Origin of the sequence: Arthrobacter rhombi, from assembly GCF_039526245.1 — a bacterium.
GTDB classification, from domain to species: domain Bacteria; phylum Actinomycetota; class Actinomycetes; order Actinomycetales; family Micrococcaceae; genus Arthrobacter_H; species Arthrobacter_H rhombi.
Genome location: NZ_BAAAIV010000003.1, coordinates 1 through 56866, shown reverse-complemented (window position 1 = coordinate 56866; position 56866 = coordinate 1). Strand labels below are relative to the sequence as shown.

The following is a 56866-nucleotide window of genomic DNA, read 5'->3' as shown; positions in this document are numbered from 1 at the left end:
TCAACCCGTTGTTCCTCTCGCCCCAGGGCCTCAAGGACCTGATGCTCAACGCGACGATCATGGTCATCCTGGCCGCCGGCCAGGCCATGGTCATCATCACCCGGAACGTGGACCTGTCCGTCGGCTCAATGCTCGGGCTGGTGGCCTTCGGGACCGGAAGCATCTTCAACCTGGCCCCCGGGATACCCATCCCGCTGGTGTTCCTGGGAGGCATGGTCTTCGGTGCCGTGCTCGGAATCGTCAACGGCCTGCTCACCACGCTGGCCAAGGTCCCGTCACTGGTCATCACGTTGGGAACGCTCTACGTCTTCCGGGGACTGAACAACGCATGGGCGGGCGGAACCCAGTACTTCGCCGGCGATCGGCCCACCGAATTCGGCGGTCTGAGTGTCGACACCTTCCTGGGCATGCCGATCATTACCCTGCTCGCCGTCGTCGTCGTGGTCATCGTGGCATTTTTCATGGGCGGCACCCGGCCCGGCCGGGACTTCTACGCCATCGGATCCGATCCGGACGCGGCCCTGTTGTTCGGCATCCCCGTCGCACGCCGGGTCCTGATGGCCTTCGTCGCCAACGGGGCACTGGCCGGCCTGGCGGGCGTGCTCTATGCCAGCCGCTTCAACGCGGTCGGCGCCACCACGGGCACGGGACTGGAACTCGACGTCGTCGCGGCCGCGGTGGTCGGTGGCGTCGCGATCTTCGGTGGATCCGGCACCATTGCGGGAGCCGCCATTGGCGCCATCCTGCTCAATACCATCACCTCGTCGCTCACCGCGGTCCGGGTGGACAAATTCTGGCAGCAGGCGATCGTCGGCATCCTGATCATCGCATCCATCCTCATCGACCGGCTCGCGGGACTGCGTCGAGCCAAGGTCCTGCGCGAAACGGAGGGAAGGCATGTCTAGCGCCCCCACCACAGTCGACACCACCGTTGCCCTGACGGATGAAGCCACCGAGGCCGGACCGAGGTGGTGGGCTGGCCGCGACGCCATCATGATCTTCGTGCTGATTGCGTTCCTGCTCTATGCGGCACTGTTCATCCCCCGGTTCGCCACCCCGGTCACTGCTGGCTTTCTGCTGCTGGACGTCATCCCCACGCTCCTGATCGCCCTGCCGATGACGCTGATCATCGTCACCGGCGAAATCGACCTGTCAGTGGCTTCCATCGCCGGGCTGACCAGCGCCGTCATGGGCGTGCTGTGGGCCGCCGGAACCGGGATCTGGGTCGCCGTCGGCATCGCCGTCCTCTGCGGAGCCGTGGCCGGGGCACTCAACGGAGTGCTGATCGCGTATCTGGGATTGCCCTCGCTGGCGGTCACCATCGGCACCCTCGCCCTGTACCGCGGCCTGGCCCTGGTGGTCATCGGTGACAACGCCGTCGCGAACTTCCCGCCGGCGCTGACCGCCTGGGTGTCCTCCAAGATCGGCGGCACGGGGATCCCCACGGTCATGATCCCGATCGTCGTCCTGGTGGTCGTTTTCGGACTGCTCCTGCACAAAACGGCGTTTGGCCGCGGAATCTACGCCATGGGGTACAGCACGGACGCGGCCCGGTTCGTCGGCATCAACGTGGAGCGGACCAAGTTGTTGCTCTACATCGCCAGCGGCCTGGTCTCCGCCGCGGCCGGGGTGTTCTGGACGCTGCGCTACACCAGCGCCCGCAGCGACAACGCCTCCGGTCTGGAGTTGCTGGTCATCGCCGCGGTCCTTCTGGGTGGGGTATCCATTTTCGGCGGCAAGGGGAGCATCCCCGGAGTGGTCGCCGGCGTCCTGCTCATCGGGTCCCTGAACTACGCGCTCCGGTTGGGGAGGATCTCCGACGTCGTCCTGGTCACCGTCACCGGGTTGCTGCTCATCGCCTCCGTGGTGGCCCCCAGCCTGGGAGCCGGCATCGGCAGGATGCGGCACGCGCGAAGCATTCGAACCCAAGTGGCCGGAATGAAGAAGGAGGCATCCGAAGGGCCCGGGTAACGCACCGGCGACTATCGCCGCCGTCACCCGTTTTGCACCCACATCACCCGCACCACCCATCCCGCTCCACAGACCGGGCCGAGGCCCACGAACACAAGGAAACGAAGATGTTTACTTCACGACCCAAGCGCTTCACCTCCCTGGCCGCCGTCGCAGCCGTCGCCGCCCTGGCCCTCTCTGGCTGTGCCGGCGCGGACACCAGCTCCAACGCCGCAGGGTCCGGGGGATCCTCCGGAGCGGTATCCGATGCCACGGTCACCTTCATTCCCAAGCAGCTGAACAACCCTTACACCGACGTGGTCCTGGGTGGCGGAAAGTCCGGTGCCAAGGATGCCGGTTTCGCCTCATCCAACGTGGTGGGCCCGCTGGAGGCTTCGGCGTCGAGCCAGGTCACCTTCATCAACGCCGAGACCCAGGCCGGGACCAACGCCATTGTCATCGCCGCCAACGACCCGGATGCAGTCTGCGGCGCACTGGGCGAAGCGCGCAGTGCCGGCGCCAAGATCGTCGCCTTCGACTCCGACACCAACCCCGATTGCCGGGACCTTTTCGTCAGCCAGGTCGTGGCCAAGGATGTGGCGCTGATCCAGACCAAGCTGATTGCCGAGCAGATCGGCAGGAAGGGCAAGATCGCGATCCTTTCGGCCACTGCCAACGCCACCAACCAGAACGAATGGATCAAGTACATGGAGGAGGAGCTGGACTCCAACCCGAAGTACAAGGACATCAAACTGGTCGCCAAGGTCTACGGCGATGACGACGACACCAAGTCCTTCCAAGAGGCCCAGGGCCTGATGCAGTCCCACCCGGACCTCAAGGGCATCATCTCCCCGACGACCGTGGGCATCGCCGCGACGGCTCGCTACCTGTCCACCTCGCAGTACAAGGGCAAGGTCGCCCTGACCGGGCTGGGACTGCCCAACGAGATGCGCGCCTTCGTCAAGGACGGAACGGTCTCCGAATTCGCCCTCTGGGATCCGGCACAACTGGGCGAGGTATCCGCCTATGCCGCCAAGGCACTCGTGGACGGAACCATCACCGGTGCCGAAGGTGACAAGTTCACCGCTGGCGATCTGGGAGAGCGCACTATCGGGGCCAACGGCATCGTCGTCGTCGGCCCACCGACCGTGTTCAACAAAAAGAACATCGGTGATTACGACTTCTAGGCCGTAGCACCACACCACGGCCCGGGCGGATCTCCGCCCGGGCCCCACACTCTCGAAGGAGCCCACCGTGCCGGCATCCACGTCGCTGGAGCAACTGCTGCCGCAGCATTCACGTCGCAAGACGCGCATTGGCCTGGTATCCGGAGGCCTTGGCGCCTACTGGCCGCAATTCCCCGGGTTGCTTCCCCAGCTGAAGGAATCCACGGCCTACGTGGCGGGACGCTTTGGCGCATTGGACGCCGAGGTCGTCGACGTCGGCTTCGTTTCCGATGCCCACGATGCCCAGGTCGCAGCGGAAAAACTGCGCGTGGCCGACTGCGACCTGCTGGTCATGTTCGTGGCGACCTACCTGACCAGTTCCATGGTGCTGCCCATCGCGCAGCGCACCGGCGCCCCGGTGTTGGTGGTGGATCTGCAACCCACCGAAACCATGGACCACGCCACCTTCGGCACCGGCGAATGGCTGGCCTACTGCGGTCAATGCCCCGTCCCGGAAGTCGCGAACGTCTTCCGCCGGGCCGGGATAGAGTTCCGGTCCGTCTCCGGCCACCTTCACCAGGAATCGGCATGGGAACGGATCAACGCATGGGTCATGGCCGCTGCCGTCCGCGGGCGGCTCCGCACGGCACGTCATGGGCTGATGGGGCATCTCTACCCCGGCATGCTCGACGTCTCCACCGACCTGACCCGTGTGTCGACGACCTTCGGCTCGCACGTTGAGGTCCTGGAGTTCGATGACCTGCGTGAACGCGTCCATGCCGTGACCGATGCCGAGGTGCTCGAACGCGTGGACGTCGCACGGCAGATCTTCACCGTCGACGATTCGGTCAATGCCGAGGACTTCAACTGGGGTGCGCGGGTCTCCGTGGGACTGGATCGCCTGGTGGCGGACTTCGACCTGGACTCGCTGGCCTATTACCACCGTGGTCTGGCCGGCGAAACCCACGAGCGACTGGGCGCCGGCATGATCCTGGGAGCTTCCCTGCTGACGGCCCGCGGCATCCCCATGGCCGGTGAATACGAACTGCGCACCTCGCTGGCGATGCTGGCCGCCCAGGCCCTCGGCGCCGGAGGATCCTTCACGGAGATCCAAGCCCTGGATTTCACCGCCGGTGTCGTGGAAATGGGACACGACGGCCCAGCGCACCTGGCCGTCAGCGCCGGTGAACCGCTGCTGCGGGGTCTGGGCGTCTACCACGGCAAACGCGGCTGGGGGGTGTCGGTGGAGTTCGACGTCCGGCATGGCCCCGTCACCGCCTTTGGCATCGGCGAGGAACGCGATGGCAGCTACACCTTCATCACCTGCGAGGGCAACGTCGTCGACGGTCCATTGCTGCAGATCGGCAACACCACCTCGCGTGTCGACTTCGGGATGGACCCCGGTGAATGGGTCGACGCGTGGAGCGCCACCGGGATCGGACACCACTGGGCCCTGTGCGTGGGACATCGAGCCTCACAGCTGACATCAGCTGCCTCCCTGCTGGGCATCGAACACCGCCACGTGGGGTCGTGACCACCATGGAAAGAGTCTGCTTCCAGCTCCAGGTCAGACAGGACGCCATTCCCGAGTACCGGCGTCGGCATGCTGCCGTCTGGCCGGACATGCTCACCGCCCTGCACGCCTCGGGGTGGCGGAACTACTCGATCTTCCTCGGAGCCGATGGCCTGTTGATCGGCTACTTCGAAACCGAAGACCTGGCCGCCGCCCAGGCTGCGATGGCGGCCACGGACGTCAATGCCCGCTGGCAGGAACAAATGGGCGAATTCTTCGTCGACCTCGACAGTCCACCGGACGAGGGCTTCATCCGGCTGGATGAGATCTTCCATCTTGAGGACCAGCTCGATGCTGGCACCACCCCTACAGGAGAGTCATCATGAACATCAACCCCGGTGGGGACCTGCTGCCCCCGGACGTCACGGACCGGCTGGCCACGCAGGCCATCGAGGTCCCGTCGTGGGCCTACGGCAATTCGGGCACGCGCTTCAAGGTCTTCGGCACCCCCGGGACCCCGCGGACCGCCGAGGAGAAGATCGCCGATGCTGCCCAGGTGCACCGCTTCACCGGTTTGGCCCCCCGGGTGGCCCTGCACTACCCGTGGGACCTGGTGGACGACTTCGGGGCACTGCGCCGCTTCGCCGAAGACCACGGCGTCGGGCTGGGAACCATCAATTCCAACACCTTCCAAGACGACGACTACAAATTCGGCTCCCTGACCCACGTCGACGGCGCCATTCGCCGTAAGGCCATCGACCATCACTTGCGGTGCATCGAGGTGATGGGCCAAACGGGGTCCCGGGACCTGAAGATCTGGCTGGCCGATGGGACCAACTATCCCGGCCAGGGCGACATCCGCGCACGCCAGGATCGGTTGGCCGGCTCCTTGGGGGAGATCTATGCCCAGCTCGGCGACGACCACCGGCTGGTACTGGAATACAAGTTCTTCGAGCCGGCTTTCTACCACACGGACGTTCCCGACTGGGGAACGGCGTTCGCCCAGACGCTGGCACTGGGGGAGAAGGCCACGGTGTGCCTGGACACCGGCCATCATGCTCCGGGAACCAACATCGAGTTCATCGTGGCCCAGCTGTTGCGGCTGGGAAAGCTGGGGTCCTTTGACTTCAATTCACGCTTCTATGCCGACGACGATCTCATCGTCGGGGCCGCCGACCCGTTCCAGCTCTTCCGCATCATGTACGAAGTCATCCGCGGCGGTGGCCTGGAGGAGGCAACGGGAGTTGTCTTCATGCTGGACCAATGCCACAACGTCGAGGAGAAGATCCCCGGGCAGATCCGCAGTGTGCTCAACGTCCAGGAGATGACCGCCCGCGCCTTGCTGATCGACCAGGACGCGTTGGGCGCAGCCCAGGAATCCGGAGACGTGCTCGGCGCCAACGAGATCTACATGGACGCCTTCTATACCGACGTCCGCCCGGCCCTCGCCGCCTGGCGTGAGGGTCGGGGCCTCCCGGCACACCCGATGAACGCGTTCGCCGAATCCGGATACCAGCAGCAGATCACCACCAGCCGTGCCGGTGGCACCCAACTGGGGTGGGGAGCGTGACGCCGTGCCGACACCACCCCAACGACCGAAGGACCACGTCATGACCCACCCCGCAGTACGGGACCTCATTGCCCGGTCCAACCGACTGGGCGCAGACCCGAAGAACACGAACTACGCAGGCGGCAACACCTCGGCCAAGGGAACGGCAACAGACCCCGTCACCGGGGAGGACATCGAACTGCTCTGGGTCAAGGGCTCCGGCGGCGACCTGGGCACGCTGCGCGAGGAGGGACTGGCCGTCCTCCGCCTCGACCGGGTGCGCGCGATGCAAGGGACCTACCCAGGTGTCGACGACGAAGACGCAATGGTCGCCGCCTTCGACTACGCCCTGCACGGCAAAGGCGGGGCCGCCCCGTCCATCGACACGGCCATGCACGGACTCGTCGACGCCGCCCACGTGGATCACCTGCACCCGGATTCCGGCATCGCGATTGCCACCGCGGCCGACGGCGAGGCACTGACGACACGCATCTTCGGCGAGAAGGTGGTCTGGGTTCCCTGGCGCCGCCCCGGATTCCAGCTCGGCCTGGACATCGCGGCGATCAAGTCATCCCACCCACAGGCCATCGGTTGCATCCTCGGCGGACACGGCATCACGGCATGGGGCCAAACCAGCGACGAGTCCGAGGCCAACTCCCGGTGGATCGTGGAAACGGCAGCGTCCTACATCGAGGCGAACGGAGCAGCCGAACCATTCGGCCCGGCCCTACCCGGCTACGAACCCCTACCCGAGGGTGAACGCCGGACCAAGGCCGCCGCCCTGGCACCGGCGATTCGCGCACTGGCGAGCACCGACAAACCCCAGGTCGGCTATTTCACCGACTCCGCTGAGGTCCTCGAATTCCTGGCCTCGACCCGACACACCGAATTGGCAGCGCGGGGAACCAGCTGTCCGGATCACTTCCTGCGCACCAAGATCAAGCCGCTGGTCGTTGACCTGCCCTCTGACGCCGGCGTGGAGGAAACCATCCACCGCCTGACCGAACTGCAGGAGGCCTACCGGCAGGACTACAGCGCCTACTACGGGCGCCATGCCGAGGCCGATTCCCCGGCCATGCGCGGCGCCGACCCGGCCATCGTCCTGGTTCCGGGTGTGGGCATGTTCAGCTTCGGCAAGGACAAGCAGACGGCCCGCGTGGCCGGCGAGTTCTACATCAACGCCATCAACGTCATGCGCGGCGCAGAATCACTGTCGACCTACAGCCCCATCGACGAGGCGGAGAAATTCAGGATCGAATACTGGGCGCTGGAGGAGGCCAAGCTGCAGCGCATGCCGAAGCCCAAACCCCTGGCCACGCGCATTGCCCTGGTCACCGGCGCGGCATCGGGCATCGGCAAGGCCATCGCCGAACGGCTCGCGGCCGAGGGGGCCTGCGTGGTCATTGCCGACCTGGACCTGCAGAAGGCCCGCGACGTCGCCGCAGGCATCGGAACCACCGACCAGGCCATCGGGATCCGAGCCGATGTCACCAGCGAGGAGGAAGTCCAGACGGCCGTCGAGGCAGCACTCTTGGCCTTCGGCGGGCTCGACATCGTCGTCAACAATGCGGGTCTCTCGCTCTCGAAGTCCCTTCTCGAAACCACGGTCAAGGACTGGGACCTGCAGCACGACGTCATGGCCAAGGGATCCTTCCTGGTGTCCCGGGCGGCGGCGAAGGTGCTCATCGCGCAGAAGCTCGGCGGCGACATCGTGTACATCTCCTCGAAGAACTCCGTCTTCGCCGGACCGAACAACATCGCCTATTCCGCCACCAAGGCGGACCAGGCCCACCAGGTGCGTCTGCTGGCCGCCGAACTCGGCGAATACGGGGTGAAGGTCAACGGCATCAACCCGGACGGAGTGGTTCGCGGATCGGGCATCTTCGCCGGGGGATGGGGCGCCAAACGAGCCGCGGTCTACGGCGTCGAGGAGGAGAACCTGGGCGAGTTCTACGCCCAACGCACCCTGCTTAAACGCGAGGTCCTCCCCGAGAACGTCGCCAATGCGGTCTTCGTGCTCTGTTCGGCCGATTTGTCCCACACCACCGGGCTGCATGTCCCCGTCGATGCCGGCGTCGCGGCAGCCTTCCTGCGCTGACGTGGATCCACTGGAGCAGACGGCCCCAACAGCCGGGCGCGTGTATGTGGCCATCGACATCGGTGCTTCCTCCGGGCGGGTCATGGTGGGCCGGCTCGACGGCGCGCCAGGCGCCGAGCGCATCACGGTCGAGACCGTGCATCGCTTTCCCAACTCCGTGGTGGACGACGGCGGGGAGCTGAGCTGGGACTTCGAAGGCCTCTACTCGGAGGTCCTGCGGGGGCTCGGCCTCGTCGCCGCCCGCATCGCAACGACCGGTGAGGTCATCGCCGGCATCGGCATCGACACGTGGGCCGTCGATTACGGGCTGGTCCGCGATGGAGAACTGTCCGGAGCGCCACGTGCCTACCGCGACCCCCGGGGCGATGCCGGCGTCGAGAGCGTCCACACCAGGGTCCCGTTCGACGAGCTCTACGCGGTGACCGGGTTGCAGTTCCTGCCGTTCAATACCGTGTACCAACTCGCCACCGAACCGGATGTGGCCGGCGCACGGGCACTGCTGATTCCCGATCTCCTGGCCTACCGGCTGACGGGGGCGATGCGCATGGAGGAGACCAACGCGTCGACCACCGGCCTGCTCGATGCCTCCACGGGCACGCTCTCCACACCCCTGATGGATCGGCTCGGGCTGGACCGCGATCTTTTCGCACCCCTGATTTCACCTGGCGAAGCCTACGGAACACTGCTGGCGGGCGTGGCCGCCGGGACCGGGCTCGATCCGCGGACTCCGGTGATCGCCGTGGGATCCCATGACACGGCTTCGGCAGTCGCCGCGATTCCGGCGGCCGGGGGAGCGCCCTTCGCCTACATCTCCTCCGGAACCTGGTCGCTGGTCGGCATGGAACTGGCGAGCCCGGTGCGGACCCCGGAGAGCCGGGAAGCGAATTTCACCAATGAACGCGGCGTCGATTCGACCATCCGCTTCCTGCGCAACACCGGAGGGCTGTGGCTGTTGCAGGAGTCGATGCGGCACTGGCAGGAGACGGGAACGGACACCGGATCCCTGGCCGGGCTCCTGGAGGCGGCTGCCCTGCTCCCGACCGGTGGCCCCCGCATCGACGTGGGCTCCGACGGGTTCCTCGCCCCGGGAAACATGCCAGGGCGCATTCGTGCTGCCGTGGCAGCGGCCGGCGCCGAGCTGGGAGCCGAGCCTCCCGCCGTCGTGCGTTGCATCCTGGATTCCTTGGCGGCGGGGTACGCCCTGGCGGTCCACACGGCGGCCCGCTTATGCGGTGACGCACCGCAGGTCTTGCACATCGTCGGCGGGGGATCCCAGAACACCCTGTTGTGCCAGCTGACCTCGGACGCCACGGGCCTGCCCGTCATCGCCGGCCCGGTCGAGGCCACGGCGCTGGGCAATCTCCTCGTCCAGGCGCGGGCGGATACCGGCGCCCGGGCGACGCTGGCGGAGATGAGGGCGGTGGTCGCCCGGTCGGTCGAGACCGCCACCTACACTCCGCGACACAACCCAGAACGCTAGGCCATGCCATGCTGGGCCCATGGATGAGCTGTGGGATGAACGGATCGAGGCGTTCTGGAAGACGGCGGATGATGCCGACCCCGAACGCGTGCTCTCGGGCATGAAGGCCCTGATGGCCGAGCGGCCGGACGGCGACCCGGCGGCCCTGTTCGAATGGGCCGGGGCGCACGATTTCCTGGGGCTGGAGGAGCAGGCAGTGCCGCTCTACCGCCGGGCCCTGGACGCCGGGCTCGACGGCGAACGCCGTCCCCAGGCGGTGATCCAGCTGGCCAGCTCGCTGCGCAACAGCGGGCAGGCGGCCGAGGCCGTCGAACTGCTGGAGGCCATGGAGCCGGAGGCATCGGTGGGCAGCGCCCGGGAGGCCTTCCTGGCCCTGGCCCTGCACGACGCCGGCCGGCCCACCGAGGCGCTCACCGTCGCCTTGCTCGCGCTGCAGGACACCCTGCCGCTGTACGGGAACGTGGTGGGTTCCTACGCCCGCGATCTGGGGGCAACCCCGCACGCCTGATCGTCGTTGGCATCACCGGTATCCGTTGGTCACCGGATGGCCATGCGGGGTTCACCGGGGCGCGCGAGACTGGAGGGGACAGTTCCGGATGGTCCCAGGAGAGTCCAGCATGAGCGTCATCACCGAACACCGCATCACCGAACAGCCCGTAGCGCACCCGGCGCAGTTCGCGCCCCCGCTGACGATGATCGGCCCCGTGATGGGGCGGGGCCTGCACGTCATGTCGTTCAACATCCGGCTCGACCGCCCGGAAACCCTCCCCGGGGATCCGGACCACTGGCCGGAGCGCCGGCCCCTGCTCCGCGAGCTCCTGGCGCTGGAACAGCCCACCATCCTCGGCGTCCAGGAGGCCCTGCGCCACCAGTTGGATGCCGTCGCCGAGGGGCTGGGAACCGGTTACGACATGGTCGGCTACAGCCGTGACGCCGATAGCGGCGGCGAACATTGCGCCATCTTCCATGACGCGCGCCGGCTGGATCTCCTCGCGTGGGACCAGGTCTGGCTCTCGGACACCCCCGAGCAGATCGGATCTGCCACCTGGGGCAACGACGTCCCCCGGATCCTGGTGTGGGCACGCTTCCGGGATGCGGTATCCGGCAGGGACTTCGTCCACATCAACACCCACTTCGACCACGAATCGGAGCCTGCGCGGATCAAAAGCGCCGAGGCCATCGTGGCGTTGGCCGAACGGTTTGCCGGCCTGCCCGTCATCGTGACCGGTGACTTCAATGCGGACGCCGGGACGTCCGCGGCCTACACGGAGCTGATCCGACCGGGCGCCTTTGCCGACAGCTGGTACGCGTCTCGCCGGCTGGTCTCCGGGGACTGGGGGACCTTCCCCGGCTACGAAGAACCCGTGGCTGGGGGGACGCGGATCGATTGGATCCTCGCCACTCCGGAGGTGACGGTACACCGCGCGGGCATCAACGTCTGGACGCGGGCAGGACGCTACCCCTCCGACCATGCTCCCGTGCAGGCGGTCATGTCGCTGTAGGGACCCACTCGGTGGTGGAGCCTTCCACGGGGTTCTCCCATTCCGATGGGTTGCCGGAGCCCTCCAGGACATCGCCCAGCCAATAGGTCGCGTCGGGATCCCACCCAGCCAGCATGGTCAGGCCCCGACCGGCATCCAACGGCAGACCGGCAGTGGCAAGGTATCCGGCTGCGGTGAGGTGGACGCCGTCGTACTCCTGTGCCACGGCGGCGAAGTCGGGGATGAGCCAGAGGACATCGAGCCCGGTGGTCTCATATGCTGTTTTGCGCCACGTCTGCGTGACCTCCAGGGGGTGGCGCTCCACCAGGTCGACCCAGTCATCCGGTCCCCGGAGTTCCAGCACGCGCGCATCCGGGGATGGTTCCAGCGGCCAGACGCGGGCGCGGTTCCACCCGGCTCCGTCCTCGACCAGCAAAAGCCCCACCGCCCCGAGCCCGGGTAGCGCACGGCTGGTCTGGACCAGCTGCGACAGGGCGGGTGTAGACCACCACGGGCCGCCGGTGCGCTTCCGCAGAGAGCGGGACCAATGTGAGGCGACGTGCTCCGACTCAACGGTCCGGCGGCGCCATGTGGCCAACCGCCCCGCGGCATCCGAGAGTAGCGGGGCCGCCATGTTGTACTCGTCGATCCACTGCACGGCGCGCTGGCTGCTGGTGTCCACGGGGGAGTCCCACCAGGAAGTGCAGATCCGCTCGGCCAGTTCCCGGGCGATGGGCCCCAGGGCCTGCAGGACCTCCGGCGTCAGGGCGAGTTCATCCACGTCATCGGGCGGCTGCCAGTAGGCGGCGTGGTCGACAGCATGTGCCAGGGCCGTGAGCAGGCCGTCGTCACCGAGCCGCTCAATGGCGGCCAGTGTTTCGGGGGCCGCAACGGCTGCACGGAAACCCTCCCGCAGGTTGGTGTTGTGGGGCTCCCACGCGGCCCTCAGGTGCCGGGACCACAACTCGTCTGACAGTGCGGTCACTGCCTCCAGGCAGAACCGGCGGCCGCGCGGACCCGTCAGCAAGTCGATGCTCGTCATCCCCCGAGACTACCCACCGCGGCCACCGGCCCCCTCCCACCGGCGGCCCACCTGACCTAGGGTGAAGCCATGGCCATCATCTACCGCGCAGAGCTCACTCCCGGAAAACAAGAAGTCGTCACCACCTGGCTCGCCAGCCAGCCCTGGTCGCAGGTCTCCGCATCGGACTCCATCGAGATGGTCGGTGCCTTCCGCTTCGACGATCCTGCAGGGGAGGTTGGCATCGAAACCCATATAGTCCGCCGTCCCGACGGACAGGTCATGCAGGTCCCGCTGACCTACCGGGGTGCCGCCCTCGAAGGGGCCGAGGGGCACCTGGTGGCGGAAATGGAGCACTCGGTGCTCGGCCACCGCTGGGTTTATGACGCGACGGGTGACCCGGTCTATGCCGCTGCGCTGGCGTCGACCATCCTGCGCGGGCAGGCCGGGGCCGACCAGTACCTCGACGTGGAGGGAACCCTCGCCGCCTTGCCGAGCACCGTCGTCGTGCATGGATTCGGCGACCCGGACGCCGCCGAGCCGGTGGTCACCACGGCCACGCCGAGCACAGCGGACACCCCGGATGGCGGCTCCGTCGTGACCATCAGCACCGACGGGCCGACCCTGGCCGTCTACCTCACCCCGCGCCCGGCGCACGGCGATGAGGGCCAGCTGACCGGGCGATGGGACGGGCTGGGGGATTCGGTGTTGCTGGCCGCGATCGTCTGAGGGGCTGGACCCCGGTCCAATCGGACCGCCGGGGCCACGTAGGATGCGGAGCATGACGACTCAGAGCGCGATCTTCGTGGATGCAGGATTTCTCCTGGCAGTGGGCGGACAGCACACCGCCGGCACGTCGCTGCGCTCGGCCTTCCGCGTGGCGTATGAGCAGCTGGCCGAGGGCATCGCGGCCGTGGCCCGCAAGGATTCCGGCCTGCCCCTGTTGCGCACCTACTGGTACGACGCCTCCCGCGACGGGCTGTTCACCGACCAGCACAAGCGCATCGGCATGGTCGACGGCGTGAAGGTCAGGCTGGGGCGGATCTCCTACAGTGGCGAGCAAAAGGGGGTTGACCTGCGCCTGGCGCTTGACCTGGTGGGCCTGGCCCGCAGCGGCGCCGTGTCGGTGGTCTACCTGGTGTCCGGCGACGACGACCTGGCCGAGGCCGTCGAGGAGGCACAGGACCTCGGCGTGCAGGTCAAGCTCATCGGGCTGCGCAAGCCCGAGACCCGGATCGGGTTGGCCTCGGTGGCCGAACACCTGGCCCTGTGCGTCGACGGGATCACCGACCTGCCGGCCACACTGCTGGAATCCACCTTCACCCGGTCGGTGACCAGCGGGCCGCTGCCCGGACCCGGCGTCCACGTCCTGCAGGGCACGACGGCGGAACCCGGCGGGGTTGCACCGGTCGCCTCAGCTGCTCCCTCGGCCCCGCCCCAGCACCGGCCGGTCCCCGGACCATCGCCGACCCATCTGACCGGCTCGACCGGACCGGTGCCCCAGGTGCCGCCGGCTGAACGCCAGCTGGTCTACTCCGCCGGCCACGAGGCCGGCACGTCCGCTGCCGGGCACCCCGAAGCCGGGGACAGCGCCCTGCTGCACGCCGTCGGGGAGGTCGGGGCCAGCGTGGCGGACAACTGGTACGCCAACACCACCCAACGTGAATTGACCGAGCTGCAGGCCGACCGCCCACTGCTGCCACCGGAAATCGACAGGGTGCTCCTGAAGGACTGCGCCCAGCAAATCGGTGAATGGAAGACCGATATCCAGGTCGTCCGCAGGGCCCTGCGGGCTTCCTTCTGGGATCGGCTGGACCAGCTCACCTGAGCGACTGGAGGAAACACATGCCAGAACCGAAAAACACCACCATCACCGGGCTGCGGGCCGTCGGCTTCTCCGTGTCGGCAGCAGTGCTCGGCGTGATCGTCTGGATCATGGCCGGCACCCCGGAAAGCCCGGCCAGGAACTGGCTGATCACGATGTGGATCGTGCTCGCCGCAGCGGTCATGGGCTGCGGGGTGGCCCGGCGCGTGCCCACATACCTGGCAGTCGTCCTGCTGTGTCTGGCCGTGGCGGTGCCCGTGGCGTCCTGGGTCGCGGGGGTGCGCGAGGGGCTGCTGCTCACTCCGTACGCTCCTCTGGTCCTCGCCTACCTGGGCCTGGGGTTCACCGGTTCCCGGCGCCGTCAGGAGGCACGGACCCCGTCTGCATAGAGCTCGGCGGCCAGCTCCATCATGGCGCGTGCGCACTGGGAGGGCTGCACGGCCTCCGGCCAGACCAGTGAGACGTCGACCCGGCGCGGCGCCGGATGGATGGGTTTCACCACCAGCTCCCGCGTCGCCTGTCGAGACAGCCCGGAGGTGAAGCACCCGGTGCACGGGGCGGACAGCTAACTCAGCGTCGTTCGGCTCCCAGGCCGTGGATCAAGGCCCGGAGGTTGGCGACGAACTCCTTGCGAGCCGAACGCGGGGGCACCTCCGGCTCCTGGGTTCCCCGGATCCGGGCAGACCAGAGGTCCCGGGTGGTTCGGTCGAGTGCCTCCTGCGCCCACCCGCCCATCAGCGCATACGCCTCGGAGCGGATGGGGCCGGGGGAGAGGAAGATGTCGTGGAAGGCGCCGTTGATGCGGCGGATGGTGACGTCGCTGCCCACGGACGAGGCCCGCTGGGCGACCACATCGACATTCAAGGCGACATCCGCACTGGTGGCGGCGTCTGACCAGCGGGGTTGGAGGTAGCTCTTGGAGGAGAGCAGGACGAGAACCGGCAGGTCCAGGGTGAGCCCACGTGCCAGGGTTGCTTGTCCCTCGAAGACGGCGTTGAGGAAGGCCCGGTTCAAGGGGAACCCACGCTCCGGTCGCCAGGCGAGGTCGTAATCCCATTCGCCGTCGAAGGCGCTGGAGACGGCCCGCGTGTAGATGCCCGGATCAATGGTCGGCAGACGCCCGGACGGCCACCAACGCGCACCGGCATGCATCCACGGCGCGACCATGGCCCGGCCGATATCGTGGCCCTGGAATTCCAGCCACGGACTGTTCAGGACCAGGGCGTCCACCTGGTCCGGGTGGCGTGCTGCCCACAGGGTCGCCGTCAGGCCACCGGTCGAATGTCCCAGGAGCAACAGCGGGGCACGCGATCCGCTGGTACGTCCCATGGCCTCCAGCGCGGCATCGAACTCGTCGTCGTACTCCGTCAGACTGGCGATCAGGCCAGGCGTGGATCCGGGGCGCAGGCTGCGGCCGTAATGGCGCAGGTCCAGTGCGAAGAATCGTGCCCCCGCCCGGTGCCAGAAAGCGGCCAGCTCGTGTTGGAAGAAGTAATCGGACCAGCCGTGGAGGTAGAGCACGTCAACCCCGGCCAGTTCCGGGACATTCCAGTCCTGCACTCCACCGGTGAAACGCACCAGCGTCGCCTCCGCGCCGCCGGGCAGCGGCAGGGTGAGTTGTTCGAAGCCCGGTCCGAGGACATCGGGAACCCACATGGTCATGGTCGCAGCCTACAGTGGGGCTGGTTGGCGGGGAGTGCGTTCTGCCGGGCGGAAGGCTTGACTCGAAGCTCCGGAGCATCTATGTTATCGATATTCGTTGTTATCGAACATCGTTAAGCCAGGAGACGTCATGACCCACCAGCCGCTGAGTGATTCCCGCATCCGCCCGGGGGGTCCAGCGATCGCCCTGAAGGTCGGCGGGCGAGCCGGACTGGTGGTACTCGCCACCGCGGCATCCCTCGGGCTGCTCGGCTCCCTGCTGGGCGGGGCCATGGCCACCACATTCGTCGACGGGCCCAATCTCTACACCTCGGCGGGCGTTGTCTCCGACCGCAAGCCAGCGACGGTGCTGCCCGGCGGCGACTTGTCCTTTGGCGTCGTCGACGTGCTGGTTCCCGCGCAATACGACGTGCAGTTGTTGGATGCGCTGGGTGTTGGGTTGCCGTACCTGGTCTTCGCTGCCACCTGCATCCTGGTGCTCCTGCTGCTGCGCCGGTTGTGGACCGGCCGATCCTTCACCCGGCTGGCGGCGTGCGGACTGGCCATCGTGGGCGTGCTGACGATCGCCTCCGGGGCGCTTTCGCAGTGGCTTTCCCGGTTCGCCCGGGAAATCGCTCTCGGGCGGTTGGGGCTCCCGCAATCCTTTGATGCGGGGATGGAGGCGTCCGGAACGGGGGAATGGTTCTCTGCTCACGTCGCGGGCGAGTCCCTGCTGGATTACCCGGGGATCGGCCTCGGATTGGCGCTCCTGCTCCTAGCCGTCCTGGTGCACCGGGGGAGGAGCCTGCAGGAGTCCGTGGACGGGCTCGTCTGATGGGTTCCGCGGAAATCGGCACGGGCGTGCATTGTCGCTTGGACGCTTTGCTTCAGGAGCGGGGCATGACGCTCACCCGGCTCAGTGAACTGGTGGGCGTCAGTTTGGTCAACCTCTCGGTGTTGAAGAACGACAGGGCCAAGGCCATCCGGTTCAGCACCCTGACATCCATATGTGCCGCCCTCGAATGCGGGATCGGGGACCTGCTCGAGTTGTCGTGAGTGTGACGTCTTCTGGCGCGGAGGACATGGCCCTGCATTAGGCTCGATTTCATGGGGAAGAAGCAGGGAGCCGGCGCACCGGCGTGGGATGAGCGTGACGAAGCCTTGTGGGCGACAGCGGAGATCGGGCTGCTGCTGGCCCAGGGCAGGATCGGCGAACGCCGACCGGCCGGCACTCCGTTTGCCCCCACGTTGGCGCCGGGCGAGGAATGCGTCTACGCCTTCTCCCCGTTTGCGCTCCACGACTACCGGTCCGCGGGCGACGGCAGCTACATCCACAACTCGGGCACCGTACTGGCTGTGGGGCGTGGCGCGGTTCCCCTCATGCTGGGCGCGGCCGTGGGGCAGGCCATGGGGAACGCTTCCCGTCGAAAGCGGGCAGCCGCCATGGCCCAACCCCAGTGGATGCAGATAGACGGCGGCACGCTGTCGGTCGGAAGCCATGGTTTCTACCTCCATACGCCGACCTCGCTGCTGACGTGGGGGTGGGGAAGCATCTCGTTGATGACGCTCGTTGGTCCCGGGCACGTCCAGATCATGGGCGACTCGCAGAATGGCCCCATCAATTGGATCCTGCAATCCAACTTGGCTGAGCTCGTCTTCCTGCTGTGGGCAACGGTGCGCCACCCCGGCCACGAACAGCTCACCGGCCGGGCGTGGCTGCCCCAGGAGTGGATCGACAAGGTCCGACGACGGGACCTGGCCACGACGACCCCGGGCCGGGATTTCCAGCACATGGCGGAGCAGCTGATGCTCGACCAGACGAAAAGGTGGCCCGACCGGATCTAGGCTGGGGCTGTGACCTACACCGCACCTGATCCGTTCACCACCCGCCCGACCCTGCGCGGCAGCTTTGGCATGAGCGCCTCGACGCATTGGCTGGCGACCGCCTCCATCCAATCGGTCCTCGAACGTGGCGGCAACGCCTTCGATGCCGCCGTCGCCGGGGCCTTCGTGCTCCACATCGTCGAGCCGCACCTCAACGGGCCAGGCGGTGACATGACCGGGCTCTTCGCCACCGCCGAACGCCCGAGGGAGCCCGTGGTCCTCATGGGCCAGGGGCCGGCCCCGGCCGCCGCCACCGTCGGGCATTACCGGGCCGAGGGGCTGGAACTCGTCCCCGGAGCCGGGGCGCTGGCCGCAGCGGTCCCCGGTGCGGTCGATGCCTGGCTCCTGCTCCTGCGCGACCACGGGACCTGGCCATTGGCCGACGTGCTCGCCTACGCCACCGGCTATGCGCGCGACGGACACGAGATCCTGCCTCGGGTCCGCACCACCATCGCCACCGTGGCCGAGCTGTTCGCCGACCACTGGCCCAGCTCCGCAGCCCACTGGATGTCCGACGGCCAGGTTCCCGCGGAGGGCTCCCTGCTGCGCAACGCACCGTACGCTGCACTGCTGGACCGGCTGATCCGGGCGTCAGAGGCCACGGCCGCAGGCCGGACCGCGGGAATCGACGCCGCCCGCAACCTCTGGGCGCGCACGCTCGGCCGGGAGGCCGAGGCCTTCCTCGCAGCGCCCCACCGGCACTCCTCGGGCACAGACCACGCCGGGGTCCTGACATCCAACGACGTCGAGGACTTCCGGGCCGGATACGAACCTGCATCGACCGTCACCTTTCGCGGGCACACCATCGCCAAGACCGGCCCGTGGGGCCAGGGTCCGGCGTTGCTGCTCACGCTAGCCATCCTCGAGGGCTTCGAGGACGAGTACCTGGACCCGTCCACGGAGCTCGGAGCGCATACGATCCTTGAGGCCCAGAAGCTGGCGATCGCCGATCGGGAGGCGTACTTCGGCGACACCGACGTTCCGCTGGACCACCTGCTCAGCGAGTCCTACGCCGCCGAACGCCGTGCGTTGATCACCGAAACTGCCAGCCACGAGTTCCGCCCCGGGACCGTGCCCGGCCACACGGCCTTCGTGCCGCCCCTGCGCATGGACTACTCGCCGCCAGCCGCCGCCGATGGAGCCAAGACCGGGTTCGCCGGAGTCGGGGAGCCGACCGTCCAGCCCACCGGGGAGACCCGCGGCGATACCTGCCACCTCGACGTCGTGGACCACTGGGGCAACATGGTCTCCGCCACCCCTTCAGGCGGCTGGCTGCAATCCTCGCCCACCATCCCGGCGCTGGGGTTCTGCCTGGGCACCCGGCTGCAGATGACCTGGCTTGAAGAGGGCGGCCCCTCCACGCTCACCCCGGGCAAACGGCCGCGCACCACATTGACGCCCACCTTGGTGCTCAAGGACGGACAGGCCATCTCGGCCCTCGGCTCGCCCGGCGGGGACCAGCAGGACCAGTGGCAGCTGCTCTACCTGCTGCGCACCATCGTGGGCGGCTACAGCCCGCAGGAGGCCGTCGATGCCCCGGCCCTGCATACGACGTCGATTCCCGGCTCCTTCTGGCCGCGCACCTGGACCCCGGGAGGGGCCGTGGTGGAGGACCGGCTGGGTGAGGACGTCATTGCGGGGCTCGAAGCCCGCGGCCACGTGGTCACCCGTGCCGGTGACTGGGCGCTGGGGAGGCTCTCCGCCGTCGTGCGGGATCCGCTGACCGGACAGCTGGCCGCTGCGGCCAACCCGCGCGGGGCCCAGGGCTACGCCGCCGGGCGCTGACGGCGGGAGGCAGGACCCGGGTCAGGGGGCGCACAGCACGTCGTCGCCGACATGGATGGTATCGACGACTTTCCCGGTCGAGTCGTCAATCAGGACGACGGAGTCGCGGGGCCAGGAGGGATCCGGCGTCATCCGCGTGCCGGCCAGTGGGGTCTGTCCCACGGGCGGGGGTGAGGCGGTGATCTCCTCCAGGATGGTGCCGCTGCTGGTCTCGACGAAACGCCCCGGAACGGGCCAATCGGCGGTTCCGTCTGCGGGGGAGCGTTCGGCTTGGCCCCACCGGAGTGCCGCGTCGGGACAGTCCCGGGTGTTTGTTCCCACGGTGCTGCCCGCGGCCGCAACGGGAGTCGACGGCGCGGTGGATCCGGTGTCCAGATCTTCGGCGACCGGTATCGTCGGGGGCGGAGCGGACGATGCGCACCCCGAGAGCAGCAGGCCGGAGGCGACGAGGCACGTCAGCAGGCCGGTGGTGCGATTCACGATGGTTCCCCCTATATATTCGGCTCACGCTAGCGCATCGGCTCGCTCGGGGGAACGGCGGGACGCCCCGGTGCCTGCGATGTCCAGGCGTGGTCCGGGGCGCGATCGGCGGGTGTGCGGTCAGTGCGCGACCGTGCCGCTATGCTGTCTGCCCAGCCAGTTCGGGGCTTCGGTGGTGGCCAAGCGGTTGAGCGCCAGGGCCCCGATCAGCAGCCCGAAATCGCGGAGACCGACGTCGAAGAATCCCGGCAGCAGCAACAAATTGACGATGATGCCCGCGAGCCAGGCGACGATCACCAGCGAACCCAACCGGGGACGCAGGGCGACCACGATGCCGGCGATGACCTCGACGACCCCGACGCCGTACATGAAGACGGTGGGGCTGACGGGGATGATGTCGGTGGCCAGCGGCGCGAGGTAATGCGTCCAATCGGTGAGGATGTTGGTGAACTTGTCGATCCCGAAGAGGATCGGCGCGACGGTGAAGATGGTGCGCAGGAGGAGGAAGGCCTGATGCGTGCTGGTGTCCTGACGCCGGGCGGCGGCGGGGACAGTGGGGGCGGCCATGGCTGGGTCCTTTCTAAAGTGACGGTAATTCACTTTAGAACCCGGATGTTTTCTAAGTCAATACTTTCTCGTTTTAGAGATATGATGGGCACATGAAACGGATGCAGCACCAGGAACAAGTCGAAGCCGTCGCCGCCGTGGCCGACCCGGTGCGTTCGGGCATCTACGAAGAGGTCGCCCGCAGCGGTGAACCCGTGGGTCGCGAGCACGTCGCCGAGGCCATCGGCATCACCCGCCAGGCGGCGGCCTTCCAACTGGACAAGCTGGCCGACCAGGGGCTCCTGGAGGTGTCGTACCGCCGGCTCAACGGTGCCAGCGGCCCCGGGGCCGGCCGCCCCTCGAAGGTCTACGGCGTCGTCCACGCCGAACTCAACGCCAGTGTTCCGCAGCGCGAATACCCCTTGGCCGGTGACATCATGGCTGAGGCGATCGATGCCGCGCGGGCCGACGGCGAATCGGTGGACAGCCACCTGGCCGAAGCCGCCCGCGCTGCCGGACTGCGTCTGGCTGCCGACCAGGCAGGCATCGACGAGTTCCTCCAGGCCTACGGCTACCGTCCGCAGGTGCGCGACGACGGGTCCGCGGACCTGGCGAACTGTCCGTTCCATGCCCTGTCGTCGCGCCACACCGACACCGTGTGCGATATGAACCAGGACTTCATCGGCGGTGCGCTGGAGGCACTGGCGCCGGACCGGGTGGCCGAGCGGGTATCCCCGGGCCAACCCTGCGGCTGCTGCGTCCGGGTCTCCGCCGGACAGGCGGCCCCATGACGGCCCCCACCGAACAGGTCCTCGCCGCCCGCGGCCACGGCGGCTACCGCCAATACCGGATCCCCGCGCTCGCGGTGTCCACCGCCGGCACCGTCCTGGCCGCCTACGACGGCCGCCCGAACCTGGACGACCTGCCGAACACCATCGACCTGTTGCTCCGCCGCAGCACCGACCACGGCCTGACCTGGGGGCCGCAACAGGTCATCCGCACGGGCGCCGGCCTGCAGGGGTTCGGCGATCCCAGCCTGCTCGTGGACCGCCAGACGGGACGCATCTTCTGCTTCCATGCCGCCGGCACCCACGCCGGGTTCTTCGAGGCCGTCGAAGGCCTCGAACCGGAGGACGATGTCCAGCACGTGGACCTCTCCGTCTCCGACGACGACGGCGCCACCTGGGTGCACCGCCGTCTCACCGCACAGCTCAAACGCCCCGGAATCACCGGGATCTTCGCCGCCGCCGGCAACGGCATCCAGCTCGACGCCGGCCCCCACGCCGGACGCCTCATCCAGCAGATGGTCATCCTGCTGCACGGCACCATCCGCGCGGCCAGCGCCTACTCCGACGACCATGGCGACACCTGGACCCTCGGCGAACCCGCGCCCGGGGAGGCCAATGAGAACAAGGTCGTCGCCCTGCCCGACGGCACCGTGCTGCTGAACTCCCGCGCCCCCGGAGCCCGCCTGTCCGCCCGCTCCACCGACGGCGGCCACAGCTACACCGCCCTGCAGCCGATCCCCACGCTGCCGGACCCGGGCGACAACGGCTCCATCCTGCGCACCAGCCCCGACGGAAGCTGCACCCTGCTGGCCACCAACAACCGCGACACCGGCCTGCGCCGCAACACCGTGCTGAGCGCCTCGTCTGACGACGGAGCCACCTGGACCCCGGTGGCCACCCTCTGCCCGGGCAGCTCCTCCTACTCCACCGCGGCGCTGCTCGCAGATGGATCGCTGGGCGTCTTCTTCGAGCGCGAGGGCTATTCCGAACTGGTCTTCACCCGCATCGGGTCCGACGCCCTGACCGAGGACGCGCTGGCCGCCGCAGCGGCATCCTTCACCGAGGACGACGACGGTGCCCTGGTCATTGTGCTGCGCTCCATCACGCCGGGCCGGCCGAACCGGTGGACCAGCGTGGGGGACTCGCACGTCATCGGCGCCGAGGCGGGGGACTGGGGCGTGCAGACCTGGAAGGAAATCGGCCAGGGCTACGCCGGTGGCGCCCAGGTGCTGGGCACGCGCGAGGCCCAAGTCCTCAACTACGGAAAACCAGCCCCCGGGCTGAAGGCCGGGGACATCCTGGCGTTCACCGGCCGCTTCACGAATACCACCGCCGCCATCGTCACCGCGGAGCTCTCGGGCACCTTCGACGGGAACGACGACGGCAGCATGGCCCCGCTGTTCCCTCCGGCCGCGCTGGGCCCGGGGGAGCACGCCCTCTATTTCACCCCCGTGTACACGGTGACCGCGGCAGACATCGCCGCGGGCACCGCCGTCGTGCACTGGTCGGTGAGTGCCGGTGGGCAGGCCTGGGACCAGTCATGGGTCATCGACACGGCCACCGGGGCGGTGCGCCGGGAGTAGCGTGGCGAGCATGCGAATTGCTGCCAGCACCATCACCAACGTCCGGATCTTCGACGGCGAACGGCTCACCCCGCCACGCACGGTGTCCATGGTCGACGGATTGATCGACGCAGTCACCGACGACGCGGTCACCGACCACGCCGGACCCGCCGACGGCGACATCGTGGACGGGGGCGGGGCGACGCTGCTGCCCGGTCTCATCGACTGCCACATCCACCTGACCGGGCGGGCCGATCTGGAGGCCGCCGCCCACTGGGGCATCACGACCATGCTCGACATGGCCACCCCCAGCCCCGAACTGGTTGACGGGCTGCGCGGACTGCCCGGATTGACCGACATCCGCAGCGCCGGCAGCCCCGCTTCGGGACCGGGTGGAATCCAGACCCGGATGCTCGGTTTTCCCGAGGACACCGCCGTGAGTGGACCCGACGACGCCGAACGTTTTGTCGCCCAGCGGGTGTCCGAGGGCTCCGACTACCTCAAGATCATCGTCGAGGACCCCGCCCAGATGGGGCCGGCAGCCCTGGGCGCCGAGACGGTCGCCGCGCTGGGGGAAGCCGCCCGCCGGCACGGACTGCGCACCTACGCCCATGCCACCACGGTGGCGTCGGTCCGCCTGGCCGCCGAGGCCGGGGTGGACGTGATCACCCACGTGCCGATTGACGCGCCGCTGGATCCAGGGACGGCCGCCGACATCAGGGAGCGCGGCATCGTCGTCGTCCCGACGCTGGTCATGATGCGTGGTGCGGTCCAGATGGCCCGGACGATGGGCACCCACGGCGATGAGGCGGACTACGCGCACAGCGTGGCGTCGGTGGCGGCGTTACTGGGCGCCGGAGTCCAGGTGCTGGCCGGGACGGATGCCAACTCCCACCCTGCCTCGCCATTCGGGGTCGCACACGGCTCGTCGCTGCACGACGAGCTCGGGCTGCTCGTCGAGGCCGGGATGAGCCCCGCCGAAGCGTTGCGCTCCGCTACCAGCCGTCCGGCCGCCCTGTGGGGGTTGGGCGATCGAGGGGCCATCCGTCCCGGCCTGCGGGCCGACCTGCTCCTGGTGGAGGGGGACCCGACACACGATCTGGGAGCCACCCGCCAGATCGACGGGGTCTGGATTGCGGGGCAGCGCGTGCGCTGATCGGTCCCGCCGGGACTGTTCCCGCTAGGTCGACATCAGGAGAGATGGATCGTCCCGTCATCGTCCACGTGCCAGCCGGGGTTGTGGGCGATTTCCCAGATCACGTGGTTCGGGTCCTCCACGAGGGCGTGGAAGACACCACCGAACGCCCCGGGCCGGGGTGACTTCAAGACCGTCGCGCCGGCTGCCTCCATGCTGGCAGCCAGCTCGCGTACCTCGTCCGGGGAGCCGACGTTGTGGGCGAGCGTGAGCCCCGAGACGCGGGAGCGGTCCTCATCCAGCCCCAGGTCCTCGTTGAACTTCGTCGCGTCGAACAGCCCCAGCAGCAGGCCGGGTGCCACCGGGTAGAAGATGATCTCCCCGGGTACGTCCAACTGGGGAGTCCAGCCCATGGCCCTCGTGTAGAAGGCGCGCGCCGCGTCCAGGTCTGCGGTGGCGATGGTCAGGAAGTGCACGTTCTGCTGCATGGGTTTTCCTTGGGCAGGCTATTCGGTGGTCTCCGGAGCGTTGAGCATCTCGGCAGCGGCAGCCCGGTGTTCCGGGTCGCCGGTGACCAGCGCGTAGATGCCGTAGTTCAGCGGTCCGGCCGAGAGGAGTGCGGCACAGCGTTCGGCCAGCCGCGGCTCGGTGCGGCCGGTCAGTTCGGTGTACAGCGCGACGGTGCGTTCGAACGTGTCGGCCGAGGAGATCATGCAGTGGAACGCGAAGTCGATGGCCGGATCGCTGACCTTGGCCGTGGTCCAGTCCAGCACCGAGACGACCTCCTCGTGCTCGTCGAGCAGCAGGTGGGCCGGGTAGAGCTCGCCGTGGGTGAAGACGGTCGCGGTGGGCCACAACCCGTCGTCGGCCAGCCAGGCACGCCATCCGCCGAGGAGGTTCTCGGAGACCTCGAACTCGGCGCAGACCCGTTCCAGATCGGCACGCCAGCGGGCGCGGACATCTTCGGGGTGCTCCCGGGCGATGCCGGCCGCCTCCGCTTCGTCCGGGTCCAGGGCATGCAATGCAGCGATCACCCGGGCCAGGGAGTCGGCATAGGCCTCCGCTTCCGTGTCGACATGCCAGACCGGCTCGCCCTCGTCATCCAGGGTGAGCCCCGGGAAGCCGGGCAGCAGCGGATAGGCAATCAGGTCCAGCTCGTGGATGTGCCACTCGGGGACTGCCACGGGCAGCCGGGGACGCACGAAATCGAGGATCGCCCGCTCCTCGTCCAGCTTCGCCGAGACATCCTCGCGGCGGGGCATGCGCAGGACCCACCGCTTCCCGACGTCGTCCTGTTCGTGGGCAAAGGCCACGCGGTAGTCCAGTCCGGCCTCGTTGAAGGTGATGCCGTCCGCGGCCACGCCCAGCCCGTGGCGGGCAGCCAGCTCGACGATGGCGGCGGTGTCGGGGGCGTTGGAGTTCATGCCCCCATGGTGTCAGAGGTCGGTGACGATGACGACGTCCAGGTTCCGGGGCTCACTCGAGTTCAGCTGCTCTTTTTTGCCTGGGCCTGAATCTCAATGCGCCCCGGCTTCACGGACTGGGCAACAAACTTTCCGCTCGTCGCGCTCTTTTGCACGCGCACCGTGTATGACCCGGTCTTTGCGTTGCGCGTAGCTGCGACGCTTTTGATAGCCATGGTGCCTCCTTGGACTGATTATAGGCTAGCCAGCGCACTTCGGGAATGCGATATCGGCGATCCGGGCTCCCCATATCGTGCTGAGTTCTTCGGCTACGTTCGACCACTGTTCTTGACGTTTCAGAAGCGTGGGCGCGGCTTTGGACAGCCCGAAGGTGAGGACGGCGGTGGCGAAATCTGGTGGTCGGCCATCGCCGGCGAAGATGGGCATTGCGAGGACTGATTGCCACTTCGGCGCCAGACGCCGATCGCGGCTGATGTCTTTGAGCTTTACTTCTTCGGAACCGATGGCTTCTCCGGCGATCCACGGGCTGTCGTAGCCCGTCGGAACGAACTTGAGATGGTGGGTGCTCCGGTACCGGGTGCCCTCCGTCGCCCATCGAGCTAGCATTCCCCGTCCGTTCGCCAACCATAGGGTGGCCTGTTGTGCCTTGGCGCCCAGAACGGTCGAGACCATTTCTGCGTCGGCGATGAGTGCATTGCTGTACTCGGTCTGCAAACGGGCAAAGCGTCGCGAGTGAGAAGTCCATACCCGTCGAGCCCTGCGATTCGGCGTTTCGTAATTGTTGAGACCAACACATTGAAGCTCACGGATCACCAATGCGACATCGGAGAGGTCGTTCATTCGAAGGGCCGTGAGCCCGATGGCCTCCCATTCGGAGGCCAGTGCGTCGTCGACCGCGGCAAACGTCTCTTGATCGAGTCCCAATCATTCTCTGACGATGGTCACCAGGGCCGGGTGTTTGGGATTTTCGTCGCGGATGATGAGGTGAAGCCAGTGTCGAATATCGGGGTCCCGATATGAAGTGCCTGCCAAAAGTAGCGGTCCGCGTGCAAGCGCATCACTGAGGAACTGTCATTGCCACGCCTTTTCATCGGCCACCAACTCTGCATAGTCGCGGAATCCGACAACCGTGTTGTAGGCGACCTCGCCGTATATTGCGCCGTGTAGATGGTGGACCGTGGGCAACGCATCCCTCGTGCCTCCGCCAAAGCTGACCACCACTGGTTCGCCGGTGTCGGAGACCGCGCTTTCCAGAAGCGTGTCAAAGTTCAGAGTGCTCAGTGTCGTTGTGGCGGGCGCAGCCAGGTAATGACCTACCGCCGCCAGGTGTAAGGGCGAAGGAGTCGGGTCTGCCGAAAGGCCGCTGTACAGTGCGTCGTTGAGAAGCTTTCCCCACCGTTCTCCCGATCGTGCTCTGGCTGCTTCGAGAACAATCGTCTGGTCCTGATGTGAGAGCAGGATACTGGCCGCGGACTCGTTTCCAACGAGTCCGCTGAGCACGGCGACTCTTCTGGCGAACTGATCCCAATTTGGTAGCCCGGAGGGTGCGGAAGCGCCAGCCCCGAGCAGGATCGTCAAGTGTGCGTCGCCGGTGAGCGGTGCAAAGCGGTCCATCACCCTCTGGTCTATGTCTGGCGCACTCATGGCAACACGCTAGCGACCGAGCTTGCCGCCGTCGACAGTTGGGGCAGTGGCTGTGGATAGTTCTGACCGAACTGCCCCATGGTGTCAGAGGTCGGTGACGATGACGACGTCCAGGTTCCGGGGGCCGTGGACGCCCTCCACGCGCTCCAGCTCGATGTCGCTCGTGGCGCTCGGCCCGGAGATCCACGTCAGCGGGTGGGTCGGATCGACCCGGGGCAGTGCCTCGGGCAGCAACTGGACCACCGTCGACGCCGGCACCACGCAGATGTGGTGGTCGGGAACCAGACTGATCGCGCGGCGACCCTGCGTGGGGGAGCCGTCCAGGATGATCGTCCCGGATTCGGCGATCGAGACCGCTGAGGAGGTGACCACGGCAATGCCGTCCAGGTCCTCGACCGTCAGCCGGTGGCCCGGGGCATCGGTGAGCCGGCGGTCGTCCTCACGGAGCGAATCGTGATCGAGCCACTCTGCGGGCAGCCCGTGGGGGACCACGTAGCTGGTGGCATCGCCGAGGAGCCCGGCGACCGTGGAGGGCAGGTCCGCTGACGTGATCTGCTTGACGGTCGCCTTGTAGTCCTCGAGCCGGTCCACCAGCATCTCCAGCACCTGGTCGTGGCCCAGATCGGCGGTCCTGCGATAGTTGCGGGGCACCTCGGGCACCGCCGGGGCGTCCTTGAGCGCCGCGCGGATGCGGTCCATGATCTCTTCGCGGGCTTCCATCACTTCTCCTGGCCGGTGGTCTCGGTCGGCCCCGGTGTTCCGGCGGCCGGTGGCTCGTGCTCCTTGACCCACCAGTCCCGGAAGGACTGCGAGGGCGGGGCGGGGATGTCGCGTGAACTGGTCCACCCGCCGGCCAGGTGGCCGGGTAGGCGCTTGATCTTCTTATCGCGTCCGGCGACGAGCTTGCCCAATGGCAGTGCCTTTTCCAGTAGGCCCAAGTGCGTCCCGGAGGAGAACGCCCACTGGACGCCCCTCATCATCAGGTCCATTTCCGAGGGGACCCGGCGCTGGCCGCGACGTGAATCGACGTCCTCGCCACGCAGGTGCACCAGGATCTCGGGGATGTTGATCTTCACCGGGCAGACGTCGTAGCAGGCGCCGCAGAGGCTGGAGGCGTAGGGCAGGGAGTTGTTCTCCTCGGCCTTGATGCCGGTCATCAACGGCGAGAGGATCGCGCCGATCGGCCCCGGGTAGGTGGAACCGTAGGCGTGGCCACCGGTGCGCTCGTACACCGGGCACACGTTCATGCAGGCCGAGCAGCGGATGCAGTGCAGCGCGGACCGGCCATAGGTGTCCGCCAGGGCAGCGGTGCGGCCGTTGTCCAACAGGACCAGGTGGACGTTCTTCGGTCCGTCGTCGTGGGATTCTCCGGTCCAGAAGGACGTGTAGGGGTTCATGCGCTCGCCGGTGGATGAACGCGGCAGCAGCTGCATGAAGACCTCGAGGTCATCGGCGTGCGGCAACAGCTTCTCGATGCCCATGACGGTGATCAGTGTTTCCGGCAGCGTCAGGCACATCCGCCCGTTGCCCTCGGACTCGACGACTCCCAGGGTGCCGGTATCGGCGAGGGCGAAGTTGGCGCCGGAGATGGCGACCTTGGCGGAGAGGAACTTGCGCCGCAGGTGGGCGCGGGCAGCCATGGCCAATTCGCGGGGGTCGTTGGAGAGATGCGGGTCGACGTCCTGCATTTCCTTCAGGAAGATGTCCCGGATCTGGCTGCGGTTCTTGTGGATGGCCGGCACCAGGATGTGGCTGGGCTTGTCGTGGCCGAGCTGGACGATCAATTCGGCCAGGTCCGTCTCGAACGCCTTGATCCCGTGCTCGTCGAGGTACTCGTTGAGGCCGATTTCCTGGGTGGCCATGGACTTGACCTTGACGACCTCGTCGGTGTCCTGCTCGCGGATCAGGCCCTCGACGATCCGGTTGGCCTCTTCGGCGTCGCGGGCCCAGTGGATGGTCCCGCCGCGGGCGGTGAAGTTCGCCTCGAACTGCTCGAGCATGGCCGGAAGATCGGCCATGACGGCTTCCTTGATCGCCGCCCCGGAATCGCGCAGGTCCTCCCAATCCGGAAGTTCGCCGACCACGTGGGCGCGCTTCTCGCGGATGGAGGTGGTGGCGTGGCGCAGGTTCTTGCGCAGCTGGTCGTCGCGCAGTTCGTGGTGGGCCGCGTCGGGGAAGGACTCGGTGGCGAAGAGGTTGCCCTGCCCGTAGGCCGGCAGGGACGGCATGCCGATGAAGACCTGGCTCATCGTGCCACCTCAGCTTTCGCGCCGAAGGAGGTACCGGCGTCGTACGGGTGCTCCCGGGTGCTGGCGAGGATCTCGGCCAGGTGCAGGGTGCCCGCTGCGGCTCCGGTGCGCGAGAGGCCGCCGCCGATGTGCAGCAGGCAGGAGGCGTCGCCGCCGGTGCACAGCGAGGCACCGGTGGAGGTGACGTTCGCCGCCTTGTCCTCGAGCATGGCCGAGGAGACCTCGGCGTTCTTCATCGAGAAGGTGCCGCCGAAACCGCAGCACTGGTCGGCCGAGGGCAGGTCGGTGAGCTGGATGTCCTCGACGGTGCGCAGCAGGTCCAGTTGGCGGTCGCCCAGGTGGAGCAGCCGCATGCCGTGGCAGGACGGGTGGTAGGTCACCGAGGTGGGGAACCAGCTGCCCAGTTGCGCGGCGGCGTCGGTGATGCCCAGGACGTCGACGAGCAGCTGGGAGAGTTCGTAGGTGCGGGCCCCGACGTCTTCGGCCCGCTGCTTCAGCCCGGTGTCACCGGCGCGTTCGGCGATCATCGGCTGCTGGTGCTTCACCGAGGCGACGCAGGAGGCCGAGGGGGCGACGGCGACGTCGTAGTCGGTGGTGTCGAAGGCCTTGATGTGGTTCGCGACCACGGGCAGGGCTTCCTTGAAATAGCCGGAGTTGATGTGCATCTGGCCGCAGCAGGCCTGACCGGGAGGGAAGACGACCTCATGGCCGAGCCGCTCCAGGATCGAGACCGTGGCGCGTGCCGTGCTGGGGTACATGCCATCGACGATGCAGGTGGCGAAGAGGGCGATTTTCATGGTGATGCCTTCCGTGGTGCCGTCGGGACGACGCCGTAGCCGGTGTGGTCTGACCACTATAGGTCGGTGGGGGTGACCCGTCTAGTGGCCGGGGGGAATTGCTGGTCGGGACAATGAATCGCTGTGACGGGGTTCACAAGAGCCCACTGTACAGGTTATGCTTCCGTGGTCAGACCATAGTGGTCTGACCACGGAAGCCAGTCACTCGCGTGTAAGGACCGAACGATGGACACATTCACACCCCCCACCGACCCGGTGGCCGGAAGCGTCGCCTTGTCGGCACTCGTGGCCCTGCTACCGCTCGTGACGTTCTTCGCGTTGTTGGCGCTCGTCAAGACCAAGGCGCACGTCGCCGGGGCCTGGTCGCTGCTCGTGGCCCTGCTGGTCTCGATCTTCGCGTTCAAGATGCCGGTGGGCCTGGCCCTGATGTCAGGAGTCATGGGCGGGGTGTTCGGCGCGTTCCCGGTCGTCTGGATCGTGGTCATGGCCATCTGGCTGTACCAGGTCACCGTGGTCAGCGGCAGGTTCGATGACCTGCGCCGGGTCTTCGACGCCATCGGCGGCGGGGACGTGCGCATCCAGTCGGTCCTCATCGCGTTCTGCTTCGGCGGCCTGCTCGAGGCCCTGGCCGGCTTCGGCGCCCCCGTGGCCATCACGGCCACCATGCTCATCGCCCTGGGCATGGCCCCGCTGCGCGCCGCAGCGGCTGTCCTGGTCGCCAATACGGCACCGGTCGCCTTCGGCGCCGTCGCCATCCCGATCACCACCGCCGGCGCACTGACTGGCCTGGACCCCGCGCATATCGGCGCGATCGTGGGACACCAGGCCCCGCTGCTGGCCTTGTTCGTCCCCACCCTGCTGCTGTTCATCCTCGATGGATGGCGAGGCGTCAAGGAATGCTGGCCCGCCACCCTGATCGTCGGGTTCACCTTCGCCATCGCCCAGTTCCTCACCGCCACGTACTTCGCCTACGAGCTCACCGACATCGTCGCCTCGCTGGCAGGACTGGCAGCCGCCGTCATCTTCCTGCGCTTCTGGTCCCCGGTCGGCACGGAAGCTGCCCGCGAGCGCGTCCTCGTCGGTGGATCCGGGGCCACGCACACCGAAGAGGACGCCGCGACCCCGCTGGGGGGATCGCGGATCTTCATGGCGCTGTTCCCCTACCTGCTGGTCATCGTCATCTTCGGCCTGGCCAAGCTGTGGACCGCGGGCATCAGCATCCCGAAGCTGCTCGAGGCCACCGACGTCAAGGTCAAGTGGCCACTGCTGCATGAGCACGTCGTCAATTCCAGCGGCGAGGCGCTCTCGTCGACCACCTACAACTTCCAGTGGCTCTCCAGCCCCGGCACGCTGCTGCTGATCACCGGGCTCATCGTGGCGATCGTCTACTCGATCTGGGACGACGGCGGCCGATACAAGATCACCGTCGGGCGGGGCATTGCCGAGATCTGGCGCACCATCGTCAACATGCGCTGGGCGGCAACGACCATCATCTGCGTGCTGGCCCTGGCCTACGTGATGAACCTGTCAGGACAGACCATCAGCATCGGCACCTGGTTGGCCGGCGCCGGAGCGGGCTTCGCCTTCCTCTCGCCGGTCCTGGGCTGGATCGGCACCGCGGTCACCGGCTCCGACACCTCCGCCAACGCACTGTTTGCCAAGCTGCAGCAGACCGCAGGCATCAACGCGGGGATCGACCCGAACCTGCTGGTCGCCGGCAACACCGCAGGCGGTGTGGTCGGGAAGCTGATCAGCCCACAGAACCTGGCCATCGCCGCCACCGCGGTGGGCATGGAGGGGAAGGAATCAGTCATCCTGCGCAAGGTCGCCGGCTGGTCCGTGGCCATGCTGCTGATCCTGTGCTGCCTGGTGTATCTGCAGTCCACCCCGGTCCTGAGCTGGATGCTCCCGACCCCCTGATGAAAAAAGAAGGCCACGCGGCCGCCACATGGGAGAATGCCGGGGTGGCACAACCTTCCGATAGCGAGCGCAGCAGCGCGACCGACACCCCCGCAGCCAGTAGGCCCAAGGCCTACGAGCTCGTCCTCGACGACATCGAGGACGAGCTGCGGACCGGCGCGCTGAAAGTCGGCGACCAACTGCCCGGTGAACGCGCCCTGGCCGAGGCCCATGGCATCTCACGGGCCTCCGTGCGCGATGCCATCCGCATTCTCGATGTCATGGGCGTGGTCCGCACCGCCACTGGATCCGGGCCCGGTGCCGGAGCCGTGGTGATCTCCGAACCGGCGGCCGGCATCGCCACCGCACTGCGCATGCACGTTGCCTCGGCACGCTTGAGCGTCCAGGAGATCGTGCAGACGCGCATCCTGCTGGAGACCTGGGCGGCGCGCGTCGCGGATCTGGACGCCGACCCCGAGCGCAGTGCCGCAGTGCTCCGGGAGGCCCGCGGGCTGCTGGCTGACATGGACGATCCGCAGCTGGAGCGCGAGTCCTTCCACGAACTCGACGCCCGCTTCCACGTGCTGCTCTCCGGGCTGGCCGGCAACGCGGTCATCGAGGCGATGATGGAATCACTGCGTCTGGCCATCAGCGACTACGTGAGCGGGGCAGTGCGCAGCGACCAGGCCTGGGAACCGGTCGCCGCGGTGCTGCGCGAGCAGCACCATGGCATCTTCGACGCGGTGGCCGCCGGCCAGGGCGAACGGGCCGCCGAGCTGTTGCGCGAGCACATCGAGTGGTTCCACGGCTGGTCCACCGGAAGCTGACCTGCCGGGCCCCTGCCGCACTGCGCGTCGCTGGCGTAACGTGAAGCACGTCGCGCCATGCAGGTGGTGCCGAGTACGACGGCGAAAGGCACCCCATGACCGGTCCCTCCTCTTCATCCGCTTCCCTGTTGGATGACGCACGGTCCCTGCATGGCGACCTCGCGCATCTGAGGCATCGGCTGCACCGGCAGCCCGAAATCGGGCTGGAGCTTCCCCGTACCCAGGAGAAGGTCCTGGCCTGGCTGGAGCCGCTGGGCTACGAAGTGTCCACGGGCACCGCCTGCACCTCGGTGACTGCCGTGTTGCGCGGCGGTGCGGCCGGAGCCGAACGCCGGTCCGTGCTGCTGCGCGGGGACATGGACGCGCTGCCGGTCCAGGAGGACACCGGATTGGACTACGCATCGGAGATCCCCGGTGCCATGCACGCGTGCGGGCATGACCTGCACACCTCGATGCTCGCCGGTGCCGCCTCCTTGCTGGCGTCCCGCCGGGAGTCACTGGCGGGTGATGTCGTGTTGATGTTCCAGCCGGGGGAAGAGGGATGCGATGGAGCATCGATCATGATCGAAGAAGGCGTCCTGGATGCCTCGGGCCGCCGCGTGGAAGCCGCCTTTGGATTGCACGTGGCCTCCGCGTTGGCTCCGGGCGGGATGCTGCTGTCGCGGGAGGGGCCGATCATGAGTGCGGCCGACGGGCTGTTCGTCACCGTCCGCGGGGCCGGTGGCCACGGCTCGGCACCACATCTGGCCAAGGACCCCGTCACTACGGCGGCCGAGATGGTGACCGCGCTGCAGGCCCTGGTTACCCGGCAATTCGACATCTTCGATCCGGTGGTTATCACCATCGGCGTCCTGCGCGCCGGGACCGCCAGAAATGTGATCGCCGACACGGCCTACTTCGAGGCGACGATCAGGTCGTATTCACCCGCGGCGCAGGAACGGCTGCGCGAAACCATCCCGCGATTGCTGCACGGCATCGCCGCCGGCCATGGCCTCGAGGTGGACGTCGAGTACGCCGCCGAATACCCGGTGACCACGAACGATGGCCGGCAGGCCCGGTTCCTGCGATCCGTCGCTGAAGAATTGCTGGGTGCAGACCGCTACCTCGAGATGCCGCATCCACTGGGAGGATCCGAGGACTTCTCCCGCGTGCTGGATGAAGTCCCCGGCGCCTTCGCGTTCCTCTCGGCGGTTCCGGATGGTGTCGACCCGGCCACGGCACCGTTCAACCACTCGGCCCGTGCGGTGTTCGGGGATCACGTCCTCGCCGACGGCGCTGCGCTCTACGCCGGTCTGGCCATCCAGCAGCTGGCGGGCGTACAGCCCTGACCGACCCAACCCGCCGTCGGCGCCGATCGGGAGGGCCGCACGATGCGAGTCCTCAGGGGTGGGGTTCGTGGTGGCGCCGGCCAGGGGTGCGGCGTTCTTCCTTCATGCGCGCCTCATGCAAATGCCGTCTGCCCCCGGCAAGTTCCTGACGGGCCCTGTTCTCAAGCGAGCGGAACTTGGCGTAGTAGCCGTCGTCGTAGTCCTCGATGATCTGGAACGTCCACCGGTGCTCGATCACGTTGCGTCCCACGAGATCGCGCTCCAGTTGGGCGGCGATTTCCCCGTGCCCGGCGGCAATGAGCATCTCCACGGCCTCGCCGAGGGCCAGATCAGCGGCGCCCGTCTTGCGGTGGAAGTTATACAGGCTGCCCCGGGCGTCCTCGGTCAGCTCCAGCGCTTCCGAAAGCTTGCCCAGCGCCTCCACGGTCGCGGAATCGACGCCTTCAGGGATCCGGTGTTCCGTGTCGGGGCCGTCACTTTCCTTCGACTCGTCAGCGCGGCCGGCGGGTTCAGGGGAGCTGGGCATGCTGGGCACTTCCTCCGTGTGGTGATGTCTGTCCGCTGGTGCCCGAGCCTACGTCTGGCTCACCGGCCTGTCAGCATGCGGTGTCGGCGCTGCCCTAGCGGGAGGTGCCTCGATGCCCGGAACGGGATCGGCGGAGTTCGCGCCAGGCACCCGTGGACCAGAGGGCCCACAGGACGAGGAGCGGCTGGAAGGCCAGGCGTGTCAGCCGGCCGGCGTCGCTGTCGAGGCCGAAGGCTGTCTTGCGGTGCATGAATTGATCAAGATTTCCGGGGAAGACCGCGATGAAGAGCGTGGCGATGGCCATCCCCAGCCGGGCGCGGCTGGCGGGCAGGGTGAGCAACCCGGTGCCGAGGGCGATTTCGACCACTCCGGACTGCACCACCACGTCGTCCTTGTCCAGGGGCATCCAGTCGGGAACGAGCTGGGCAAACTCCTTCCGGGCGAAACTGAGGTGGCTGGTCCCGGCAAAAATCAGGAACGCACCCAATGCGCCGGCGGCGAACCGGCGGGCCCGGAAAGGTGGGCGCTGGTGCTGGGGGCGTCGATCACCTGTCATGGCCGAAACCTAACATGCCGACCTGCGCGCTCCCTCGGAGAAAAAATAGTCTGTGTAATTCTTGTCAACGCCGGATGGGCGTCATGGCGCGGATCGAGCGGTGTTGGCCGTGTGTGTTGGGACACCCGAAATGATGGTCGGGGTCACATTTGGGCCGCTGGATGCCCTACGCTATTGGCTAGCAAGTGTTTCAGAACACTTGAACCTCATAATCGAACAGCCGTTGCGGTGCCCGGAAAACCTCCCGCCGCCGGTATCACAAGGAGAAAGTATGCGTTATTCGCGCACTTCTAAAATCCTCAGCGTCGCAGCCGTTGTGGCGCTGAGCTTGAGTGCCTGTGGCGGTGGCGGCGACAAGTCCGCCGCTGGCGGCGGCGACACCAGCCGGGTCATCATCGCCGATGGCTCCGAACCGCAGAACCCGTTGATCCCCACGAACACCAATGAGGTCGGCGGCGGCGCCGTACTCGACCTCGTGTTCGCCGGCCTGATCAGCTACGACGCCGATGGCAAGCCCCAGAATGAGGTGGCCGAGTCCATCGACACCAAGGACTCGCAGAACTACACCATCAAGCTCAAGAAGGACCAGAAGTTCAGCAACGGCGATCCCGTCACGGCCAGCTCGTTCGTGGATGCCTGGAACTATGGTGCCGCAGCCAAGAACGCGCAGCTGAGCAGCTACTTCTTCGAGAGCATCGACGGCTATGACAAGGCGGCCGCCGAGGGCTCCAAGGTCGAGAAGATGTCCGGTTTGAAGGTGGTCGACGACAGCACCTTCACCGTGAAGCTCAAGCAGCCCGAGTCGGACTTCAAGCTGCGCCTGGGCTACAGCGCCTTCTACCCGATGCCCGCCGAGGCCTTGAAGGACCCGAAGAAGTACGGCGAGCACCCGGTCGGCAACGGCCCCTACAAGTTCGACGGCGAGAACGCCTGGCAGCACGAGCAGCAGATCAAGCTGGTGCCGAACGACAGCTACGAAGGACCGCAGAAGGCCCAGAACGCTGGCGTGACGTTCAAGATCTACCAGAACGACACCACCGCCTACCAGGACCTGATCTCCGACAACCTGGACGTCCTGAAGGTCATCCCGACCTCCGACATCAAGAACTTCAAGAACGACCTGGGTGATCGGTCGATCGAGTCCCCGTACGCGGGCAACCAGACGATCGCGATCCCGTACTACCTGGACAACTGGAAGGGTGAAGCCGGCAAGCTCCGCCGTCAGGCCCTGTCCATGGCCATCAACCGCGACGAGATCACCAAGGTCATCTTCAACGGTGGCCGCACCCCGGCCAAGGAGTTCACGGCCCCCGTCCTCGAGGGTTACTCCGATTCCATCCCGGGCAACGAGAACCTCGCCTACAACCCGGAGAAGGCCAAGGAACTCTGGAAGAAGGCGGATTCGATCCAGCCGTACGACAAGAGCGAGAAACTGACCATCGCTTACAACGCCGACAAGGGTGACCACAAGACCTGGGTCGAGGCAGTGGTCAACAACATCAAGAACAACCTGGACATCGCCGTCGCCGGCAAGCCGTACGCGACCTTCAAGGAAGCCCGTACGGAAGCCACCGCGCACAAGCTCACCGGCGCCATCCGCTCCGGTTGGCAGGCGGACTACCCGTCCCTGGCGAACTTCCTCGGCCCGATCTACACCACCGGTGCCGGCTCCAACGACGCGGTCTACGCGAACAAGAAGTTCGACGCGGCCATCAACAAGGGCCTCTCTGCCGAAACCGTCGAAGACGGTAACAAGGAAATGAACAAGGCCCAGGAGATGCTCCTGGCTGATCTTCCGGCCATCCCCCTGTGGTACCAGGTCGCCCAGGGCGGCTGGAGCAGCAACGTCACCAACGTGAAGTTTGGTTGGAACGGCGTGCCCCTGTACTACGCGATCACCGGCAAATAGGGCTCCTGGTCTTTCCAAGCCCTCCGCGGGGTCCGCTCCCCACCCGGGAGCGGGCCCCGCGGTCCTGCCACATCCCAAAGGTTAAGTTGATGTTATTTTCCCTGTGCCCGGAACGGGCGCGCCACACCCGGGTGGGTGAGGCCTGATGGCCAGATTCCTGCTCCGCCGTTTCCTGCAGCTGATCCCCGTGTTCCTGGGTGCCACGCTGCTGATCTACTTCCTGGTGTTCTCGCTGCCCGGCGACGCCACAGCTGCGATCTGTGGCGAAAAGGGTTGCACACCCGCCGTCGAGGCAGCGCTGCGCGAACAATACAACCTGGACCAGCCTTTCTGGGTCCAGTACTTCCTCTACCTCAAGGGGATCTTCACCTTTGACCTGGGGACCAACTTCGCCGGCCAGCCGATCACCGACATCCTGGCCCGGGTCTTCCCCACCACCGCACGACTGGCCATCATGGCCCTCATCTTCGAGGCCGTCTTCGGCATCGTCATCGGCCTCATCGCCGGACTGAAGAAGGGCAAGCTGTTCGATTCGACCGTCCTGGTCTTCTCGCTGGTCGTCATCGCCGTGCCGATCTTCGTGCTCGGTTTCCTCATGCAGTTCGTGGTGGGCGTCAAGCTGCAGTGGGCCAACCCGACCGTGAGCGGCGATGCGTCCATCGGGGAACTGGTCCTGCCGGCGCTCGTGCTGGGGTTGGTTTCGTTCGCCTACGTGCTGCGTTTGACGCGCACCGCAGTCATCGAAAACTCAGGTGCCGACTACGTCCGCACCGCCACTGCCAAGGGGCTCAGCAGCCGTCGCGTCGTCATGGTGCACGTGCTGCGCAACTCGATGATTCCGGTGGTGACGTTCCTGGGTGCCGACCTGGGCGCCCTGATGGGCGGTGCCATCGTCACTGAGGGAATCTTCAACGTCAACGGCGTGGGCAACACCCTGTACCGCGCCGTGCTCAACGGGGAGGCCCCCGTTGTCGTTTCGATCGTCACCGTACTGATCGTGGTCTTCGTCCTCGCCAACTTGTTGGTGGACCTGTTGTACGCGTGGCTCGACCCGAGGATCCGATATGCCTGAGAACTTCCAAAACGCGCCCACCGTTCGTGGTGCCAAGATTTCCAAATACCCGATCGAGCACTATGTGGCTGACCCGGAAGACACCCCGGTGCAGGCCACGGACAGTGCCGTTTCAACGGAGGCTCCGGTCTCCCTGTGGCTGGAGGCCTGGCGCAACCTGCGCAGGCAACCGCTCTTCATCATCAGCGCGTTCCTGATCATCGCGGTGATCTTCGTGGCGCTGTTCCCGGGGCTGTTCACCAACGAGCAGCCCAACGCGCAATGCATGTTGGAGAATTCCGACGGCGGGCCGGCTCCGGGCCACCCGCTCGGCTTCACCCAGCAGGGTTGCGACATCCTGGCTCGTGTCATGTATGGAACCCAGTCGTCGCTCACCATCGGCCTGTTCGCCACCTTGGCCATCGTGGTGTTCGGCGGAACCGTCGGGGCAGTCTCCGGGTTCTTCGGTGGCTGGGTCGACGCGGTGCTCGCGCGCCTGGGCGACATCTTCTTCGCGCTGCCGCTGATCCTGGGTGCGATCGTCGTCGTGCAGATCCCGTTCTTCCGGGAGAACCGCAACGTCTGGACCATCGTGCTGATCCTGGCTGCTTTCGGGTGGCCGCAGATTGCACGCATCACGCGGGCTGCCGTCATCGAGGTCCGCGATGCCGACTTCGTGGTCGCTGCTCGTTCGCTGGGCGTCAGCCGCGCCGGTGCGCTCATCCGCCACGTCGTCCCGAACTCGTTGGCTCCGGTCATCGTGATCGCGACGATTTCGCTGGGTGTTTTCATCGTGGCCGAGTCCACGCTGTCCTACCTGGGCATCGGGCTGCCGCCGGATGTCATGTCGTGGGGCAATGACATCTTCTCTGCCAAGAGCTCGCTGCGCTCGAACCCCATGGCCCTGTTCTGGCCGGCCCTGGCGTTGTCCCTGACGGTCCTGAGCTTCATCATGCTCGGCGACGCGTTGCAGGACGCCCTGGACCCGAAGGCGCGCAAACGATGAACGGTGAAACCATGACTACTGAAACCATCGACGAGGCCTCCATGCCCCGTCCGCTGCTGGAGCTGCGTGATCTGGCGATCAGCTTCAGGACCGCCAACGGCGACGTCGACGCGGTGCGCAAGGCCAACCTGACCATCCTGCCCGGTGAAACCGTGGCGATCGTCGGGGAGTCGGGATCGGGCAAGTCCACGACAGCGTTGGCGGCCATCGGACTGTTGCCCCGCAATGGCCGGGTCGCCAGCGGTTCCATGATCTTCGACGGCGAGGACATCACCCACGCCTCCGAGAAGCGGATGGTCGAATTGCGCGGTTCCTCCATCGGCATGGTGCCGCAGGACCCGATGTCCAACCTGAACCCGGTCTGGAACATCGGCTTCCAGGTCAAGGAGACCTTGCGTGCCAACGGTCTGCCGCACCAGAAAAAGGATGTGGCCCAGGTCCTGACCGAGGCCGGCCTGCCGCGGGCGGAGGAACGGGCGAACCAGTACCCGCACGAGTTCTCCGGCGGCATGCGCCAACGTGCCCTGATCGCGATCGGGCTCTCGTGCCGTCCGCGGTTGCTCATCGCCGACGAGCCGACGTCGGCCCTGGATGTCACCGTCCAACGCCAGATCCTTGACCATCTGGACACCATGACCACCGATCTGGGTACCGCCGTGCTGCTGATCACCCATGATCTGGGGCTGGCGGCGGAACGCGCGCACAAGGTGATCGTCATGTACAAGGGCCAGGTCGTGGAAGCCGGCCCCGCCGTCGAGCTGCTGACCAATCCGCGTCACCCGTATACGCAGCGCCTGGTGTCCTCGGCTCCTTCCCTGGCATCACGCCGGATCGAGTCCGCCAAGGAACGGGGGGTGGAATCCGACGATGTGCTGGTCACCGAACAAAACCCGGCCGCCGACGATGTCATCGAGGTCCGGAACCTGGTGAAGAACTACAAGATCCGCGGCGAGCTCGGCAAATCGACCGAGTTCCGTGCCGTGGATGACGTGTCGTTCTCGATCAAGCGTGGCACGACGACGGCCGTGGTCGGGGAGTCCGGCTCGGGCAAGTCCACCGTTGCGAGGATGGTCCTGGGCCTGGAGGATGCCTCCGAGGGAAGCATCCTGTTCGACGGCGTCGATCTCACGTCGCTCTCGCGCAAGGAGATGTTCGCCTTCCGGCGCCGGGTGCAGCCGATCTTCCAGGACCCCTTCGGTTCACTGGATCCGATGTACAACATCTTCCGTACCATCGAGGAGCCCTTGCGGGTCCACCGCATCGGCACCCGGAAGGAGCGGGAGGCGAAGGTCAGGGCCCTGTTGGACCAGGTCGCCCTGCCGGCATCGATGATGCAGCGCTTCCCGAATGAGCTCTCCGGTGGCCAACGCCAGCGCGTGGCCATTGCGCGCGCACTGGCGTTGGATCCCGAAGTGGTGATCTGCGATGAGGCAGTGTCCGCGCTGGACGTGCTGGTACAGGCCCAGGTGCTGAACCTGCTGGCTGACCTGCAGTCCGAACTGGGGCTCAGCTATCTGTTCATCACCCACGACCTGGCAGTGGTGCGCCAGATCGCCGACCGGGTCTGCGTCATGGAGAAGGGCAAGCTCGTCGAGACGGGCAGCACCGACGACGTCTTCGATGCTCCGCAGACCGAGTACACGCGCTCGTTGCTGGATGCGATTCCCGGAGCCGGGCTGATGCTTCCGCCAGCAGTCGCCTAGCTGGAAAACAGGCGGTTCGGGACCACGGCCCGCAGCTGAAGCTGGTTACTGCAGGAAACTGCAGCAGCATAACCCTCCGGGGCCGGCACCTCGTGCACTGACAATCCGTCCAGTGCACGGGTGTCGGCCCCGTTTGCATGTGCGGGGTCGATTCCCGGAACACGGGTGGTGCGCACGGCCGCCGGCGGAATGGACAGCCCGTATCCGCAGGCTTTGAGCAGGGCCTCCTTGGCGACCCACAGCCGTATCCGGCCGCCGAGGTCACTCGAGGAAAGAGACGAGCGTTCGTCCGGCGACAGGCTCTGTGCGTCGAAGCCATCGAACAGGTGGTCGGGGACGCGCTCGATGTCCACTCCCAGCTGCCCGGCAGCCGGAGCCGCGGCGGCAGCCATGACCCAGGCTCCCGAGCGTGACCAGTTGACGGCCACCCCCGTCAGGCCTGGCTTCCCATGCGTACCTCCGCACGAGCGGCAGGGTGCTGCATGTGCGGTGAGCCCGGCGGCCTTGATCGGCGGTAGGCCAAGGACCCGGGCACTGAGCAGGCGGGCCAAGGCGCGAGCGGCGAGTGCTCGCGCACCGTCCTCGGGGTCGGTAAGACGTCCGGCGGAGACCAAATCGGCGGTGGAAACGAACCGGTGCAGGCCACCGCGTTCCGCGGCAGCCGCCGTGAACTCCCCGACGTGCGCGATCGCCTGGAGGACGGCCGGTGGTGCGGTACCGCTGGGCATCCGGCTCAGCGCCCGATCCGGCGGTACTGCCACACCGCCAACGGGGCGAAGACCATGATGATGGCGACGCAGCTGAACAGCGCGTAGGCGACGGGGTGCAGCAGTGGCCAGCTGCTCCCCATGTCGAATCCCGGTGGCAGGCCGTTGCCGAAGAGGTCGCGCACCGCAGTGGCCACGGCAGTGACCGGGTTCCACTCCGCGATGGTGCGCAGCACTCCTGGCAAGGAGGACAGCGGGACGAAGGCTCCCGAGATGAACGTGACCGGGAAGAGCCAGATCAATCCCAGGCTCTGGGCGACCTCAACGCTGCGGGCGGTCAGGGCAATCACGGCGCCGATCCACGACACCGCGAACGTGAACGCCAGCAGCAGGGCGACCGCCCCGAGAGCCGGCCAGGGCCCGGTCTCCACCCGCCAGCCGATGGCCAGTCCGCAGACCAGGATGACGGCCATCGACATGACGCTGGTGGCCAGGTCCGCCGTCGTTCGGCCCAGGATCACGGCCACCCGTGACATGGGCAGGGAACGGAACCTGTCGATCAGCCCCAGCTGCAGGTCCTTGGCCAGGTAGACAGCGGTGAAGGAGGAGTTGAAGGTCAGGGTCTGGGCAAGGATCCCGCCGATGAGGAATTCGCGGTAGGAATCGCCGCCGAGCCGTCCACCGAAGACGAAGGCCAGCAGCAGGACGAAGATGATTGGTTGGACGATCCCGGTAATGAGAGCGCCGGGGGTGCGCCACGAATTGAGCAGGTTGCGGTGGGCGATGACGGCGCTATCGACGCCTGCGGAGACGAGGACTGACATCAGCTGCCCACCTCCTGGCGGCCGCGACCGCCGACGGCAACTCCGACCGGTAGCGGGGTGTGGTGGTCCGCGCTCGTGTCGTCGTCGCCATCCGCTGGGTCTGCGGGCGCCGCGCTGGACGCGCTGGCGCCGGTGAGGCGGAGGAAAACGTCGTCGAGGGTGGGGCGTCGCAGGGAGATCTCGGCCACGGGGATCCCCGCCGCGGCGAGCTCGGCAAGGGCCGCGGCCAAGGTGGCCTCCCCGCGGGGTGCGGGGACTCCCAGCCGGTTTCCGCCGGCGTCGACCACTGCGGGTTCGGTGTTCCCGCTGGCGCGTTCGAGCACGCGTGCGGCGCGTTCGCCGTCGGTGCTGTTGGCGGTCACGACGTCGATGCGCGCGGAGCCGGCGCGGTCCTTCAGCTCCTGGGCAGTTCCCTCGGCGATCACGCGCCCGGCGTCCAGGACTGCGATGTTGTCGGCCAATTGGTCGGCTTCCTCAAGATATTGGGTGGTCAGCAGGACGCAGGTGCCGTCGGCGGACAACGAGCGCACGGCGCTCCAGGTGTCCATCCGGCCGCGCGGGTCCAGCCCGGTGGTCGGTTCGTCGAGGATGACAACCGGTGGGCGTGCCACGAGCGCCCCGGCCAGGTCCAGCCGCCGGCGCATGCCACCGGAGTATTGTCCGGCGCGCTTGCCTGCGACTGCTTCCAGCCGGAAATGCTCCAGCAGTTCGCGGGCGCGGGTCGCGGCGTCGCGGCGGGAAAGCCCGTAGAGACGGCCCACCATGTGGAGGTTCTCGTAGCCGGTGAGCTTCTCATCGACTGCGGCGTACTGGCCCGACAAACCGATGGACCTTCGGACGGCGTCCGGTGCGGTGGCGGCGTTGTGCCCATTGACGGTCACGACACCGGAGTTCGGGGTCAGCAGCGTGGAAATGACCTTGACGGCGGTCGTCTTGCCCGAGCCGTTGGGACCCAGCAAGCCCAGCACCTCGCCCGGCCCCGCCGAGAGGCTGAGCCCATCGAGGGCACGGAATGAGCCGTAGGCCTGGGTGACTGCCTCGAGGCGTATCACTGCGAGGCGGCCAGTTCACCGGCATGCTGCGGGGTGATGTCTGCCCAGTTGCGTTCGACGTAGTCCAAGCAGGTCTCACGTGCATCCGGACCATGCATGACCACCCAGCCCTCGGGCACATCGGCAAACGAGGGCCACAGCGAATGTTGCTGGCGTTCGTTCACCAGGACGCGGAACTGTGCTGACTCATCGTCGAATGGGTTGACCATGTCACTCTCCTTGGTACTGCAGGGCGTTTCCTTCTTACGCATGGTCTTCGGGGCGGGCGACCAGAAGGTTTGCCAAGACCGGCATGATGTGAGCAAGGGCACGTTCGCTCAGTAGCTGGGAGTGCCGTTCGGGAACGTCGGTATCGATGATCGTTCCCGTCACATAGGGCGCCCAGTCGCCGGCGTCGGGCCGGTCCTGCGGGACGTCCTGGGTGGCGGTGAAGAAGTGCAGGTCCCCGCTGAAGGGCACCACGGGGGCCTCGCGGATCAACTGCGCCAGACGCCCGAAGTTCGCCATCATGGCTTCGAGGGATGCCATGGGCACCGCTCCGAGTGGATTGCCGTTCTCCCGCAACACCTCCAGGGCGCGCTCGCCGGTGAGCTCGGTACCGTCGTCGGGAACTGGGTGGCCCACCGCGTCCAGGAAGTTGGCCAGCAGCGTCCCCGCACCGCCGTCACCGACGTCGGCATTCTCGTCCTGGCGGCTGGGATAGGCGTCGAGGATCGCCAACAGGCAGACCTCCTCGCCCAGCTCCTGCAACCTGGTTGCCAGACGCTGGACCACATTGCCGCCGAAGGACCAGCCGAGCAGGCGGTAGGGGCCGTGCGCCTGGACCGTGCGGATCTCTGCAATGTAGAGGTCCACCAACCCGGTCAGCGTCTCAGCGGTCCACGGGTCGGCTTCATCGGGTGCCATTCCGGGCAGCTGCAGGCCATAGAGCGGACGCCCGGAATCCAGGTGTCGCAGCATGGCGGAGTAGCCCCAGGCGACGCCGCTGGCGGGGTGCACCGCGAACAGGGGATCGAGGGTGCCGCTGGTGCGCAGCGGTAGCAGCGGCCGCAGGCTGTCGGCCACGGATTCCCCGGCACCCCGCCCGGCCTCGTGGACCAGGGCTTCCACGGTGGGGGCACGGAAGAGCGTTTGGACTGCCAGATCGGCGCCGAGCGCGTCGTTGACGCGGGAGATGAGTTCCTGCGCCACGAACGAGTGTCCTCCGAGGTCGAAGAACGACTCGTCGACCCCGACCCGCTCGGCGCCGAGCACGTCGGCGAAGATCGTGGCGACGGCGGCCTCGTGCGGCGTGCTCGGTGGTCGCCCACCGGTGGAAGCGGAAGCCGAGGGCTCTGGAAGCCGGCGCAGGTCGGGCTTTCCGTGGGGGGTCAACGGGATGCCCGGGACCTGCACGAAGACCGCCGGGACCATGTAGGCCGGCAGTGTCGAGGCGGCCTCGCGCCGCAGGGTGTCGACGAAACCGGCAGCTGCCGGCCCGTCGTCCACGGCGACGACGTAGGCCACGAGGCGCTGCGTGGGCGGGACCCCGTCAGCGACCACCAGCGCCTGGGCGACACCGTGGACGGCGCGTAGGGACCTGGCGATCTCTCCTGGTTCGACGCGTTGACCGCGGATCTTGACCTGGTCGTCGTTGCGTCCACGGAAGGCCATCGTGCCGTCGGCTTGCCGGGTGACGAGATCGCCCGTGCGGTACATTCGCGCACCGGATCCCCCGTGGGGGTCCGCGATGAAGCGTTCGGCCGTCAACGCGGTACGTCCACGATAGCCACGGGCCAGACCGGTGCCGGAGAGATATAGCTCGCCGGTGGCGCCCGGCGGAACGTGGCGCAACCGGGAGTCCAGGACATAGGCCGCCGTCCCCGCGACCGGGGAGCCGAGATGGGGCGTGGTTCCGGAGCTGACCCGGGCCAGCAGGGCGTCCACGGTGGCCTCGGTGGGGCCGTAGAGGTTGTGGGCCACCACGCCGTCGTGGGTGGCGAGGCGCTCCCAGAGGTCGGCGTCGAACGCCTCCCCGCCCAGGGCCAGATGAAGGCGCGCGTTGCCATCGGTTCCCGAGCGTTCCAGCAGGCGCTGGAATCCCGGTTGGGACAGCAGCAGGCGCACGTGCGAGGGGGTGCTCTCCCACACGCCGATGTCCTCGTGGTCGAGGTAGTCGGCCAGTGCCTGCGGGTCGCGCCGGGTGTCGGCCCCGATGAGGTGGAGCTCGTGACCGGCGACCATCCACAGGAACGGATCCCAGGCGGCATCGAAGCCCAAGCCGGTGGTATGGGCAACCCTGAGGTGCGACTGCGCCTCGGTGGGGGATGTGGTGGGGAAGAGCATCGTCCGGTGGCTGCGCAGCAAATTGGCCAATGCCCCGTGGCTGACCTCGACACCCTTGGGACGTCCGGTCGAGCCCGAGGTGAAGAGCACATAGGCCAAATCCTCGGGGGTCGGTTGCGGGAAGGCCCCGGCAGGGGAACCACCATTCCGTGCCAGCAGGTCCTCGATGAACAGCAAGGTGGCGGCGGATCCGGAAGTGACCAGCGCCGTCCGGGCTCGTTCTTCCAAGGTCCGGGACGTGAGGACGACGGCGGGGGTCGCATCGGTGAGGATGTCAGTGATCCGGCCGTCGGGGTACTCGGCATCGATGGGGTTGCCAGCGGCACCGGTGCGTAACGTACCCACCACGGCGACCGGCTGAAGTTCGTCGCGGGGCAGCAGCAGGGACACCACATCACCCGGCCCGACACCAGCGGTGGCGAGTGCGTCGGCAATGCGGGAGGCCCCGGCATCGAGGTCCGCGAACGTGAGGCGGCGGTCTGCGGAGACAACGGCGGTGAGTCCGCCGTGCCGGGCGATCGTCTCGTCGAGGTCATCGAGGATTCCGTGCCAGACGGCGCCGGCTTCCGGCGGAGCAGGATTCGCCGTGGCAGCCTGCAGCGACGTCTCCTCCGCGGCGTCGAGCAGGTCCAGCTCATCCAAGGCGGCTTCCGGCCGAAGCGCGGCAGTGTTCGCAAAGCGAAGCAGCTGGTCCGTCATCCGGTCGATCGCCTGGTGGCTGAACAACGAGGAGTTGTATTCGAGGGTCACGGCCAGGGAGCCGTCGTCACATCGAGTGAAGGTGAACGAGAGGTCGAATTTGGCGGACCCCGACCCGTCCTCGTTCTCGATGGAGACCTCGAGCCCGGGGAGCTCGAGTGCTGCCGGGGGTTCCGCCTCGTAGGTGAGCATCGTCTGGAACAGCGGGTGTCGCCCGAGTTCCCGTGGTGGGTTCACTGCCTCCACCAGTCGTTCGAAGGGCACTGTGTCCCGGTCGAAGGCGTCGAGCACTGCGGTGCGGGCCAGGGAGATGGCCGCGTCGAGGGTTGGCCGCGAGGAATGGTCGATGGTGATTGGCAGCGTGTTCACGAAGAAGCCGACGATCTGCTCGAGTTCGGGGTCGGGGCGACCCGCGGTGGGGGAGCCGATGACGATGCGCTCGCCGGCTCCGAGCCGGGTGAGGTAGCCGCCCAACACCGCGTGCAGGGCCATGAAGAGGCTGGCGTTGTGCCGCGAGGCCAGTCGCGACAGCTCTGCGGTGGTGTGGGCGTCGAGGGTGAAGCGTGCTTGTGCTGCCGGTTGGCGGGCCTCGGGAGCGCGGTGCCCGTCGGTGGGCAGTTCGAGCTCATCAGGGGCATCCGCCAGGTCATCGGCCCAGCTCTTGAGTCGTTCTGCGAGATTCTCGTCGTCCTGTCGGGCGTCGCGCTGCCACAGGGCATAGTCGGCGTACTGCAGGGAGAGATCGGTCCATGCGGGACCGGAGCCGCCGAGTCGGGCAGCATAAGCGGTGGAGATGTCACGGGCCAATGGCTGCAGTGAAGCGCCGTCCGAGGCGATGTGGTGGATGACCAGATGCAGGACATGCTCGCCGTGACCGGTCTCGATGAGATTCGCCCGCAGCGGGAGGTCGGTGCGTAGATCGAAACCGGTTCTTGCCCCGCGGGCCAAGGCTCCGCGGAGCTTCCCGGCGGACTCCGCGCGTTCGTGCCCCAGGATGTCGCCGGTCGCCACGGCGTCGAGCACCTGTTGTTCGGGTTCGGCGCCGTCGGCGGAGTAGATGGTGCGCAGTACTTCGTGGCGGTGCACCACGTCGGCCAACGCCGCGTCGAGCGCCTCACGGTCCAGGGCGCCGGTCAGTCGGACGGCCAGGGAGATGTTGTATTCGGCGTTGCCGGGATCGAGCTGGTTCAGGAAGAACATGCGTCGCTGCGCCCACGAGAGCGGCAGCCGTTCGGGCCGTTCCGGGGCGGCGGCCAGCCATTCGAGGGGGCGGGGGACCGGTTGGCGATCATCCTCACGTGCAGCTCCCGTCCCCTTTCCCGACCGGACGATGGCGTCGGATGGGGTGGTGCGCTCGATGATGCCCGCAGGGGTGGGCGCCTCGAAGAGCGTGCGCAAGGGCATTTCGATGCCGCAAGCGCTGCGCAGTGCTGCGGAGAGGGACACTGCCAGCAGGGAGTGTCCGCCGAGCTCGAAGAAGTTGCCGTCCAGGGGGACCTCGTCGACGCCGAGGACCCCGGCGAAGGCGGCACAGACCAGGCGTTCGGTCTCGGTCGTCGGTGCGCGTCCGGCGATCGGGGCGGTGGTGGTCGGTTCGGGCAGGGCGGCCCGGTCCAGCTTGCCGTGGGCGGTGAGCGGGATGTCCTCCATCCCGACCCAGAAACCGGGGACCATATAGGAGGGAAGGTGGCGTGCGGCGTGCTGGCGCCACGTGTCGTGGTTGCCGGAACCGACCACGTAGGCCGTGATCCGGCCGCGGCCGGTGTCGGCGACGACGGCGGCGTGGGTCACGCCCGGGCCCGATGCGATGACTCGTTCGATTTCCCCGGGTTCGATGCGGAAGCCGCGGATCTTGACCTGGCTATCGGCACGTTCCACGAAGGACAGGGTGCCGTCGGCGTTGCCGCGCACCAGGTCGCCGGTGCGGTACATGCGTCCACCGTCGAGCCAAGGGTCCGCCACGAACGATGCGGAGGTCTCGCGGGGCCGGTTCACGTATCCGACGGCGGCCCCGGCTCCCGAGAGGTACAGCTCGCCGACGACGCCGGCCGGAACCGGGCGGAGCCTCGCATCCAGGACGCGGGCGTGGATGTTGGCGGCCGGGCGGCCGATGGTGACGGTTCCCGGCCTGATCGGGCTGGTGATCGAGTCCACGGCGAATTCGGTGGGCCCATAGAGGTTGTGCGCAATCAGACCAGGGTGTTCTGCCAGGTCGTACCACAGCTCTTGCGGGACCTGTTCGCCACCGAGGGCGAGGCTCATCCGGGATCCTGTTGCGGGAGCCGCCAGTCCCATCGAGAGCAGCTGGCGCGCATAGGACGGGGTGGTCTCCAAGACGGTGATGCCCTGCTCCGCGACCAGTTGCACGAGTTCCTCGGCATTGGCGCGTACGTCGTCGGGGACCATGAGCAGATGTGCACCGGCGACCATCCACAGCATGGGGTCCCAGGCAGCGTCGAAGCCCAGCCCGGCGATGTGCCCGACCGTGGCCCCCAGCGGTTCGGTGTCCGCGAAGAGGGTCATCGAGTGGTGCACGAAGAGGTTGGCGAGGGCACCGTGCTGGACCATGACGCCCTTCGGTGTTCCCGTGGAGCCGGAGGTGTAGACGATGTAGGCGGGGTCTTCGGAGCGCACGGGGTGCGGGGCAGGAGCGTCGTCCTCCCGCCCGGCATCCAACAGTTCCCGGATCCCGAGGCGCCCGGACGAGGACGGATCGCCAGCGGATCCATCGCCGGACCGTACGTCGGCTGTGCCCACGATGACTGCCGGCGCACTGTCATCGAGGATCCGGGCGATGCGCCCGGCAGGGTAGGTCGCGTCGATCGGGACCAAAACGGCACCGGAGCGCAGCACGGCCAGGGTCAGGGCGGGAACGTCGACGCTGCGCGGCAGGACGGAGGCCACCCGGTCGCCGGGGCGTACACCCACGGCGGCGAGTCCGCGTGCCAGGGCATCCACGTGGGCGGCAAGTTCCGCGAAGTCCAGTGCGCGGTCCGGGTCGCTGGCGGCCGTGGCCGTGGGATGCGCGGCGGCCGTTGCCGCAAAGGCCTCGGGGAGGGTCTGGGGGCCGTCGGTCTGGGTGGCGCCGGAGGCATGGAGTTCGAGGGCCTCCGCTTCGCCCTCGAGAAGCAGTGGGAGGTCTCCCAAGGCGGTGCCGGGGGCGTGGGCCATGGCGACGATGAGTTGCTCGAAGCGCCGTGCCAGGCCGCGGGCGACGGATGAGTCGATCCGCCGCGGGTCGAAGGAAAGTCCGCCGGACAGTGCCCCGCCGTTGGCCTGGTCGTTGCCGGTCCCGGAGTCCTCGGCCAGATCCAGCAGGAGATCGAATTTCGAGCCTCCTGATTCGGGGTTTGGTTCGGCGGCCACGTCCAGGCCGTCCATGGTGATGGCGGGGGTGGAACCGCTCTGGAGTGTCAGCATGACCTGGAAGAGCGGGTTGACGCCCTCGATGCGTTCGGGCCGGATGGCCTCGACGACGTGGTCGAAGGGTGCGTCCTGATGGGCATAGGCGCGCAAGTTGGTGTCCCGGACCCGTTCGATGAGATCCGCTGCCGTGGGGTTGCCGCCGGTCCGGGTGCGCAGGACCACGGTGTTGACGAAGAATCCCACGAGTTGTTCCAGTGCCGGGTCCGTCCGCCCGGCGACCGGAGTGCCAATGGGCAGGTCATCGCCGGCTCCCATCCGGGTCAGCGTCGCGGCGAACCCGGCCTGCAGCACCATGAACAGGCTGGCACGGTGGTCGCGTCCCAGACCCCGGAGCAGCGTCGCCGTCGCGGCATCGATGTGCACGGGTTCCTGCCCGACGGTCCCGGCGGCCGTCACGGCGGAGGCGTCGGAACCCACTGCGCCGGGGAGGCCCAGTTGCGCCGGAGCGCCAGCCAGTTCGCCGGTCCAGAAGGCCAGCTGTTCGGCCAGGGTGCTGGCGGGATCCGCTGCCTGTCCCAGCAGTTCCTGTTGCCACAGTGTGTAGTCGGCGTACTGGACGCGCAGGGCGGCGGCGTCGGGTGCGTTTCCCGCCAGTCGTGCGTTGTAGGCGAGTGAGAGGTCCTCGGCGAGCGGGGCCATGGACCAGCCATCGGCGGCGATGTGATGGATGCTCAGCAGCAGGATGTGGGAGTCGGCGTCGAGTCCGAAGAGCGCGGCACGCAACGGGAGCTCGGTGGTGAGGTCGAAGCCGCGGGCCGAAGCGGCGGCGATGGCCGCCTGCGCGGTGGCCTCCGTGGCCTGGACCCGCGGCATGTCCACGGTGACGCGATCGGCGGGGAGCACCTGTTGTGCCGGGCCCGCGGTGGTGTCGATGCCCGCCTCGGGGGATCCGGCGTCGTTCCCGCCGTGCGGGTAGATGGTGCGCAGCACCTCATGGCGGGCCACGACATCGTTGACCGCGCGGCGCAGGGCCACGGCGTCGAGCCGGCCCCGCAGGCGCAACACCACGGGGATGTTGTAGCTGCCGTCGGTGGGGTCCAGCTGGTTGATGAACCAGAGCCGGGCCTGTCCGGCCGACAGGGGCAGTCGGTCCGGTCGCGGGTGTGCTGCCAGTGCCGGGACGTCCGGCGTGGTGGCCCCACAGCGGGCGGCCAGGCCAGCGACCGTCGGGTGCTGGAAGACCTCACGCAAGGACGGGGCGGATCCGAGCCGTTCGGTCAATTCGGCCAGCAGGCGCGTGGCCAGCAGCGAGTGTCCACCGAGTTCGAAGAAGTCGTCCTCCACGCCGACCTCCTCGAGGTCCAGGACCTCCGCGAAGGCCGCGGCGACGGCGCGCTCGGCATCGGAGCGCGGCCGGGTGCCGGCCCGGTTCTCGGCCGGCGCGGGAAGGGCGCGTTTGTCGAGCTTGCCGTTCACGGTCAGCGGGATGGAGTCCAGCACGTCGATGGACGCGGGCACCATGTAGTCGGGGAGGCTTCCGCGCAGGGCCTCGCGCAGTTGGGTGGCCTCGATGTCCTGGCCCGTGGCGTAGGCGGAGAGCCGGTCGAATCCCGCCTTGTTCTGGGTGGCGATGACGGCGGCACCGCTGACGCCGGGCTGGGCGCGCAGTGACGCCTCGATCTCCGGCAGCTCGACGCGGAAGCCACGGATCTTGATCTGGTCATCGGAGCGTCCCAGGAATTCGATACCGCGTTCCCGGGAGCGACGCACGACGTCCCCCGTCCGGTACATGCGCTCCCCGGGCTGGCCGTACGGGTCGGCGACGAAGCGCTCGGAGCTGAGCTCGGGGCGGCCCAGGTAGCCGCGGGCGACGTTGGTGCCGGCGAGGTAGAGCTCGCCGACGGCTCCCGGCGGCACCGGGCTCAGTCCGGAGTCCAGGACGTACTGGCGGGTGTTGGCGACAGGGGATCCCAGATGCGGCTCGTCGGCGGAGTGGATCGGAGCGGTCAGGCTGTCGACAGTGGTTTCCGTGGGGCCATAGAAGTTGAAGGCGTGCACGGCGGGGTGCGCGGCCAGCGTCGACCACAGCTCGGCGTCGACCGCCTCGCCGCCGAGCGCGATGACGTCGGGCGCCGGCTCCTCGAGCAGACCATGCTCGATCAGTGCGTGCACGAAGGAGGGGGTCGTCTCGATGGCGTCGATGCCGGCAGCCTCGATGAAGGTCGACAGCGCCTGCGGATCCCTCCGGGTGAGGTTGTCCACGATGTGCAGCTCGTGCCCGGCGAGCAGCCACAGCATCGGATCCCAGGACGCGTCAAAGGAGATGCCGGCGGTGTGGGCTACGCGTAGCGGCCGCCCCAACCGCTGGGCTGCCGGTTCGAAGAGGGACGCCCGGTGGGCCAGGAACAAGTTGGTCAGCGACCGGTGCTCGATCGCGACCCCCTTGGGGGTACCCGTTGAACCCGAAGTGAAGATCACGTAGGCCAGGTCATCCGGGCCGGGAGCCGGGAGCGGCGCGGTCTCCGGTTTGGTGGCCAGCACCGAGACGACCAGGGGCGAATCGACGGCGATGGTGTGGCCGGGCAGGGGCTCGCCCTCACGGGCCGCGAGGGCGGCGGACGTCAGCGTGACTGCGGGTTCGGAGGCGTGGAGCATGGCATCGACGCGGGCCGGCGGGTAATCGGGATCGACCGGGACGTAGCCGGCCCCCGACTTCAGCACGGCCAACAGGGAGACCGCCAGGTTGGTGGAGCGTTCCAGATGTACCGCCACCAGGGCTCCCGGGCCGGCGCCGAAACGGCGGAGGTAGTGGGCCAGCCGGTTGGAGGCGTGGTCCAGTTCGGTGAAGGTCATCTCCCCGTCCTGGGCCACGACCGCCACGGCGTCACCCCGGTCTGCCGCGCTGGCGGCGAACTGCTCGACGACGGTCCCCTGCGGCAGGGTGCGGCTTTCGGCGGTCCCGGCGTCCAGCAGGATGCGGTGTTCGGCGTCGCTGATGGCCTCGACGGTCGAGACCTGGGCGTCTGGTGCCCCGGACATGGCGGTGACCAGGCGCAGCAGTCGCGTGGCGTGCGATCGCAGGGCAGCGCCGTCGTACAGCCCGGCGTTGCCCTGCAGGGACAGCGTGGCGGGTGCCGTGTCGTTGTTCCCGGGGGCCGTGGCGTCCCGGGGGAGGCCGTGGACCACGATCGAGAGGTCATCGATCGGGCCCGTGGAGAGGATGCCCATCGACGCCACGGAGGGACCGAAGCGCAGGCCGCTGACGACGGGCAGGATGTTCAGTGACGGGCCGAGATAGCGCGGACCGGCGTCGTGGGCGCCGAGGCGGTAGCGCTGGTGGATCAGCGCCGAGCGCAGCGCCCGTCCGGCCTCGGCCACGACGTCGCGCACCACGGCTCCCGGGCGGATCTCGACGGCGACCGGGACCACGTTGGAGGTCATGGAGGGGACCGAGGCGGCGATTTTGCCCCGGCGGGCGGTAACCGGCAGGCCGATCGACACCGTGCGTTCGCCGGTCATCTTGTGCAGGTAGACCGCCAGCGAGGCCAACAGCATCGCCGGCGCGGTCCCCGTCTGACCCAACCGGGCCACGACGTCGCCGGGCAGGTCCTCGGCATGGCGCACGATCGTGGACGCCGTTCCGTCGGGGTAGCCGGCCAGCGGATGGCCGCCGTCGGTGCGCGCCAGGAAGTCCTGCCAGTAGTCGTGGTCGGCTGTCAGTGCGTCCGAACCCTCGTAGGACGCCTCATGTTCCACGAGGTCGGCCAGCGATGCGGTGCCTGCGGTGCGGTGCCCATCGGCCGCGGCGTCGGCGTCGCCCATCAGCTCCGAGTATCCGGCGGCTACCCGCTGCAGGATCAGCACCGCCGAATAGCCGTCGAGCATCAGGTGGTGCACCCGCTGGTAGAACAGGTGGCGTTCATCGGCCACCCGGAACACCTCGAGGTGCAGCAGGGCATCGCCGTCCACGGCCCGGGGACGCTCCAGATCAGCGTCCATCAGCGCCCGGGCCTGTGCCTCGGCGTCGGCACCGGCTGCGCGCAGATCGGTCACCCGCAAGCGGGCCGCCTGGGCGGTGGGCACCTGCACCGGGCCGTCGGCCCCGTCGCTGAACCGCATGTTCAGGGCGTCGGTTTCGGCCACCATGCGTTCCACTGCGGTGCCCAGCAAACCCGTATCCAGGTCGCCGTCGATCTGCGCATACTGGGCGATCTGGAAACGCGGGTTCTCCGGGTCCAGGACCTGGGCGTACCAGATGCCGCGTTGGGCGGGCGTCAGCGGGAGGGAGACGGGCAGGGTGGGTTCAGGCATGGTGAAACGATCCTTGCTTCGGGAGCTGGGCGCGCCGGCCGGTCATGGCCGGGCACCACGGGGCGCTCCCACCCCGCGGCGGGTGGCGTCGCGGAGTGGGAGCTGCTGGACGTGGTCCGGCGTCTACTGGAATTGGCCGAACTTCAACGCGTCGCGGATGAGCTGGTTCAACGAGCCGTTGAGCAGGCCTCCGGAGAGGACATCCCCACCCAGCAGGCCACCCTCGATCAACGGGCCGTCGATCAGGGGGCCCTGGATCAGCGCCGGCGAGGAAGGTGTCGGCTCGGCGGCCTGAGCGGCGGGTGCGGCGACCACGGCCAGTCCTGCGGCGAGTACCCCGATGGTGCCGACGCCGGCGATGCGCTGGGCGATGTTCCCGGTGTGCTTCTTCACGGTGGTTCCTCCTGCGTGGATGGGCGGTCAGGGGCTGCTCCCCGGATCGCATTGCCGGGGGTTCGCAGCGGGGAACGGTGGCGGATTGGATTCAGGGGCCCGGGGTGATGCGGCTCACCTGGTCCGGGTGGCCCTGGTTGCCCGGACGGCCGCCATCCGAAACACTGGGGGATGGTTCCTGCCCGGTACGATCTGCACAGCCGGTGGAGTGTATGCGCACCCGTCGAACAGGTCTGGGCGGTGGTGGCCGATCCGCGGATGAGCTGGCCCGATTGGTGGCCGCAGTGCACCGCCGATGCCGTGGTTTCCGATCCGGCGGCCGGCGACGGGTTGGTCGGCCGCACGGCCCGCGTGGCGTTCCGGGCCTGGCTCGGCTACACCCTGCATCTGGAGATCCGGCCCACGCGCGTGCAGGCACCGCACTTCATCGAATTCGAGGCCGGGGGGGACCTCGCGGGAATCGGCAGGGTCGCCCTGGTCCCGGCCGCCGGCGAGCGGACCACCGTGGACATCCAGTGGCTGGTGCGGCCCACGCGGCGCTGGATGCTGCTGCTTTCCCCGCTGGCCCGCCCGGCCTTCACCGCAGCTCATGCCGGCGTGATGCGACGCGGTGAGCGGGGCTTGCGCCGAAGGCTGGGGGACCGACGCAGTTGATGCGATCACGCGGCCGTCCGCGATACGTTTGATCACCTGCCCGCCCTCCTCCGTCCGGGATCCCGGCCGGTAACCACCCGAAAGGACACCGCGACATCAGTTTCCGCTCCCTGCTGACGACCGTTCCGCTTGCCCTGCTCACGATCGGCGGACTGCTGCTGGCCGCCGGTGGTGCCCAGGCCGCATCCGCCACGCATTACCCGGTGATGATGAAGCGGTTGGCCGCGATCCCGACGGGAACCACTGTCCAGATCACCGCGCGGCAGCTCTTCCCGCACAACGCCTCCGACGCCAGCGGGTACCGGACCATGGCAGCACGCGTCGATTCCGGATCGGTCGCGAAATTCACCGCGGCCATCGCGACCTGTGCCGCAGGCAGTGCCGGCGAAACGGGCGTCAAGCGCCGGGCGCAGCAGGTGGGGCACGGCCAACGCTCCGCTGCCGTGCAGGCCGTCTCCGCCGATGTTGGCGCCTGCATCGACACCGCGGTTCCGCCGATGCAGCGACTCCAGGCCAAGGCGGCCCAGCGCCCGTTGACCGACGCCGTGCTGTGGATCGAGTTGAAGATGGCTGCCAGATAGACGGTGGCGGATGACAGCATGGGCCCATGACGATTCCCGAACGAGGCATGCCTCCCCTGAACGCTTCCGAACGCGAGACAGCGGACGGGTGGCTCGATTACTACCGGGCCACCTTGCTGCTCAAGTGCCAGGACCTTGATGACCAGGCCCTGCGCAGCACGCCGGTGGAACCCTCCGCTTTGAGCCTGCAGGGATTGGTGCAGCACCTGGCGGCGGTCGAACGGAACTGGTTCCGCCGTGTCCTCGCCGGTGAGGACCTCCCGTCCATCTACCCGGACGGCAAGACGCCCGAAGGGCACGACGGCGGATTCGAAGTTGATCCCACGTCCACCTTTGCCGACGCCGTCTCGGCGTGGCAGCACGAGGTTGCGGCTGCGCGGGCTAACTGTCTGGAACGCCGGCTGTCGGACACCGCACCGTTCATGGGCACGGAGGTGAGCCTGCGCTGGGTCTACCAGCACATGACCGCCGAATACGCCCGGCACTGCGGCCACGCCGACCTCCTGCGCGAGAGGATCGACGGCGTCACCGGCGTGTAGCCGGCCGTCGAACACTTCGCCGACGATCAGGTGGCGCCGAAACCATGAACGACGGCGGGGCACGGCACCTTCCGGTGCCGCGCCCCGCCGTATCGAATGTGGACCCTAGTCCGTGACCGTGAACTCCAGCTTCTCGGTGAAGTCGCGCCCATGGACGTCCGTCGTGGTGACCGACGCGGTGTGCTTGCCCGGCTTCAGCGACTCGGGAAGCCGCAGCCGCCAGAGGTGCATCGACCGGTCGGCCAGGCTGCCGCCGTGGACCAGTTGGACCTGGGCGGCCGCCGGATCGCTGAATTCGGCACCGACGTTCTGCGCCTCACCCTGCATTTGCTGGGTCCGGGCGGGCTTGCCGGCCCGTTTGCCGTCGATCGAGGCAACCACCTTCGAACCGGTGGAACCCATGAAGACGTTGGCCGTCAGCCAGGTGTTGTCCTGCAGGTCACTGCGGCTGACCTCAAGGGGTGATTCGAACGCGGAGGCCTTGCCCTTGTTCTCCACGTTGGTGTTGAACCAGTCGCGGTAGCGCGGGTCAAGTCCCGGGAAGTGGTGTAGCGGTTGTGTCCTTCGGTGAACGTTTTCAGGCGCTCAGTGC

At 67.8% G+C, this 56866-nt stretch carries 52 protein-coding genes and 1 pseudogene (1 of these 53 cut by a window edge); 30 read left to right on the top strand and 23 right to left on the bottom strand.

Annotated elements, in window-relative coordinates; all coding sequences use genetic code 11:
• The 10 genes from ABD088_RS01240 to ABD088_RS01195 form a co-directional block, all read left to right on the top strand.
• Window positions 1-905: the 3' portion of an ABC transporter permease gene (locus tag ABD088_RS01240; RefSeq protein ID WP_343899544.1), read on the top strand. Its footprint begins 154 nt before the window's first position; only the last 905 of its 1059 coding nucleotides appear in the window; its start codon lies off the left edge, out of view; the stop codon is at window positions 903-905.
• Complete coding sequence (locus tag ABD088_RS01235; RefSeq protein WP_343899542.1) at window positions 898-1971, top strand: ABC transporter permease; 1074 nt, start codon at window positions 898-900, stop codon at window positions 1969-1971. The genes ABD088_RS01240 and ABD088_RS01235 overlap by 8 nt, the downstream gene beginning before the upstream one ends.
• 107 nt (window positions 1972-2078) lie before the next feature.
• Entirely contained in the window at window positions 2079-3137 is a 1059-nt protein-coding gene (gene rhaS / locus ABD088_RS01230) for a rhamnose ABC transporter substrate-binding protein (RefSeq protein ID WP_343899541.1), read from the top strand.
• 67 nt (window positions 3138-3204) lie between these two features.
• On the top strand, window positions 3205-4650 hold the full coding sequence (locus ABD088_RS01225; RefSeq protein WP_343899540.1) for an L-fucose/L-arabinose isomerase family protein: 1446 nt from the start codon (window positions 3205-3207) through the stop codon (window positions 4648-4650).
• Window positions 4651-4655: 5 nt separating this feature from the next.
• A complete protein-coding gene (locus ABD088_RS01220; RefSeq protein WP_343899846.1) occupies window positions 4656-5015 on the top strand; it encodes an L-rhamnose mutarotase in 360 nt (119 codons plus the stop codon).
• The gene (gene rhaI / locus ABD088_RS01215; protein WP_343899539.1) at window positions 5012-6199 is read left to right on the top strand and encodes an L-rhamnose isomerase; all 1188 of its coding nucleotides are present in this window, start codon (window positions 5012-5014) and stop codon (window positions 6197-6199) included. The genes ABD088_RS01220 and rhaI overlap by 4 nt, the downstream gene beginning before the upstream one ends.
• 40 nt (window positions 6200-6239) lie before the next feature.
• Window positions 6240-8276: a bifunctional aldolase/short-chain dehydrogenase gene (locus tag ABD088_RS01210; protein ID WP_343899537.1), complete on the top strand. Its 2037-nt coding sequence runs from the start codon at window positions 6240-6242 to the stop codon at window positions 8274-8276.
• Between the two features lies 1 nt (window position 8277).
• Entirely contained in the window at window positions 8278-9756 is a 1479-nt protein-coding gene (locus ABD088_RS01205) for a rhamnulokinase (protein ID WP_343899536.1), read from the top strand.
• A 19-nt stretch (window positions 9757-9775) separates the two neighbouring features.
• Window positions 9776-10264: a tetratricopeptide repeat protein gene (locus tag ABD088_RS01200; RefSeq protein WP_343899534.1), complete on the top strand. Its 489-nt coding sequence runs from the start codon at window positions 9776-9778 to the stop codon at window positions 10262-10264.
• 109 nt (window positions 10265-10373) lie between these two features.
• Complete coding sequence (locus ABD088_RS01195) at window positions 10374-11258, top strand: endonuclease/exonuclease/phosphatase family protein (protein ID WP_343899532.1); 885 nt, start codon at window positions 10374-10376, stop codon at window positions 11256-11258.
• Here the strand turns inward: ABD088_RS01195 and ABD088_RS01190 are convergent.
• Window positions 11245-12279: a hypothetical protein gene (locus tag ABD088_RS01190; protein ID WP_343899530.1), complete on the bottom strand. Its 1035-nt coding sequence runs from the start codon at window positions 12277-12279 to the stop codon at window positions 11245-11247. The two genes, ABD088_RS01195 and ABD088_RS01190, sit on opposite strands and share 14 nt — an antisense overlap.
• A 69-nt stretch (window positions 12280-12348) precedes the next feature.
• Between ABD088_RS01190 and ABD088_RS01185 the strand changes: the two genes are divergently transcribed.
• Genes ABD088_RS01185 through ABD088_RS01175 form a run of 3 tightly spaced genes read left to right on the top strand, consistent with a single transcriptional unit; the run spans window position 12349 to window position 14472 of the window.
• On the top strand, window positions 12349-12987 hold the full coding sequence (locus ABD088_RS01185) for a CG0192-related protein (protein WP_343899529.1): 639 nt from the start codon (window positions 12349-12351) through the stop codon (window positions 12985-12987).
• Window positions 12988-13039: 52 nt separating this feature from the next.
• A complete protein-coding gene (locus tag ABD088_RS01180) occupies window positions 13040-14086 on the top strand; it encodes an NYN domain-containing protein (RefSeq protein ID WP_343899528.1) in 1047 nt (348 codons plus the stop codon).
• 17 nt (window positions 14087-14103) lie between these two features.
• Window positions 14104-14472: a hypothetical protein gene (locus ABD088_RS01175; protein WP_343899527.1), complete on the top strand. Its 369-nt coding sequence runs from the start codon at window positions 14104-14106 to the stop codon at window positions 14470-14472.
• Here ABD088_RS01175 and ABD088_RS01170 read toward each other — a convergent pair.
• Window positions 14445-14582: a hypothetical protein gene (locus tag ABD088_RS01170; RefSeq protein WP_343899526.1), complete on the bottom strand. Its 138-nt coding sequence runs from the start codon at window positions 14580-14582 to the stop codon at window positions 14445-14447. The genes ABD088_RS01175 and ABD088_RS01170 overlap by 28 nt on opposite strands.
• A gap of 71 nt (window positions 14583-14653) precedes the next feature.
• Window positions 14654-15745 (bottom strand): alpha/beta hydrolase, encoded by a 1092-nt coding sequence (locus tag ABD088_RS01165; protein ID WP_343899525.1) that lies wholly within the window; start codon window positions 15743-15745, stop codon window positions 14654-14656.
• Window positions 15746-15875: 130 nt separating this feature from the next.
• Here ABD088_RS01165 and ABD088_RS01160 point away from each other — a divergent pair, with 130 nt between their 5' ends.
• Genes ABD088_RS01160 through ABD088_RS01145 form a run of 4 tightly spaced genes read left to right on the top strand, consistent with a single transcriptional unit; the run spans window position 15876 to window position 19393 of the window.
• The gene (locus ABD088_RS01160; RefSeq protein ID WP_343899524.1) at window positions 15876-16559 is read left to right on the top strand and encodes a hypothetical protein; all 684 of its coding nucleotides are present in this window, start codon (window positions 15876-15878) and stop codon (window positions 16557-16559) included.
• Window positions 16559-16780, top strand: coding sequence for a helix-turn-helix domain-containing protein (locus ABD088_RS01155; RefSeq protein WP_343899523.1), 222 nt, complete (start codon window positions 16559-16561; stop codon window positions 16778-16780). The genes ABD088_RS01160 and ABD088_RS01155 overlap by 1 nt, the downstream gene beginning before the upstream one ends.
• A gap of 51 nt (window positions 16781-16831) precedes the next feature.
• Window positions 16832-17569 carry a hypothetical protein gene (locus ABD088_RS01150; RefSeq protein ID WP_343899521.1) on the top strand — a complete coding sequence of 246 codons (738 nt, stop codon included), beginning with the start codon at window positions 16832-16834 and terminating at the stop codon, window positions 17567-17569.
• Window positions 17570-17578: 9 nt separating this feature from the next.
• Window positions 17579-19393 (top strand): gamma-glutamyltransferase family protein, encoded by a 1815-nt coding sequence (locus ABD088_RS01145; protein ID WP_343899519.1) that lies wholly within the window; start codon window positions 17579-17581, stop codon window positions 19391-19393.
• Between the two features lie 21 nt (window positions 19394-19414).
• Here the strand turns inward: ABD088_RS01145 and ABD088_RS01140 are convergent, their stop codons facing one another.
• On the bottom strand, window positions 19415-19873 hold the full coding sequence (locus ABD088_RS01140) for a hypothetical protein (protein ID WP_343899518.1): 459 nt from the start codon (window positions 19871-19873) through the stop codon (window positions 19415-19417).
• Between the two features lie 120 nt (window positions 19874-19993).
• Entirely contained in the window at window positions 19994-20440 is a 447-nt protein-coding gene (locus ABD088_RS01135; protein WP_343899517.1) for a hypothetical protein, read from the bottom strand.
• 92 nt (window positions 20441-20532) lie between these two features.
• Between ABD088_RS01135 and ABD088_RS01130 the strand changes: the two genes are divergently transcribed.
• Genes ABD088_RS01130 through ABD088_RS01120 form a run of 3 tightly spaced genes read left to right on the top strand, consistent with a single transcriptional unit; the run spans window position 20533 to window position 23925 of the window.
• A complete protein-coding gene (locus tag ABD088_RS01130; protein ID WP_343899516.1) occupies window positions 20533-21210 on the top strand; it encodes a helix-turn-helix transcriptional regulator in 678 nt (225 codons plus the stop codon).
• Window positions 21207-22790, top strand: a complete 1584-nt coding sequence (locus ABD088_RS01125; protein WP_343899514.1) for a sialidase family protein — start codon at window positions 21207-21209, stop codon at window positions 22788-22790. Before ABD088_RS01130 ends, ABD088_RS01125 begins: the two co-directional genes overlap by 4 nt.
• Window positions 22791-22800: 10 nt before the next feature.
• A complete protein-coding gene (locus tag ABD088_RS01120; protein ID WP_343899513.1) occupies window positions 22801-23925 on the top strand; it encodes an amidohydrolase family protein in 1125 nt (374 codons plus the stop codon).
• A 35-nt stretch (window positions 23926-23960) separates the two neighbouring features.
• Here the strand turns inward: ABD088_RS01120 and ABD088_RS01115 are convergent, their stop codons facing one another.
• The 9 genes and pseudogenes from ABD088_RS01115 to ABD088_RS01080 form a co-directional block, all read right to left on the bottom strand.
• Complete coding sequence (locus ABD088_RS01115; protein WP_343899512.1) at window positions 23961-24392, bottom strand: VOC family protein; 432 nt, start codon at window positions 24390-24392, stop codon at window positions 23961-23963.
• Window positions 24393-24410: 18 nt separating this feature from the next.
• Window positions 24411-25328: a macrolide 2'-phosphotransferase gene (locus tag ABD088_RS01110; protein ID WP_343899511.1), complete on the bottom strand. Its 918-nt coding sequence runs from the start codon at window positions 25326-25328 to the stop codon at window positions 24411-24413.
• Between the two features lie 62 nt (window positions 25329-25390).
• The gene (locus ABD088_RS01105) at window positions 25391-25543 is read right to left on the bottom strand and encodes a hypothetical protein (RefSeq protein WP_343899510.1); all 153 of its coding nucleotides are present in this window, start codon (window positions 25541-25543) and stop codon (window positions 25391-25393) included.
• A gap of 25 nt (window positions 25544-25568) precedes the next feature.
• Window positions 25569-26252: a hypothetical protein gene (locus tag ABD088_RS01100; protein WP_343899509.1), complete on the bottom strand. Its 684-nt coding sequence runs from the start codon at window positions 26250-26252 to the stop codon at window positions 25569-25571.
• A pseudogene (locus tag ABD088_RS17225) lies at window positions 26253-26384 on the bottom strand (hypothetical protein); the annotation flags it as partial.
• A 15-nt stretch (window positions 26385-26399) separates the two neighbouring features.
• Window positions 26400-26972 carry an SIR2 family protein gene (locus tag ABD088_RS01095; protein ID WP_343899507.1) on the bottom strand — a complete coding sequence of 191 codons (573 nt, stop codon included), beginning with the start codon at window positions 26970-26972 and terminating at the stop codon, window positions 26400-26402.
• 84 nt (window positions 26973-27056) lie between these two features.
• On the bottom strand, window positions 27057-27692 hold the full coding sequence (locus ABD088_RS01090) for a LutC/YkgG family protein (RefSeq protein WP_343899506.1): 636 nt from the start codon (window positions 27690-27692) through the stop codon (window positions 27057-27059).
• The gene (locus tag ABD088_RS01085; RefSeq protein ID WP_343899505.1) at window positions 27692-29221 is read right to left on the bottom strand and encodes a LutB/LldF family L-lactate oxidation iron-sulfur protein; all 1530 of its coding nucleotides are present in this window, start codon (window positions 29219-29221) and stop codon (window positions 27692-27694) included. The genes ABD088_RS01090 and ABD088_RS01085 overlap by 1 nt, the downstream gene beginning before the upstream one ends.
• A complete protein-coding gene (locus ABD088_RS01080; protein WP_343899503.1) occupies window positions 29218-30018 on the bottom strand; it encodes a (Fe-S)-binding protein in 801 nt (266 codons plus the stop codon). The genes ABD088_RS01085 and ABD088_RS01080 overlap by 4 nt, the downstream gene beginning before the upstream one ends.
• Window positions 30019-30243: 225 nt before the next feature.
• On the opposite strand from ABD088_RS01080, the gene ABD088_RS01075 reads away from it, so the two are divergent.
• The 3 genes from ABD088_RS01075 (at window position 30244) to ABD088_RS01065 (ending at window position 34072) form a co-directional block, all read left to right on the top strand.
• Entirely contained in the window at window positions 30244-31938 is a 1695-nt protein-coding gene (locus ABD088_RS01075) for an L-lactate permease (RefSeq protein WP_343899502.1), read from the top strand.
• 44 nt (window positions 31939-31982) lie between these two features.
• A complete protein-coding gene (locus tag ABD088_RS01070; RefSeq protein ID WP_343899500.1) occupies window positions 31983-32744 on the top strand; it encodes a FadR/GntR family transcriptional regulator in 762 nt (253 codons plus the stop codon).
• Window positions 32745-32839: 95 nt separating this feature from the next.
• On the top strand, window positions 32840-34072 hold the full coding sequence (locus ABD088_RS01065; RefSeq protein ID WP_343899499.1) for a M20 metallopeptidase family protein: 1233 nt from the start codon (window positions 32840-32842) through the stop codon (window positions 34070-34072).
• A 52-nt stretch (window positions 34073-34124) separates the two neighbouring features.
• Here the strand turns inward: ABD088_RS01065 and ABD088_RS01060 are convergent, their stop codons facing one another.
• Both ABD088_RS01060 and ABD088_RS01055 read right to left on the bottom strand, forming a co-directional pair.
• Window positions 34125-34598, bottom strand: a complete 474-nt coding sequence (locus tag ABD088_RS01060; protein ID WP_343899498.1) for a hypothetical protein — start codon at window positions 34596-34598, stop codon at window positions 34125-34127.
• A 94-nt stretch (window positions 34599-34692) separates the two neighbouring features.
• On the bottom strand, window positions 34693-35154 hold the full coding sequence (locus ABD088_RS01055) for a DoxX family protein (RefSeq protein ID WP_343899497.1): 462 nt from the start codon (window positions 35152-35154) through the stop codon (window positions 34693-34695).
• 271 nt (window positions 35155-35425) lie between these two features.
• Here ABD088_RS01055 and ABD088_RS01050 point away from each other — a divergent pair, with 271 nt between their 5' ends.
• The 4 genes from ABD088_RS01050 to ABD088_RS01035 all read left to right on the top strand — a co-directional run bounded on the left by ABD088_RS01050 (window position 35426) and on the right by ABD088_RS01035 (window position 40823).
• Window positions 35426-37063 (top strand): peptide ABC transporter substrate-binding protein, encoded by a 1638-nt coding sequence (locus tag ABD088_RS01050; protein ID WP_343899496.1) that lies wholly within the window; start codon window positions 35426-35428, stop codon window positions 37061-37063.
• 145 nt (window positions 37064-37208) lie between these two features.
• Window positions 37209-38135: an ABC transporter permease gene (locus ABD088_RS01045; RefSeq protein WP_343899495.1), complete on the top strand. Its 927-nt coding sequence runs from the start codon at window positions 37209-37211 to the stop codon at window positions 38133-38135.
• Window positions 38128-39120, top strand: coding sequence for an ABC transporter permease (locus tag ABD088_RS01040; protein WP_343899494.1), 993 nt, complete (start codon window positions 38128-38130; stop codon window positions 39118-39120). The genes ABD088_RS01045 and ABD088_RS01040 overlap by 8 nt, the downstream gene beginning before the upstream one ends.
• Window positions 39121-39131: 11 nt before the next feature.
• Window positions 39132-40823: an ABC transporter ATP-binding protein gene (locus ABD088_RS01035; RefSeq protein WP_343899493.1), complete on the top strand. Its 1692-nt coding sequence runs from the start codon at window positions 39132-39134 to the stop codon at window positions 40821-40823.
• Here the strand turns inward: ABD088_RS01035 and ABD088_RS01030 are convergent.
• The 6 genes from ABD088_RS01030 to ABD088_RS01005 all read right to left on the bottom strand — a co-directional run bounded on the left by ABD088_RS01030 (window position 40820) and on the right by ABD088_RS01005 (window position 54500).
• Window positions 40820-41551, bottom strand: a complete 732-nt coding sequence (locus ABD088_RS01030; RefSeq protein ID WP_343899491.1) for a 4'-phosphopantetheinyl transferase family protein — start codon at window positions 41549-41551, stop codon at window positions 40820-40822. The genes ABD088_RS01035 and ABD088_RS01030 overlap by 4 nt on opposite strands.
• 5 nt (window positions 41552-41556) lie before the next feature.
• A complete protein-coding gene (locus ABD088_RS01025; protein WP_343899490.1) occupies window positions 41557-42354 on the bottom strand; it encodes an ABC transporter permease in 798 nt (265 codons plus the stop codon).
• A complete protein-coding gene (locus ABD088_RS01020; protein ID WP_343899489.1) occupies window positions 42354-43406 on the bottom strand; it encodes an ATP-binding cassette domain-containing protein in 1053 nt (350 codons plus the stop codon). Before ABD088_RS01020 ends, ABD088_RS01025 begins: the two co-directional genes overlap by 1 nt.
• On the bottom strand, window positions 43403-43615 hold the full coding sequence (locus ABD088_RS01015) for an MbtH family protein (RefSeq protein ID WP_343899487.1): 213 nt from the start codon (window positions 43613-43615) through the stop codon (window positions 43403-43405). Before ABD088_RS01015 ends, ABD088_RS01020 begins: the two co-directional genes overlap by 4 nt.
• A 34-nt stretch (window positions 43616-43649) precedes the next feature.
• Complete coding sequence (locus ABD088_RS01010) at window positions 43650-54107, bottom strand: amino acid adenylation domain-containing protein (protein ID WP_343899486.1); 10458 nt, start codon at window positions 54105-54107, stop codon at window positions 43650-43652.
• Between the two features lie 123 nt (window positions 54108-54230).
• The gene (locus ABD088_RS01005; RefSeq protein ID WP_343899485.1) at window positions 54231-54500 is read right to left on the bottom strand and encodes a hypothetical protein; all 270 of its coding nucleotides are present in this window, start codon (window positions 54498-54500) and stop codon (window positions 54231-54233) included.
• Between the two features lie 171 nt (window positions 54501-54671).
• Between ABD088_RS01005 and ABD088_RS01000 the strand changes: the two genes are divergently transcribed.
• The 3 genes from ABD088_RS01000 to ABD088_RS00990 all read left to right on the top strand — a co-directional run bounded on the left by ABD088_RS01000 (window position 54672) and on the right by ABD088_RS00990 (window position 56274).
• Complete coding sequence (locus ABD088_RS01000) at window positions 54672-55154, top strand: SRPBCC family protein (RefSeq protein ID WP_343899484.1); 483 nt, start codon at window positions 54672-54674, stop codon at window positions 55152-55154.
• Window positions 55155-55360: 206 nt separating this feature from the next.
• Window positions 55361-55735 carry a hypothetical protein gene (locus tag ABD088_RS00995; protein WP_343899483.1) on the top strand — a complete coding sequence of 125 codons (375 nt, stop codon included), beginning with the start codon at window positions 55361-55363 and terminating at the stop codon, window positions 55733-55735.
• Between the two features lie 26 nt (window positions 55736-55761).
• Window positions 55762-56274, top strand: a complete 513-nt coding sequence (locus ABD088_RS00990) for a DinB family protein (RefSeq protein WP_343899482.1) — start codon at window positions 55762-55764, stop codon at window positions 56272-56274.
• A 105-nt stretch (window positions 56275-56379) separates the two neighbouring features.
• Here the strand turns inward: ABD088_RS00990 and ABD088_RS00985 are convergent, their stop codons facing one another.
• A complete protein-coding gene (locus ABD088_RS00985; RefSeq protein WP_343899481.1) occupies window positions 56380-56772 on the bottom strand; it encodes a calcineurin-like phosphoesterase C-terminal domain-containing protein in 393 nt (130 codons plus the stop codon).
• Window positions 56773-56866 lie beyond the last annotated feature (94 nt).

Coding starts and splice junctions, on each gene's coding strand:
- ABD088_RS01235 (WP_343899542.1), top strand. CDS start 898: ATGTCTAGCGCCCCCACCACAGTCGACACCACCGTTGCCCTGACGGAT.
- rhaS (WP_343899541.1), top strand. CDS start 2,079: ATGTTTACTTCACGACCCAAGCGCTTCACCTCCCTGGCCGCCGTCGCA.
- ABD088_RS01220 (WP_343899846.1), top strand. CDS start 4,656: ATGGAAAGAGTCTGCTTCCAGCTCCAGGTCAGACAGGACGCCATTCCC.
- rhaI (WP_343899539.1), top strand. CDS start 5,012: ATGAACATCAACCCCGGTGGGGACCTGCTGCCCCCGGACGTCACGGAC.
- ABD088_RS01210 (WP_343899537.1), top strand. CDS start 6,240: ATGACCCACCCCGCAGTACGGGACCTCATTGCCCGGTCCAACCGACTG.
- ABD088_RS01200 (WP_343899534.1), top strand. CDS start 9,776: ATGGATGAGCTGTGGGATGAACGGATCGAGGCGTTCTGGAAGACGGCG.
- ABD088_RS01195 (WP_343899532.1), top strand. CDS start 10,374: ATGAGCGTCATCACCGAACACCGCATCACCGAACAGCCCGTAGCGCAC.
- ABD088_RS01190 (WP_343899530.1), bottom strand. CDS start 12,279: ATGACGAGCATCGACTTGCTGACGGGTCCGCGCGGCCGCCGGTTCTGC.
- ABD088_RS01185 (WP_343899529.1), top strand. CDS start 12,349: ATGGCCATCATCTACCGCGCAGAGCTCACTCCCGGAAAACAAGAAGTC.
- ABD088_RS01180 (WP_343899528.1), top strand. CDS start 13,040: ATGACGACTCAGAGCGCGATCTTCGTGGATGCAGGATTTCTCCTGGCA.
- ABD088_RS01175 (WP_343899527.1), top strand. CDS start 14,104: ATGCCAGAACCGAAAAACACCACCATCACCGGGCTGCGGGCCGTCGGC.
- ABD088_RS01165 (WP_343899525.1), bottom strand. CDS start 15,745: ATGACCATGTGGGTTCCCGATGTCCTCGGACCGGGCTTCGAACAACTC.
- ABD088_RS01160 (WP_343899524.1), top strand. CDS start 15,876: ATGACCCACCAGCCGCTGAGTGATTCCCGCATCCGCCCGGGGGGTCCA.
- ABD088_RS01155 (WP_343899523.1), top strand. CDS start 16,559: ATGGGTTCCGCGGAAATCGGCACGGGCGTGCATTGTCGCTTGGACGCT.
- ABD088_RS01150 (WP_343899521.1), top strand. CDS start 16,832: ATGGGGAAGAAGCAGGGAGCCGGCGCACCGGCGTGGGATGAGCGTGAC.
- ABD088_RS01135 (WP_343899517.1), bottom strand. CDS start 20,440: ATGGCCGCCCCCACTGTCCCCGCCGCCGCCCGGCGTCAGGACACCAGC.
- ABD088_RS01130 (WP_343899516.1), top strand. CDS start 20,533: ATGAAACGGATGCAGCACCAGGAACAAGTCGAAGCCGTCGCCGCCGTG.
- ABD088_RS01125 (WP_343899514.1), top strand. CDS start 21,207: ATGACGGCCCCCACCGAACAGGTCCTCGCCGCCCGCGGCCACGGCGGC.
- ABD088_RS01120 (WP_343899513.1), top strand. CDS start 22,801: ATGCGAATTGCTGCCAGCACCATCACCAACGTCCGGATCTTCGACGGC.
- ABD088_RS01115 (WP_343899512.1), bottom strand. CDS start 24,392: ATGCAGCAGAACGTGCACTTCCTGACCATCGCCACCGCAGACCTGGAC.
- ABD088_RS01110 (WP_343899511.1), bottom strand. CDS start 25,328: ATGAACTCCAACGCCCCCGACACCGCCGCCATCGTCGAGCTGGCTGCC.
- ABD088_RS01105 (WP_343899510.1), bottom strand. CDS start 25,543: ATGGCTATCAAAAGCGTCGCAGCTACGCGCAACGCAAAGACCGGGTCA.
- ABD088_RS01095 (WP_343899507.1), bottom strand. CDS start 26,972: ATGAGTGCGCCAGACATAGACCAGAGGGTGATGGACCGCTTTGCACCG.
- ABD088_RS01090 (WP_343899506.1), bottom strand. CDS start 27,692: ATGGAAGCCCGCGAAGAGATCATGGACCGCATCCGCGCGGCGCTCAAG.
- ABD088_RS01085 (WP_343899505.1), bottom strand. CDS start 29,221: ATGAGCCAGGTCTTCATCGGCATGCCGTCCCTGCCGGCCTACGGGCAG.
- ABD088_RS01080 (WP_343899503.1), bottom strand. CDS start 30,018: ATGAAAATCGCCCTCTTCGCCACCTGCATCGTCGATGGCATGTACCCC.
- ABD088_RS01075 (WP_343899502.1), top strand. CDS start 30,244: ATGGACACATTCACACCCCCCACCGACCCGGTGGCCGGAAGCGTCGCC.
- ABD088_RS01065 (WP_343899499.1), top strand. CDS start 32,840: ATGACCGGTCCCTCCTCTTCATCCGCTTCCCTGTTGGATGACGCACGG.
- ABD088_RS01060 (WP_343899498.1), bottom strand. CDS start 34,598: ATGCCCAGCTCCCCTGAACCCGCCGGCCGCGCTGACGAGTCGAAGGAA.
- ABD088_RS01055 (WP_343899497.1), bottom strand. CDS start 35,154: ATGACAGGTGATCGACGCCCCCAGCACCAGCGCCCACCTTTCCGGGCC.
- ABD088_RS01050 (WP_343899496.1), top strand. CDS start 35,426: ATGCGTTATTCGCGCACTTCTAAAATCCTCAGCGTCGCAGCCGTTGTG.
- ABD088_RS01045 (WP_343899495.1), top strand. CDS start 37,209: ATGGCCAGATTCCTGCTCCGCCGTTTCCTGCAGCTGATCCCCGTGTTC.
- ABD088_RS01040 (WP_343899494.1), top strand. CDS start 38,128: ATGCCTGAGAACTTCCAAAACGCGCCCACCGTTCGTGGTGCCAAGATT.
- ABD088_RS01035 (WP_343899493.1), top strand. CDS start 39,132: ATGACTACTGAAACCATCGACGAGGCCTCCATGCCCCGTCCGCTGCTG.
- ABD088_RS01030 (WP_343899491.1), bottom strand. CDS start 41,551: ATGCCCAGCGGTACCGCACCACCGGCCGTCCTCCAGGCGATCGCGCAC.
- ABD088_RS01025 (WP_343899490.1), bottom strand. CDS start 42,354: ATGTCAGTCCTCGTCTCCGCAGGCGTCGATAGCGCCGTCATCGCCCAC.
- ABD088_RS01015 (WP_343899487.1), bottom strand. CDS start 43,615: ATGGTCAACCCATTCGACGATGAGTCAGCACAGTTCCGCGTCCTGGTG.
- ABD088_RS01010 (WP_343899486.1), bottom strand. CDS start 54,107: ATGCCTGAACCCACCCTGCCCGTCTCCCTCCCGCTGACGCCCGCCCAA.
- ABD088_RS01000 (WP_343899484.1), top strand. CDS start 54,672: ATGGTTCCTGCCCGGTACGATCTGCACAGCCGGTGGAGTGTATGCGCA.
- ABD088_RS00995 (WP_343899483.1), top strand. CDS start 55,361: ATGATGAAGCGGTTGGCCGCGATCCCGACGGGAACCACTGTCCAGATC.
- ABD088_RS00990 (WP_343899482.1), top strand. CDS start 55,762: ATGACGATTCCCGAACGAGGCATGCCTCCCCTGAACGCTTCCGAACGC.